This window comes from Bradyrhizobium sp. 153, from assembly GCF_023073835.1.
GTDB lineage: Bacteria > Pseudomonadota > Alphaproteobacteria > Rhizobiales > Xanthobacteraceae > Bradyrhizobium.
Window position 1 is genome coordinate 1 of record NZ_JADPKH010000073.1, and the last position, 57,671, is coordinate 57,671.

General features: G+C 59.5%; 44 protein-coding genes and 11 pseudogenes. 17 read left to right on the top strand and 38 right to left on the bottom strand.

Annotation, left to right across the window (positions count from 1 at the left end):
* Nucleotides 1-340 precede the first annotated feature (340 nt).
* Both IVA91_RS16095 and IVA91_RS16100 read right to left on the bottom strand, forming a co-directional pair.
* Nucleotides 341-1,393 (bottom strand): annotated as a pseudogene (locus IVA91_RS16095) (IS630 family transposase).
* Between the two features lie 663 nt (nt 1,394-2,056).
* Complete coding sequence (locus IVA91_RS16100; protein ID WP_247278035.1) at nt 2,057-2,377, bottom strand: DUF736 domain-containing protein; 321 nt, start codon at nt 2,375-2,377, stop codon at nt 2,057-2,059.
* 410 nt (nt 2,378-2,787) lie between these two features.
* Between IVA91_RS16100 and IVA91_RS16105 the strand changes: the two are divergent.
* Nucleotides 2,788-2,948, top strand: a pseudogene (locus IVA91_RS16105) (DUF736 family protein); the annotation flags it as partial.
* A 102-nt stretch (nt 2,949-3,050) separates the two neighbouring features.
* Here IVA91_RS16105 and IVA91_RS16110 read toward each other — a convergent pair.
* The 6 genes and pseudogenes from IVA91_RS16110 to IVA91_RS16135 all read right to left on the bottom strand — a co-directional run bounded on the left by IVA91_RS16110 (nt 3,051) and on the right by IVA91_RS16135 (nt 10,502).
* Nucleotides 3,051-3,401, bottom strand: a complete 351-nt coding sequence (locus IVA91_RS16110) for a hypothetical protein (RefSeq protein WP_346015498.1) — start codon at nt 3,399-3,401, stop codon at nt 3,051-3,053.
* Between the two features lie 139 nt (nt 3,402-3,540).
* On the bottom strand, nt 3,541-4,464 hold the full coding sequence (locus IVA91_RS16115; protein ID WP_247458967.1) for a DUF2493 domain-containing protein: 924 nt from the start codon (nt 4,462-4,464) through the stop codon (nt 3,541-3,543).
* 333 nt (nt 4,465-4,797) lie between these two features.
* The gene (locus IVA91_RS16120) at nt 4,798-5,859 is read right to left on the bottom strand and encodes a toprim domain-containing protein (protein WP_247419224.1); all 1,062 of its coding nucleotides are present in this window, start codon (nt 5,857-5,859) and stop codon (nt 4,798-4,800) included.
* A complete protein-coding gene (locus IVA91_RS16125; RefSeq protein WP_247458968.1) occupies nt 5,859-8,159 on the bottom strand; it encodes a strawberry notch C-terminal domain-containing protein in 2,301 nt (766 codons plus the stop codon). The genes IVA91_RS16120 and IVA91_RS16125 overlap by 1 nt, the downstream gene beginning before the upstream one ends.
* A gap of 179 nt (nt 8,160-8,338) precedes the next feature.
* Nucleotides 8,339-9,437, bottom strand: a pseudogene (locus IVA91_RS16130) (ParB/Srx family N-terminal domain-containing protein).
* 108 nt (nt 9,438-9,545) lie between these two features.
* Nucleotides 9,546-10,502, bottom strand: a complete 957-nt coding sequence (locus IVA91_RS16135) for a zincin-like metallopeptidase domain-containing protein (RefSeq protein WP_247450356.1) — start codon at nt 10,500-10,502, stop codon at nt 9,546-9,548.
* A gap of 1,036 nt (nt 10,503-11,538) precedes the next feature.
* Here IVA91_RS16135 and IVA91_RS16140 point away from each other — a divergent pair.
* Nucleotides 11,539-13,401, top strand: a complete 1,863-nt coding sequence (locus IVA91_RS16140; protein WP_247458969.1) for a reverse transcriptase domain-containing protein — start codon at nt 11,539-11,541, stop codon at nt 13,399-13,401.
* Nucleotides 13,402-13,564: 163 nt separating this feature from the next.
* Here the strand turns inward: IVA91_RS16140 and IVA91_RS16145 are convergent, their stop codons facing one another.
* Both IVA91_RS16145 and IVA91_RS16150 read right to left on the bottom strand, forming a co-directional pair.
* Nucleotides 13,565-13,747, bottom strand: a complete 183-nt coding sequence (locus IVA91_RS16145; protein WP_247279078.1) for a hypothetical protein — start codon at nt 13,745-13,747, stop codon at nt 13,565-13,567.
* A 134-nt stretch (nt 13,748-13,881) separates the two neighbouring features.
* Nucleotides 13,882-14,403: a thermonuclease family protein gene (locus tag IVA91_RS16150; protein WP_247458970.1), complete on the bottom strand. Its 522-nt coding sequence runs from the start codon at nt 14,401-14,403 to the stop codon at nt 13,882-13,884.
* Between the two features lie 335 nt (nt 14,404-14,738).
* On the opposite strand from IVA91_RS16150, the gene IVA91_RS16155 reads away from it, so the two are divergent.
* A complete protein-coding gene (locus IVA91_RS16155) occupies nt 14,739-15,005 on the top strand; it encodes a hypothetical protein (protein ID WP_247279080.1) in 267 nt (88 codons plus the stop codon).
* A 34-nt stretch (nt 15,006-15,039) separates the two neighbouring features.
* Here IVA91_RS16155 and IVA91_RS16160 read toward each other — a convergent pair whose 3' ends face one another.
* Complete coding sequence (locus IVA91_RS16160; RefSeq protein ID WP_247279081.1) at nt 15,040-15,222, bottom strand: DUF3606 domain-containing protein; 183 nt, start codon at nt 15,220-15,222, stop codon at nt 15,040-15,042.
* A gap of 108 nt (nt 15,223-15,330) precedes the next feature.
* Here IVA91_RS16160 and ligD (IVA91_RS16165) point away from each other — a divergent pair.
* Nucleotides 15,331-16,242: pseudogene (ligD, locus tag IVA91_RS16165) on the top strand (non-homologous end-joining DNA ligase).
* Nucleotides 16,243-16,726: 484 nt separating this feature from the next.
* Here the strand turns inward: ligD (IVA91_RS16165) and IVA91_RS16170 are convergent.
* Nucleotides 16,727-16,927 carry a hypothetical protein gene (locus IVA91_RS16170; RefSeq protein WP_247279082.1) on the bottom strand — a complete coding sequence of 67 codons (201 nt, stop codon included), beginning with the start codon at nt 16,925-16,927 and terminating at the stop codon, nt 16,727-16,729.
* Between the two features lie 86 nt (nt 16,928-17,013).
* Nucleotides 17,014-17,214 (bottom strand): annotated as a pseudogene (locus tag IVA91_RS16175) (cell envelope biogenesis protein TolA); the annotation flags it as partial.
* Between the two features lie 135 nt (nt 17,215-17,349).
* Between IVA91_RS16175 and ligD (IVA91_RS16180) the strand changes: the two are divergent.
* Nucleotides 17,350-18,296: pseudogene (gene ligD / locus IVA91_RS16180) on the top strand (non-homologous end-joining DNA ligase).
* 84 nt (nt 18,297-18,380) lie between these two features.
* Here the strand turns inward: ligD (IVA91_RS16180) and IVA91_RS16185 are convergent.
* The 3 genes and pseudogenes from IVA91_RS16185 to IVA91_RS16195 form a co-directional block, all read right to left on the bottom strand.
* Nucleotides 18,381-18,845 (bottom strand): metallophosphoesterase family protein, encoded by a 465-nt coding sequence (locus tag IVA91_RS16185; protein WP_247458971.1) that lies wholly within the window; start codon nt 18,843-18,845, stop codon nt 18,381-18,383.
* A complete protein-coding gene (locus tag IVA91_RS16190; RefSeq protein ID WP_247458972.1) occupies nt 18,842-19,345 on the bottom strand; it encodes an NUDIX domain-containing protein in 504 nt (167 codons plus the stop codon). Before IVA91_RS16190 ends, IVA91_RS16185 begins: the two co-directional genes overlap by 4 nt.
* Nucleotides 19,346-19,407: 62 nt before the next feature.
* A pseudogene (locus IVA91_RS16195) lies at nt 19,408-19,933 on the bottom strand (Ku protein).
* 126 nt (nt 19,934-20,059) lie between these two features.
* On the opposite strand from IVA91_RS16195, the gene IVA91_RS16200 reads away from it, so the two are divergent.
* The 6 genes and pseudogenes from IVA91_RS16200 (at nt 20,060) to IVA91_RS16225 (ending at nt 24,216) form a co-directional block, all read left to right on the top strand.
* Nucleotides 20,060-20,428: a hypothetical protein gene (locus IVA91_RS16200; RefSeq protein WP_247458973.1), complete on the top strand. Its 369-nt coding sequence runs from the start codon at nt 20,060-20,062 to the stop codon at nt 20,426-20,428.
* A gap of 44 nt (nt 20,429-20,472) precedes the next feature.
* A complete protein-coding gene (locus IVA91_RS16205) occupies nt 20,473-20,922 on the top strand; it encodes a hypothetical protein (protein WP_247458974.1) in 450 nt (149 codons plus the stop codon).
* Nucleotides 20,923-21,006: 84 nt separating this feature from the next.
* Entirely contained in the window at nt 21,007-22,035 is a 1,029-nt protein-coding gene (locus IVA91_RS16210; protein ID WP_247458975.1) for an IS110 family transposase, read from the top strand.
* Between the two features lie 264 nt (nt 22,036-22,299).
* A pseudogene (locus IVA91_RS16215) lies at nt 22,300-23,024 on the top strand (SOS response-associated peptidase family protein).
* Nucleotides 23,021-23,194: pseudogene (locus IVA91_RS16220) on the top strand (DNA polymerase IV); the annotation flags it as partial. The pseudogenes IVA91_RS16215 and IVA91_RS16220, both read left to right, overlap by 4 nt.
* Nucleotides 23,195-23,625: 431 nt before the next feature.
* Nucleotides 23,626-24,216 (top strand): NADAR family protein, encoded by a 591-nt coding sequence (locus IVA91_RS16225; RefSeq protein ID WP_247458976.1) that lies wholly within the window; start codon nt 23,626-23,628, stop codon nt 24,214-24,216.
* Here the strand turns inward: IVA91_RS16225 and IVA91_RS16230 are convergent.
* The 7 genes from IVA91_RS16230 to IVA91_RS16260 all read right to left on the bottom strand — a co-directional run bounded on the left by IVA91_RS16230 (nt 24,213) and on the right by IVA91_RS16260 (nt 34,259).
* Entirely contained in the window at nt 24,213-25,172 is a 960-nt protein-coding gene (locus tag IVA91_RS16230) for a PfkB family carbohydrate kinase (RefSeq protein ID WP_247458977.1), read from the bottom strand. The two genes, IVA91_RS16225 and IVA91_RS16230, sit on opposite strands and share 4 nt — an antisense overlap.
* A 45-nt stretch (nt 25,173-25,217) precedes the next feature.
* Nucleotides 25,218-26,918, bottom strand: coding sequence for an HAD hydrolase family protein (locus IVA91_RS16235; RefSeq protein WP_247458978.1), 1,701 nt, complete (start codon nt 26,916-26,918; stop codon nt 25,218-25,220).
* A gap of 221 nt (nt 26,919-27,139) precedes the next feature.
* The gene (locus IVA91_RS16240) at nt 27,140-28,264 is read right to left on the bottom strand and encodes a hypothetical protein (protein ID WP_247458979.1); all 1,125 of its coding nucleotides are present in this window, start codon (nt 28,262-28,264) and stop codon (nt 27,140-27,142) included.
* Complete coding sequence (locus IVA91_RS16245) at nt 28,261-30,174, bottom strand: hypothetical protein (RefSeq protein ID WP_247458980.1); 1,914 nt, start codon at nt 30,172-30,174, stop codon at nt 28,261-28,263. The genes IVA91_RS16240 and IVA91_RS16245 overlap by 4 nt, the downstream gene beginning before the upstream one ends.
* Nucleotides 30,175-30,185: 11 nt before the next feature.
* A complete protein-coding gene (locus tag IVA91_RS16250; RefSeq protein WP_247458981.1) occupies nt 30,186-31,328 on the bottom strand; it encodes a hypothetical protein in 1,143 nt (380 codons plus the stop codon).
* Between the two features lie 385 nt (nt 31,329-31,713).
* Nucleotides 31,714-32,550: an HNH endonuclease signature motif containing protein gene (locus IVA91_RS16255; RefSeq protein WP_247458982.1), complete on the bottom strand. Its 837-nt coding sequence runs from the start codon at nt 32,548-32,550 to the stop codon at nt 31,714-31,716.
* Entirely contained in the window at nt 32,550-34,259 is a 1,710-nt protein-coding gene (locus IVA91_RS16260; protein ID WP_247458983.1) for an AAA family ATPase, read from the bottom strand. Before IVA91_RS16260 ends, IVA91_RS16255 begins: the two co-directional genes overlap by 1 nt.
* Before the next feature lie 396 nt (nt 34,260-34,655).
* On the opposite strand from IVA91_RS16260, the gene IVA91_RS16265 reads away from it, so the two are divergent.
* Together IVA91_RS16265 and IVA91_RS16270 are read left to right on the top strand one after the other, a co-directional pair.
* A complete protein-coding gene (locus IVA91_RS16265; RefSeq protein ID WP_247458984.1) occupies nt 34,656-35,201 on the top strand; it encodes a hypothetical protein in 546 nt (181 codons plus the stop codon).
* A 304-nt stretch (nt 35,202-35,505) separates the two neighbouring features.
* A complete protein-coding gene (locus IVA91_RS16270; RefSeq protein ID WP_247458985.1) occupies nt 35,506-35,889 on the top strand; it encodes a hypothetical protein in 384 nt (127 codons plus the stop codon).
* Here IVA91_RS16270 and IVA91_RS16275 read toward each other — a convergent pair.
* Genes IVA91_RS16275 through IVA91_RS16285 form a run of 3 tightly spaced genes read right to left on the bottom strand, consistent with a single transcriptional unit; the run spans nt 35,873 to nt 37,288 of the window.
* Nucleotides 35,873-36,502 (bottom strand): hypothetical protein, encoded by a 630-nt coding sequence (locus tag IVA91_RS16275; protein ID WP_247458986.1) that lies wholly within the window; start codon nt 36,500-36,502, stop codon nt 35,873-35,875. The genes IVA91_RS16270 and IVA91_RS16275 overlap by 17 nt on opposite strands.
* A gap of 10 nt (nt 36,503-36,512) precedes the next feature.
* A complete protein-coding gene (locus tag IVA91_RS16280) occupies nt 36,513-36,722 on the bottom strand; it encodes a hypothetical protein (RefSeq protein WP_247458987.1) in 210 nt (69 codons plus the stop codon).
* 56 nt (nt 36,723-36,778) lie between these two features.
* Entirely contained in the window at nt 36,779-37,288 is a 510-nt protein-coding gene (locus IVA91_RS16285; RefSeq protein WP_247458988.1) for a hypothetical protein, read from the bottom strand.
* 1,875 nt (nt 37,289-39,163) lie between these two features.
* On the opposite strand from IVA91_RS16285, the gene IVA91_RS16290 reads away from it, so the two are divergent.
* The gene (locus IVA91_RS16290) at nt 39,164-40,177 is read left to right on the top strand and encodes a radical SAM/SPASM domain-containing protein (protein ID WP_247458989.1); all 1,014 of its coding nucleotides are present in this window, start codon (nt 39,164-39,166) and stop codon (nt 40,175-40,177) included.
* A gap of 112 nt (nt 40,178-40,289) precedes the next feature.
* The gene (gene sugE, locus IVA91_RS16295; RefSeq protein ID WP_247279066.1) at nt 40,290-40,604 is read left to right on the top strand and encodes a quaternary ammonium compound efflux SMR transporter SugE; all 315 of its coding nucleotides are present in this window, start codon (nt 40,290-40,292) and stop codon (nt 40,602-40,604) included.
* Between the two features lie 222 nt (nt 40,605-40,826).
* On the opposite strand, the gene IVA91_RS16300 is transcribed toward sugE, so the two are convergent.
* The 3 genes from IVA91_RS16300 to IVA91_RS16310 form a co-directional block, all read right to left on the bottom strand.
* Complete coding sequence (locus tag IVA91_RS16300) at nt 40,827-40,946, bottom strand: inorganic phosphate transporter (protein ID WP_247334058.1); 120 nt, start codon at nt 40,944-40,946, stop codon at nt 40,827-40,829.
* 1,346 nt (nt 40,947-42,292) lie between these two features.
* Nucleotides 42,293-42,814 (bottom strand): thermonuclease family protein, encoded by a 522-nt coding sequence (locus tag IVA91_RS16305; protein WP_247279065.1) that lies wholly within the window; start codon nt 42,812-42,814, stop codon nt 42,293-42,295.
* 454 nt (nt 42,815-43,268) lie between these two features.
* Nucleotides 43,269-44,015, bottom strand: a complete 747-nt coding sequence (locus tag IVA91_RS16310) for an energy-coupling factor ABC transporter permease (protein WP_247458990.1) — start codon at nt 44,013-44,015, stop codon at nt 43,269-43,271.
* A gap of 721 nt (nt 44,016-44,736) precedes the next feature.
* Here IVA91_RS16310 and IVA91_RS16315 point away from each other — a divergent pair.
* Nucleotides 44,737-45,571: pseudogene (locus IVA91_RS16315) on the top strand (RMD1 family protein).
* An 830-nt stretch (nt 45,572-46,401) separates the two neighbouring features.
* Here the strand turns inward: IVA91_RS16315 and IVA91_RS16320 are convergent.
* The 8 genes and pseudogenes from IVA91_RS16320 to nifH form a co-directional block, all read right to left on the bottom strand.
* Nucleotides 46,402-46,932 (bottom strand): hypothetical protein, encoded by a 531-nt coding sequence (locus IVA91_RS16320; RefSeq protein ID WP_247458991.1) that lies wholly within the window; start codon nt 46,930-46,932, stop codon nt 46,402-46,404.
* A gap of 555 nt (nt 46,933-47,487) precedes the next feature.
* Nucleotides 47,488-47,784 (bottom strand): ferredoxin family protein, encoded by a 297-nt coding sequence (locus IVA91_RS16325; RefSeq protein ID WP_247279062.1) that lies wholly within the window; start codon nt 47,782-47,784, stop codon nt 47,488-47,490.
* A gap of 41 nt (nt 47,785-47,825) precedes the next feature.
* Nucleotides 47,826-49,133: an FAD-dependent monooxygenase gene (locus tag IVA91_RS16330; protein WP_247458992.1), complete on the bottom strand. Its 1,308-nt coding sequence runs from the start codon at nt 49,131-49,133 to the stop codon at nt 47,826-47,828.
* 11 nt (nt 49,134-49,144) lie between these two features.
* Nucleotides 49,145-50,257 carry an electron transfer flavoprotein subunit alpha/FixB family protein gene (locus IVA91_RS16335; RefSeq protein ID WP_247459020.1) on the bottom strand — a complete coding sequence of 371 codons (1,113 nt, stop codon included), beginning with the start codon at nt 50,255-50,257 and terminating at the stop codon, nt 49,145-49,147.
* Nucleotides 50,258-51,405: 1,148 nt separating this feature from the next.
* On the bottom strand, nt 51,406-51,738 hold the full coding sequence (gene nifW / locus IVA91_RS16340) for a nitrogenase stabilizing/protective protein NifW (protein ID WP_247279060.1): 333 nt from the start codon (nt 51,736-51,738) through the stop codon (nt 51,406-51,408).
* Between the two features lie 118 nt (nt 51,739-51,856).
* Nucleotides 51,857-53,015 (bottom strand): annotated as a pseudogene (locus IVA91_RS16345) (homocitrate synthase); the annotation flags it as partial.
* A 580-nt stretch (nt 53,016-53,595) separates the two neighbouring features.
* Nucleotides 53,596-54,324 carry a nitrogen fixation protein NifQ gene (locus IVA91_RS16350; protein WP_247458993.1) on the bottom strand — a complete coding sequence of 243 codons (729 nt, stop codon included), beginning with the start codon at nt 54,322-54,324 and terminating at the stop codon, nt 53,596-53,598.
* Between the two features lie 66 nt (nt 54,325-54,390).
* Nucleotides 54,391-55,281: a nitrogenase iron protein gene (gene nifH, locus IVA91_RS16355; RefSeq protein ID WP_247458994.1), complete on the bottom strand. Its 891-nt coding sequence runs from the start codon at nt 55,279-55,281 to the stop codon at nt 54,391-54,393.
* Between the two features lie 522 nt (nt 55,282-55,803).
* Here nifH and IVA91_RS16360 point away from each other — a divergent pair.
* The gene (locus tag IVA91_RS16360; RefSeq protein WP_247279058.1) at nt 55,804-56,358 is read left to right on the top strand and encodes a peroxiredoxin; all 555 of its coding nucleotides are present in this window, start codon (nt 55,804-55,806) and stop codon (nt 56,356-56,358) included.
* 815 nt (nt 56,359-57,173) lie between these two features.
* Here IVA91_RS16360 and IVA91_RS16365 read toward each other — a convergent pair.
* The gene (locus IVA91_RS16365) at nt 57,174-57,371 is read right to left on the bottom strand and encodes a hypothetical protein (RefSeq protein WP_247419259.1); all 198 of its coding nucleotides are present in this window, start codon (nt 57,369-57,371) and stop codon (nt 57,174-57,176) included.
* Between the last annotated feature and the right edge of the window lie 300 nt (nt 57,372-57,671).

Here is a 57,671-nt window from a genome sequence, read left to right on the forward strand (position 1 = left end):
CATCGACGGTCATCCCCATAGCAAGATCGATGATCTCATGCCGTGGCGATTCCGCAAAACGTCAAGCCAGCCTCAATAGGGTCACGGCTAAGCGCTTACCTAAATCCTGCATCTTGGCCACCTTCTTCGATGGATTTCACGCCGCACATGGTCCCGAACTTTCCCGGACAGCGGCCTTGTCATGACGGCACATGCTCGGTCCGATGCAGACAGCCGCGTGCTTTCAGCCTCCCCTCAAGCAAGGACTAAAGCCGAAGCACAAGAGACATGGGCACGGACTTCGAGGTCTGCATCGAGCGGCAGTTCGGCGGAAGGTCCTGTCCTGAACAAGATCGCAACATCACATTGTGTTTGTCGGGGCATTGTACCGGCAGAAGCGTTCGATGAATGGAAGGATGTGATCGGCGGACTTCCTCCATCGGGACGGTTTGGGATGGGCGTTGTGTCGATCAATAAACGAAGTGATGTCTGCCCGGAGGGCGGCGACGCTGCGCCCGCCTGATCTTTTTATCCGGGAGGAGAACGAAGAAAGGCCCGGCCTAGTTGAGCCATGACGAACTGGTCGGGGTCAGGTGCACGTGCCAGCGCTGTCTTTTAGCCATCCATCATTGGATCAGTGCGGACTTATGCGTGGCGTAATTGTCCATGACGAGATGGACCTCGAGCTCGCGCGGCACAGCGGCCTCGATCTCGTCGAGGAACTGACGGAATTTGGCAGCACGGCGACCTCGCTAGCACTTCGCCGTTGGCTCGTGCTGTCGCAATGTCGAGAGCGGCGAACAGCGATGTGGTGCCATGTCTTCTGTAGTCATCCTTCCTTCGGGCCGGCTGGCCGGGACGCATCGGCAGCATGGTGGCTGCGGTCCAGCGCCCGGATTGGGACTTCTCATCCACGCATAGAACGACACGAGCTCCGGCGGCCGGACGTAAAGGCCCACAGCGTCGCGCACTTTGGCCATGAAGTTTGGATCGTGGAGAGCTTGACGGTCTCCGTCGGGTGCGGCTGGAGCCCGAAGGCCGGCCAGATGCGTTGCACGGTCGACACCGACAGGCCGCTGGCTCGCCATGCCGCGGGAACTCCGATGGATGGCGTTCTCAGGGCAACTCTCCAATGTCCTCACGATCGCGGCTTCGATGCGGGCATCCTCAACCGTACGCGGCGCCCGAAGCGTGGCTCGTCGACGCGCCGCTCCACAAAACGCCGCCGCCTACCCTCGACCCCTCAAGGCCCAGCTTGGCCGCCACTTCCTTGTTCTGACCGCCTTCCGCGCAGGTCAGCACGATTCGCGCTCGCAGCGCCAGCACCAGAACCGTCTTCCGCCGCGTCGTCAGCGACTTGTTCGGCACGAACTTCATCGCTCAATGTCAGGGAGGCAAGTTGCCGGAGCGCCATCACATTCTCCGTCCCTGCTACATCCTCCATCTTGGCACAGCGACGCAAATCTAATGCAAATCTACGATTGGGGACTTGTGGCTCGGGACACCGGCCGCGGCGCATTTTTGAACCAAAGGTGATGTTGCTCTCCCTGAATGCGCACTACAGCACACCAACCGTGGGTGCCTGTCTGTTGCTGCCCGATGCAAGATCAGCAGACGGTTGCGCAGCGGCGAGGCAGACGCGCTCCGCACAACTGGGACCAGCATCGGCAAGGCCTCGGTTCCCCAAGAGCCACGTGCCTACAGTGCCGGCAGTGACCACTCATATATGGTGGCCTCGGGAGGCAATCTGAGAACCGGAGAATTGATGTTTCTCGACTGGCTGGCCGACACGCTGGGTGTTCACTTGTGCTGAAGGCTCGGTTCAGCCACCCAGAGGAGCGACAACACCGAAGGGCTGGCCTAAGGTCGCAAGCCGGCGAGCCAGTTCCAAGAAGAAATAGCACTGCTGCGTAAGAGCGACTTTATGACCACCCAAATCGGTAGTGGCACTGCGAGCTCTAGAAGGCGAAATCACGAAAATCGACTGCGGCGATGCAGCGGCGCAGCGTTGATGTTTTCGACTTTAGGCTCCAAAAGGAACCCGCCCGATCAACTCGGGCGGGCTTTAGAGCGAGTCTCACTCGCCGTTCTTGCGCGGCCGCGACCAGAGCAGGGTGTACCCCTCGCCGCCTTCGTCATCGAACAGGTTCGCGTAGATCGGTGCGTTGAAGGAGGGATCGTCGAGCTTGAGCGAGAGGTAGTCGCGGCCCTCCTCGGAGCGCTTCGACCAGGCTGCCCCGATCTCCGCCCGGCCCACGTAGATGCGGTGGCTGGGCGCGTTGTCGCTGGAGCGGTTGGTTTCGGCGACGATGCGGACGCCCTTGGTCTGAAGGCTCAGGGTGACGATCTCGCCGTGAAACTCGTTACCGACTTTCTTGAACGAACCGATATTAGCCATGTTACTTCTCCTGTTTGTGTTTCGAGCCCGCGACCACCGCGGCCTCGATGGCGATCTGAAGCCGAAGACGATCGGCGACGCACCCGCTTGAAGGGCCGGAGCGCAGCGGAGGACGCCGTTGTGGCGACTTTCTTGTCTCGCGAGGAATGGGCGAAGCCCAGGGGAAGAAAGTCGCATCAACGGCGTTGCGGCTCAGACGATCGAGGCGCAGCCGGTCTTGGGCCAGATCAAGCCATCAAAGAGGCCACGTGCGTCGCGTGCTGAACCGCAATAAGCAGAAGACGTGGCATATCTCGGTTCCTCTGAACAAGAGCGGCGAACGATCCGGCGTAGAAAGAGAAACAATCTGCTGCAAAGGGCTGAAGTCCTCTTCGAAGGAATGATCAAGGGGCACGCCGCACCGCTGCAGCTACGTGGGTTGGGCCGAAATGGACGCGGATTGGTCAAGGCACTCCGAGAAGGACTGGCTCCCTGCTCGCGTCCCGATGATCCCTCATTCAACGTACCGATCTACGCGAACCTGTTCGATGATGAAGGCGCAAGGGTCATCCCTTGCGGAGAGTGGCGGTAAGAACTGGCTGGAACCGCTCCACCGCCCGACCTGACTCGAGTGGGCGGGTCTTCGCCAAAACTCTCAAGCGCGTTCATGCCGCGCCGCCGATGCAAACCGCACCTAGGCAAGCGAAGGCCTCGCGCCAAGCCAGCGAAGCCCCCCGATCTGCGAAAGCGCAAACACTGCATCATAGCCGGCGATTGCCGCAGGGACGGCAAATGCGCTTCCGATCGCGACGCGCAAAGTCAAGGACTGACTAGCGGCGATGGCGACCTGACCAGCGGCAAGCGTCAGCGCGCCAGAAGCAATTCCGATGAGCAGTGCACCGAAAACGCCCGCGCCATCACGAAATGCCGACATCCAGACACTGAGTGCGACGAAAAACGGCAAGGCATAGACCGCCAGCGCAAAGGTCAGCCAGCAGAACAAGCCGATGCCGAATGTGTTGAGGACAAGCCGAAGGGCGAGCATGGCGGTGGCTCCAGTGCATAGATATACTGGTCGCGCCTTCCACCACCACCGCGGCGCGGCTTCGGACCTGATATCGAAACGAGGCGGAGTTGCGGCGTGCAACTCCACCCTGCCATCTTAGATGCGAGCAAGACGGCGCTCACGCGCCGCCGAACTTCCAGACGGGAATGCCGAGCCGCTTCGCCTTGTCGGCGAGATTGTCCTGGATTCCAGTGCCGGGGAAGTACATGACGCCGATCGGCAGGAGCCCGAGCATGGCGTCGTTGCGCTTGAACGGTGCCGCCTTGGCGTGCCTGGTCCAGTCGGGCTTGAAGGCGATTTGCGGTACCTTGCGATTGATCGCCCATTTGGAGGCGATGAGTTCGGCGCCTTTCGGGGAGCCGCCATGGACCAGGACCATGTCGGGATGCTTGCCGTGAACCTTGTCGAGGCGATCCCAGATGAGGTGGTGGTCGTTGAAGTCGAGCCCGCCGGTGAGTGCGATCTTGGGTCCTGGCGGCACCAGGACCTCGGTCTCGGCGCGGCGTTTCGCTGCGATGAAGTCGCGGGAGTCGATCATTGCCGCGGTTAGCGTGCGGTGGTTGACCAGTGACCCCGACCGCGGACGCCAGGACGAACCGGTGTGGACTTCAAAGCGTTCGATCGCCTGGTCGCGGAAGAGTTCCAGGCAGTTGCGGCGCTCGATCAGCGTGATGCCTTCAGCCGTGAGGCGCTCGAGTTCGACCGATCGTACTTCGGAGCCGTTCTGCTCGCGCTGGCTCTTGTGCTGCGCCTGCTCGTTGTCGTCGAGCTGGCGTTCGATGCGATCGACGGCACGACGGAACAAGTTGACGGTCGACCAGAGCAGATCGTCAAGGTCCGGCTCGAGCCGCGTGTCGTTCAGGGTCGCGACCAGGGCGTCGAAGATATGGGCCACGGCCCCGGAGATCATCTTGCCTTCGGGAAGCGGTCTCGGGTCAGGCTGGTCGTCGAAGGGACGGTAGCCGAAGAGCTGTAGTTCGGTGAGCACGTGGTCGGTCGGAGAAGAGGCGTGCGGCGGTTCGACGTCGTCATGGTCGGTCATGGAAGGAGGTCCTTTGCCGGGTTTGGCCGCGCCCTTCGCGGCCTTCGTGGCGATCACTCAGACGGCGGGCGGAACAGGCCAGAACCCGAAGGGCCGAAGCGGCAGCGGAGGATGGCGAAGGCCGGCTATTTTGCTTCGCGATGCAAAGCGCGCTGACTAGACATATGACGTGCGTTTCAATTGCCGGCGCGCGGCGGAAAATAGCCGGACGCAGCCATTGCCGGCCCGGGCCGCTTGCCGTCCGATCGCCCTCTAGAAGGCCGAGGTCGCGTCCCCTTCCGGTATTGGCCTCGCCCATGACCGACCTGTCACGGTCGATCGAACCGTCGTGACCTATTCCGCGGGCACCGTCGACGAATGCAAGAAGCGGACGACATCCTCGGGTACGAGCTGAATCCGCAAGGCCGCTCGGAGACCGTCGAGACCGAAGACGTGCAGATCTTCGTTGAAGTCGCCCAGCCGTGGCGACAACGCGATCGCTTCAATGCCGGCGTCTGCTGCGCGCTGGGTCAGAACGGCGAGCACCGTATCACCGGCGGCATCGGCATCGCGAGCGATATAGAGCCGACGCAAGCCAGACGGCAGCAACATGGCTGCGAGGTGGTTAGCCGAAAGCGCAGCGGCCATCGGCATTGTCGGCAACACGTAGCGCAGCGACAGCATGGTCTCGATGCCCTCGCCGGCGGCGAGTATATCGTCCACCACGCCGAAACGAACGGCATTGCCGAGGAGGTCGCCCATCGCGCGTCGTGGCGTATCGATCGGAGCCTTGCCGAGCCGAACGCGATCAAAGCCGACCGGGTCGAGCCAGGTACGGTGTACCCCGGTGATCCTGTCATCGAGATCAGTGACAGAAGCGATCATCGCTGGCCAAGTCTCGATCGGCAGGTGCTCGTCCGGCCGATAGTAGCAGCGCGGGTGGAAACGCAGACTGCCACCATGATGGACGTGAGCTATTCCGCGATTCAGCAAATAGGATTCGACCACGGTCCCCTCGATCGGGCTGGATATTGCAAAGAGCCGACGGGCAGCCTCTTGCGATTTGGCCGGTGCTGCCGGACCGACGGGCCTTGAGAAGAGTTCCGGTTCAGCGCGAGGCAATTTCAGGAAGCGTCTTGCTTCCTCGGCGGTCTCGCGGAAGTCACGCAATCCCAGGCTTTCGCGGATGACGTCGAGGAGATCGCCATGCTCGCCGGTCGCGGCGTCTGTCCATTTGCCGGCAGGCCCCTTCGGCGATTCCTGGAGCCGCACGAACAGCGAGCGCCCCGGGGTGTTGTGGACGTCTCCGACCAGCCAGTACCGCCCTTGCCGCTTGCCGTTGGAGAGATAGTGGCGGCACACCGCCTCGGCCTCACGCGCGAGGCGGCGTGCCAGTTCGATGGCATCGCGGGGCATCAGGCGGCCTCCCGCTCGCTGATGCGCGCGACTGGATACTGCTCAAGCACCTTCGCCAGGATCTCGACGCCGCTCGCGTCGGTGGGCACGAATATGCGCAGCTTCCAGGAGATGATTCCTCCGAAGAGGCCGTAGGCCCGCAAGCGGTCGCGCATCGTGTCGTTGAACCCAGACAGTTCGATGCGGTATGCGCCCATCACCCGGGCACGGCGAAGCTGGAGCCCCTCCGCGAGCTCGAGGACGGTCCGCCCCTCCATCAGCGCGGCGAAGGCCGCGTCCGGCGTCAGTGCCGGCGCGTCAGCCGCAAGGAGGTTCGCGACCCAGGTCGCGGAGACCTTGCGGCCGATGACGCGCTCGCCCGCATCGGTCTGGAGCCGATAGACCCGCGTCGGCTCGTTAGGCAGCCGCTTCCAGATGGGCAGTAGCAAGCCGGCCACGACGTGAATCATGCTTTCCGTGAACTCGGGGACCTCGGCGAGCTCCGCCAGCCAGGCTGCGGCGAAGCCATCACGGTCGGCCTCGACCCAATGGCTTTCCGCCATCATCGTCAAGCGAGCGCGGTGCTGCTCCATGGGGTGGATCAGGCGGACGCGCCGCTCGATCTCGCCGTCATCAAGTATGAAACTCGGAGCCGGGAGCTGTAGGGCGGCACGGCCCGATCGCTCATTGATCAAGAGGACGGCACGATGGTCGGAACGACGAGCAAGAGCATCATCCAGGCTCACCGGATGAGTGCGCTGGCGCTGGGTAATCGTGAGAAGCCGGGTCTCGGCGCCAGTGCCCGGATGGGTATAGATCGTGCTCCGGTCGGTAACGACGAAGCTTTCGGCGCGGAGCGTTTCCAGTCCCAGGTCATAGGTGCCGGATGCGACCGCGCCCTCGATCCGAGCGGCCAAGAGCTGCTCGAACACGGTGAACAGGATGTTCTGAAGTTCGATCGTGAGCGCCAGCAGCCGGTTCAGGAAGGTCGTGATCGGCGGCAGGTCATCCCTGGGCCCGTTGGTATCTGTTAGCTTCAGGCCGGTTGCACCCTCGAATGTCTCAAGTGAGCAGCCGTCGACCTTGCCACGCGCGAGCAGCGTATAGAGCTGGCGCAACGCATCCCGTCCGTACTGGCTTTCGAGATTGTCCTCGGGCCGGAACAGGCCCTGCCCTCCGGTTTGGCGCTGGCCGCGCGTAATCGCTCCCAACGTGTCGAGCCGGCGAGCGATGGTGCTCAAGAAGCGCTTCTCGGCCTTCACGCCGGTCGCAACGGGCCGAAACAGCGGCGGCTGCGCCTGGTTGGTCCGGTTGGTCTGGCCGAGACCCTGGATCGCGGCGTCCGCCTTCCATCCGGGCTCGAGCAAATAGTGGACCCGCAGGCAGCGATTCCTGGCCGACAATTCGGCGTGGTAGCTCCTGCCCGTACCGCCCGCGTCGGAGAACACGAGGATCGCGTAGACAGCGCCATCGATGGCGGCAGAGAACACAACTCGCGCGCGTCCCTGAAGGCGAACGAAGGCATCTCGCCACGCCGGATTGTCCGGCCCGAAGCTTGCACCCGTGATGGCGACCAGACGCCCACCGTCGCAAAGGCGCGCCAAGGCCGAAGCGATGTGCCGGAGCGCCGCGTCCGCCATTCGCCGATCGACATTCGCCAGCGCCGAGAACGGCGGATTCATTAAGACGACGCTAGGTACGAAATCGGCTTCGAGGTGATCATCGATCTGGGCGGCGTCGAACCGGGTGACCTCAACGCCGGCGAACAGGTGATCCAGCAACTCCGCACGGGGTTCGGACAACTCGTTCAATACTAATGCGCCGCCGGCGAGCTCGCCAAAGATGGCGAGCAAGCCGGTGCCCGCAGACGGCTCCAAAACCCAGTCGGAAGGCGTGATGCAGGCCGCGGTACATGCAGCCAGCCTCAGTGGGATCGGCGTCGAGAATTGTTGAAGCGCCTGGCTGTCCTCGGAACGCCGCGTGTGCGTCGGCAGGAGACTGGCTACTCTCGCCAGCATCGGCAACATCGCCGCCGTCGAACCAGCCTTGGTCCCCATCGCCGGACCGAACTTGCGAAGAAATAGAACGGTGGCCGCCTCGCAGGTGTCATAGGCGGTCTTCCAATTCCAGCTACCTGCCGCATCCGAGGCGCCGAAGGCAGCCTCCATGGCGCCACGCAGGACGGCGGCATCGATGCGCCGGCCGCGTTCGAGATCGGTCAAGAGCTGTCGCGCAGCCCTGACTGCAGCGGAGGTGATAGTGGCAGCGGCACGCATCGGGAGCGGCGCGGCGGCAGCGCCGCTTGCGAGAGAGTCGGTCATGGGATTTCTTTCGGAGAGCAGGAACGGGTCGAATCGCCCGGCGCTCTCCTCAAGACCACGGCGATTCAAACCCATCCCGGCCCCACTCTCCCTCTCAGCCTCGGTCATAAGAATGGGGACCGACGCTGTGCATCGGTCCCCGAGCAAGCGCGGGACAGCCGGAGCCAGCCCTTATGCTGTCACTCAGCCGCGTCGAGCTGTTGCGGATGCTCGTCGCTGCGGTTCTCCGGATCCTCCTCGCCAGCGAGGAATTCTGGCAGCGGGCCCGCTTCACCTTCCGGCTCCGCCGAAGACGGGCTGGAATCGTCGAGGCGCAGCGGCTCTGGCAACCAGCCCGAGCCATCCAGGAGACGCTCGGCCTCCTTGGCCATGTCGGCCTTCTTCAGATGGTCGATCAGTTGCGCCGACGACTCGCCCTTGGCTTCCCGCACCGCCTCCAGAATGCGAGGCTTAGTGACGCGGCCGATGTAGTTGTTGACTTCCAGCCAGCCTGCACCATGTCAACTCCGGCAGCGCGCTAGCACGTTGGCCTGGTCGAGACGCGTGCGGACGCCGTGGGCTGAGACGCGACCCTGATTGTAACGATTGGCCGGCTGATAGACGGCGTTGACCGCAAAGGACGCGCAGTGGGCGAACAGCGACGCCTGTGCACCACCATGAGAGCCGTCAGCGCATCCCAGAGATCGTTCTCGCTCTTCGGCAACCGTGCGTTCCAGCCCTCATGCCGCACCTCGACAGCCTTAGCCGAGACGCTTTCCCTCAAGCCCGGAGCTTGAGCAGGAAAGGTTGGCGTGCGCAGCCAAATCTCAAGGCAGCTCCCGGACGAAGCAAACCGGTAAAAGGCCGTCAGCACGAAGTTGTGCAGCACTGCCTGGAACGCGATCGCAGGATTTTCGGCCAGCGCCCGCAATGCCAGCGTACGGTGCGCCGTCAGTTCAATGATGAGCCGATCTAGCAACGGCCTTGCCGGGTCTTCCTCCTCGGCTTCGCGCACGACACACGGAACGACCTGCGTCTTCGCCATGCGCTTTGCTTGACGAGAAGTTCCAGTGCGCGATAACGCCGACCGCCGAACATGCCGGTTTCGTCACCCTCTCCATCGAGTACAGCCCGGACATTTAGGCTCTGCAAGAGAGTGCGCTGCGCAATGCTTTCCGCGAGCTGCTCGATCGAAACGCCCGCTTTCACGCGCCGCACGTTCGACTGGCTGAGCACCAGCTTGTTGAACGGAATGTCGCGCGAGGGTGACAGCGTGATCTTTTGGACAGCCTTGGTCATGTGGATTCTCCACGACGGGCGGCCGGGAGCCTCTCTCTCGGCCTCCAACCCGTCGCGAAAACCGCATCTCCCCTCTCACTCTCGTTTCCGAAGTGACTGGCAAGATCTTTACGCGGCTTCCTGCTCCGCTCTCTCGGTCGTCATGTCGACAACAACTTCCGGCAAGAATCCAAGGAGATAGTCCGCAACCTTGCTGGCTTGTGAAGCAGCTCGCACAATCGCGCGATTGTCTTCTCGCAGCACTTCAAGCCAGGAGCTAATATAGTCGGCGTGCCGCACCGTCGGCACGATACCGAGCGAAGCGCAACTGAACGCAGACGAGATCTCCGCAACCAGTTCCTCAAACGCGTACTTCCTGGTCCCGTAGCCGCCTGACAAGTCGCGGTTGAGACGTGACGGATGGCCGCTGGCATGCGCCAGCTCATGCAGGGCCGTTCGATGCCAATTGATCGGCTCGAAATAGGCTTGCGGTGGCGGCACCTGCACATAATCTTCTGCCGGCACATAGAAGGCGCGATTGCCGCCGATCCGGAAGTCGATGCTAGTCGCCTTGATAAGCTTTTCGACCCGGGGCTCGATCAGGCCTGGCGGCGGAGGCGGTGCCGTCGTTGTGATCTCGGAAGGCAAGCCCTCGCATTGATCACTGTTGAACACCGTGAAACGCTTGAGGAATGCAATGGCCTGCGCTTCCTCACCGTTCTCGCTCGCGCGCCGCTTTTCGTCGGCCGGCACAAAACGATCGGCGTAGACGATGGTCGTGCCGCGCTCGCCCTTGCGGACGTGACCGCCGAGCAACAGCGCCTGGCGAAATGTAAGCCAGCTCTGACCTGTGAATGCGCGCTCGGTTGCGGCCGCCCAGAGGATTAAGATGTTAATGCCGCTATAGTGGCGACCGGTCGCGGCGCTTTTCGGCAAGGCCAATTGCGCCTTCGCCGCCGCGGAGCCCCATGGCTGCACCCACGGCACTCCGCCGGCTTCCAGCTCGGCGATGATCTTGTTGGTGATTTCGTCATAAAGGCTCGCCCGGTCCTCACCGGTGCACGCCCGAGGATAATATCTGGACATCGCGGATCTCCGCGACGGGCGGTGCGAGCCTCTCTCGCAGCCTGTAACCCGTCACGGCAAATCCGCACGACACTCTTACTCTCAGCCTCTCCGCGAGAGAGTGCGAAATCTACGAGGCGGCCCGCCTTCCGTCCATTTCATCATAGGGCTTGGCCTTGACCGCCCAGGGCCGCAGGCCCTGATCAGGCGTGCGCCAACGGCGCATCACCTCAGCGGAAAATGGCACCCGGAGAGCGTGAGCATAGCGACCCGAAGGGGCACGCTGGTCCGAGTGCAGCGACGAGACCGGTTAACAGCGGCACCCGGGAACGGGGCAGTGATAGCGATCGCCGAAGGCGAGCCCCCTTTCCCGAGTGCCCCCGGCGAGGAGCTCCGAAGCTCTTGGCGCGAGGGATCGAAGCCGGGATGGCGTGCGCCGTTGAGGCGTGGAGAAGAAGGGAGTGTTCGAAAGAATGGAGCCTGCTGGTTATGGCTCTTACTTGCCCGGCTTACCGGTGTCGGAAACGACTGAGACTCCGAAAGGAGAACGGGACCAGAGCATGCCGGGAAACGTCTCGAAGTCGGGCGCCGCAGTCCGGTGGAGAGCACAGAGTAAGGTGTGCATGGTGAAAGCTGTATTGCCTGAATCCCAGTTTCCAGTTGCCAAAGGGCTGGCCGTAGCGAACGCGGCTGACACGCTATGCCACGCGGGGCAGATCGCACCGGCCAGTGCGATTTGCCACCAGTCCGCGTGGGACGACCACCATCGGTGGGTCAAGGAGACGAATGGGACACCTAAACACGCCGCAACTTCCCACACACGCAACTACGGGATCGCCTGCAGCAGGCTCTTTCGAGGACCTGTATGGCGACGGAGCCGTCATAGTACCCAAATGCCCGACGTAATGGCCGGGACAGCCGCCGCGAGGCGGACGATCATGCGTATAAGGCCGGGTGACCGGACCGAAAGCGCCTCCGAGCGGGGGAAGGACGATGTCGCTAATAACGGCATTTGCAGTATGCGTAGAAGAAATTCTTCGACGGAGAGGTTCTGCTGATGCGGGCCGCTACCATCCAGAGAAGAATTGAATCACTGCCGACTTTGTCGCGGTCGGGTAAGCGCGCAAATGGCCTTCACCGCCTGATGAGATGTCCGCATCTCTTCGAGCGGGCTTACGAAAAGGTCTCTCGCAACAAGGGAGCCCTAACGCCTGGCGTAGATGGCAAGACCTTCGACGGCATGTCGCTGGCGAAGCTCGCTGACGTCGCCAGGCGGGTAGCAGACGGCACTTATCGCTTCCGGCCAGTCCGGCGGGTTTATATCCCGAAGGACAACGGCAAAACACGACCGCTGGGTATCCCTACGGTGGAAGACCGGCTCGTTCAGGAGGCGGTCAGGATTCTGCTCGAAGCGATCTACGAACCCGTGTTCCTCGATGAGTCGCATGGGTTCCGCCCGGGACGATCCTGTCATACCGCGCTCAAGTCCATCAAGAAGACCTGGACGGGCTGCAAGTGGCTAGTCGAAGTGGATGTACGTGGGTTCTTCGACAACATCGACCATGACATTCTGCTTGGGCTTCTCAAGAAGCGGATCGATGACGACAGGTTCATCGGTCTGATCGAAGGAATGCTCAAAGCAGGCTACATGGAAGATTGGGTCTACGGACGCACTTACAGTGGCACGCCACAGGGCGGCGTTGTCTCGCCCTTGCTCGCCAACATCTATCTGCACGAGCTGGATCAGCACATGCAGATGATGAAGGCGGGCTTCGACAAGGGTCGCGATCGACGTCCATTCCCGCGCTACGCGGCGCTGGAACGGCGCGTCCTTAGTCTCCGCCGGAAAATTGAACGGCTCCGCGCCGAAGGCGCGGATCGGGCCGAGATCGACGCTGCATTCGCGGAGATCAAAGCCGTCAATCAGGAAAGACGGAAAGTGCCTTCCGTCGATCCGATGGACCCCAACTTCAAAAGGCTCCGCTACTGCCGCTACGCCGACGATTTCCTCATCGGCGTGATCGGGAGCAAGCGGGAAGCGTGTGAGATCATGGCTTGCGTCGAACAATTCTTGACGCAGACATTGAAGCTCAGCGTGTCGCCCGAGAAAAGTGGGGTCTACGCCGCTTCAAAGGGAGTGACCTTCCTGAGCTATCGCATCTCGACATACACATCCTATGGGGCTGGACGTAAATCCAACCGCACGGGACCGGATGGACGGACATGGCGCGTGGTACGCCGGCCGACCACCGGCAATGTCAGTTTGCGAGTGCCGCGGAAGGAGGTTACCGCGTTCTGCAAGCGACATGGCTATGGCGATCTCGCCAGAAAAACCGGCCGTGCGCGTGAGCAGTTCTTGGTTACCAGCGATGTCGCAACCGTCCTCGCCTATAACTCAGAGTTCCGTGGTTTTACGAACTACCATTCGTTTGCTGATGACTTCAAGGGCGCCTTGGGGCTGTTGGAGCTTGTTGTGTTCCGCAGCCTCGTGAAGACGCTGGCGATGCGACATCGGACGACGAGAGCGAGAACCATGGCGCGTCTGTGGAATGGTACGGACTACGAGGTTAGCTCCGTGGTCCGTGGTAAGCTTCGCAGGATCAAGCTGTGGAGGCTGAAGCATCTGACCCAAACCTACTGGACGAGTCCTGTGGTCGACAACGTCACAGCAGGGGCGTGGTGGGTCAAAAGCCCAAATGATCTGATCGATCGCCTCAACGCTCGCAGATGCGAGGCATGCGGCGATACGACGGGACCATTTGAGATGCATCACCTCCGCCGCGCAGGAGACCTGCGAAGCGGATCGCTGACGGATTGGAAACGGTCCGGTTGGCGGCGCAAGACCATCGTCCTGTGTCCGTCGTGCCGTGCAACCGTCTCCGGTCGAGAGCATGCGCGTATGGAAAGCCGTGTGCATTGAAAAGTGCCCGCACGGTTTGGGGGGAGGCGTAGGGATATCCTCGTCGAGGTATCCCGCGCCCACCCTACCGAGACGCAAAGCGGCTCGGTTCCACGAGAGCCCGATGCGGCGAAAGCCGCACGCGCGCAAGCGGAAGAACTCCGCTTAGACTCGAACCGGCGATCTAGATTTCCTCGCGAGCATGCGTCTGCGCGTCGTAGATCCTGATCTGAAGCAACGGAAAACGCTTCTTTAGTTCTTCGCCAGCCGCCTTGGCGCCGTCTCTGGTTGTAAATTCGGCTTTGAACCGGCCGTCCACTTCAATCGCGTAACCAGAGGTCGGCAATTCACGGGTTGCTGCAACCATTTCATTCCCATTATGCAGTGAGGTGATTGGGAATGATGGGTAGCGTGAGTCGCCCAAACCGCGCCAGAGCCACCTGCCCAACCTGTGATGATAGGCCAATACACGTTGTGGATCGGCATCTCTCCGGAACCGCATCAAGGATGGGCATTTGTGTCATCCGAGCAGGTGGCCGGCTTCCCACTTGCCCGGATGCATGCACGATAGAGCCACGGCTCGACGTAGCTTCCCTTCCAGAGTCCCTGGCCGGTACGCTCAGCCTCGCGCTGAGCCTCGCGATATCTGCCCTTCGAGTATTGAGGCCAATCCAACGCAAGACCGTTCCGTACAAGCCATTCAGCGAGATCCCTGCCTGCGACCGAGCAGGTCGCGACGGTCCGGCCATACGGGTCGAGGCTGACTGGAACACAATTGACGGGACGGCGGGCAATGAAGGCGTCAAGGTCGTTCGCCGCCTGCGCACCGCAACGATATTGCAAGCTGTCTTCGCCGCGGCACAGCTGACTGCTCTCCGGTGCATCGATACCCCAAAGCCGGATACGCGCTCCATGTACTTCCAACGTATCGCCGTCGATCACGCTAGCCTGTCCGACAAAATCGTCGGCCAGCGCCACACCCGACAGAATGGTGAGAATCAAAGCCACAGAGGTTCGAAGCATTCCAATGACGTTGTAGCTATATCAAATCTCGCGGATTGGATTTGGCCAGTTCTCGAGTGGTTTCTGCGTCGGCAGGTTCTCGCCTTAGATGGTAGGCTGGTCAACCGGCGAAGAGGAAAGTTGTGTCCCAATGCGCCGCTTGGGATGAGGCAAAGGCGCTGCAGCACCCTTTGCCAGACGAGGCGCGACAAGGAAGACAAGCTTACAGCCTATGCACAGGCGGCGGAACGCGTGGAAAAGCACCTGCCCCGACGATTTGGAATCCCTGCTCTGTGTTAGCAGCCGGAACGGATTGAGGGCCGCAAGGATTCGCCCCTCGCGCAGGAGCGATTTTGATGCTGATGACCAAGGAGAGGCGAACGGCGACCCGCACGGTACGCGGGCGGGCGGTGGCCGTGCTGGAGGAGGCAGGCGCGATCCGCGAGTGTGAGTACCACGGCTGGATGCAGGACCGCGCCGATCCATACGCCCGCGAGCGGGCGGTCGAAATCGCCCGCCAGGATCCGCCACCGGGCCTTTCGCCCGAGGCGGCTGCCGGCGCGCTAACCGAGGTCCTGGACTCGATCGGCGATACCTGCCCCGAATGCCCGCCCGAGGTCTAGGCAACGCGCTGGACATTTGAGGCGGGCAAAAAATTTATCGTCCGAGACGCTTCTCGACACGCTTCCGGTTGTTGCCGACCTTTTTGACAGCTTTCTTGACCGCTGACGCCGACCGTCCTGTCTTCTTGGATTCGTACCCCACTTCATACTTTTGGCCGCCGGCCACACGGGCCCGGTCCTGCTTGCGCCCGCGCCCCGTCTTCTTCGCTGCCGCCATCGGCTCCTCCTGTCGGATTGCTAGCAGACCAACGCAGCAAAGGATTCACGGGTTCCGGAACGATTCGACCTGTGTCAGTTTGAATCAGCTGTTGCGTGGAGTGCTTCAGTGGCGTTTCAGCGTCGAAAACCGGCGACCATCGGCGTGAAGGCCCCAATGCCCGGCTTCATCGAACCGTCCTTGGCCACCTCGATCGAGAGGGTGCCGTCCGGAGAACGCTGGATTCACGAAATCCAGTTCGGCGGCTACTGGGTCCAGATCCACTTGGCCAACGAGGCGGCGAAGGTCTTCACGCGCCGCGGCCATGACTGGACCCACCGCTTCAAGAAGGTCGCCCATCACGCGTGGCGGATCAGCGCGAGCTCAGCCGTCATCGACGGCGAGATCGTCGTCCCCGCCGCCGACGGCACCACGGATTTCTCGGTGCTGCAGAACGAGCTCAAGGGCAAGTCAACGAGCATTGTGCTGGTGGTCTTTGATCTGCTCTACCTGAATGGCCGCGATCTCCGAAAGCTGCCGCTGATCCAGAGGAAAGCCGAGCTCAGGAAAATCGTCGATGGTACCGACGTCCAGTTCAGCGAAAGCTTCGAGATCGAGGGACGCGAGATGTTCGCGCATGCCTGCAAACTCGGTCTGGAAGGCGTCGTCTCGAAGGTGCGAGATGCTCCCTATCCGAAGGGGCGTACAGGCGATTGGGTGAAGAAAACCTGCATCCAGCGCGAGACACTGACGATCGCTGACTCGACGAGGGAAAATGGGACGGCATCGATGTCGATCGCCGCAACGGCGACGATCTGGTCTATGCGGGCAAGCTCGACCACGGATTTGACAAGACGTCCGCCGCTGACCTCCAGAAGAAACTGATGCCGCTGATCCGGAACGCAACCGTACACGAAGCGGATCGCACATAAGGGCATCTGGGTCGAACCAAAGCTGCTCGCCGAGACCGAGTATCGCGCGAAGTCGGCCGAGGGAAAGGTCCGGCACCCGTTCCACCGGGGCCTGCGGGAGGACCTGTGATGGATGCATTCGATCGCCTGGCAGTTTGCCAACAATCCCTTGGAAAGCCAACTGCACGATACCGGCCGAGCTACATCGGGCCGTCATGGAGCTCGCTCCTGAGAAGCGACGGGACCGCGCCGCCGTGAACCAAGCCGCAGTACGCGTACTAGGGTACTCACAGATCTGGGTCGATGTCCGGTCCGCCTCGACACCGCCCGCCTTTGTTCAACCGCATCAAATGCCGCGATGGGACAACAGAGGACGCGCTACAATAACGACGAGGTCGCCAACTGAGACGGTCTTACTTCATGTCGAAATTTGCCGGGGGGCGCCTCTTTAGGCGCCAATAGCCCACCAATGCGCGCCACTCAAATACGCTGATTAAGATGCCGACCAGTGCAGTCCCAATCCCGCACATTGTCAAAATCATTTGGAGCATCGAATCACCGCGTGCCGTGTCGATGTTCCTGAGAGTACCAAAGTGAACAGTCGTTCCGAAGCCTTATTTGGGTGGCTGCAATCCGGGCGACGTCAGCCAGTCGCTTAGATGCGCGCCGGTCTCGGCGATCCTGGCTCGCTTAAGTAAACTCTCACGTTCCGTACCAGCCGGTAACTGGCTCGCCCGTTCTTTAAGCTTATTGGCCTGTTCGGCCATTCGTTCTTCAAGCGAGCGGGTCTGCTTCACTCTGCGGCGCTCTCCCATGGGGCGCTCCCTAGTGTTGAATACGATTTCCAAACCGCGAAAGGTAAGTTCGGTTCCGGTCGGGTCGTTGAAGATCTGTCGGATCAGGCCGGGCGCCTGAGAACGACGCCGGGCTTTGCCATGGTCGCGGCGACGACGTCCCGATCGTGGCTCTCCCTTGCCGCGCCCTGATGGAAGAGATTGCTATCTGCGCCCCACGCTTCCAGAGCCGCTTTCATGCAGGGAGCGGCGATCGCCTGACCGACGAAGCCCAGCGAGGTCTGATAGGTCTTCAGTTTTCTGGCCATCGGTCCGATCCGCCCTCCGCGATCGATCGTGCTCACGCCACGACGCCTGCGGAACACGACGCGGCCTCGAAGCGTTCCCTAATCCTTGAAGGACGTCCATGCATTTCGCAACGCGCTCCGAAGGATTGACCTCGAATGAGCCGGACGTCGCCCTTGCCCAAGCGCCTCCAGCCGATGCTCGCCACGCTCACCGACGCGCCGTTCAATGACCCCGGCTGGGTTTTCGAGGACAAGTATGACGGCTTCCGGATGATCGCAGAAATCCGGCGGGGCAAGGTTGCACTCTACAGCCGCAACGGCAAGATCATCAGCCGCAGCTATATCGAGGTCGCTAAAGCGCTGGAGGGCGTGAAGGGCGACGCCGTGATCGACGGTGAGCTCGTCGCGATCGGAAAGGACGGCGTCTCACATTTCCAGCTGCTTCAAAACTCGCTGCGCCATGAAGCGAAGCTCCTGTATTGCGCCTTCGACCTCATGTTCGAGAACGCAGTGGACTTGCGCAGGCAGCCTCTCCTCGAGCGCAAGAAGCGGCTGAAGGCGATTCTGCCGCGCGACAGGCTGATCGCCTTCAGCACTCACCGCAAAGGAGACGGCACGAATTCTTCGTCGATGCCGAGCGGAAGGGTTTGGAAGGCCTCATGGCGAAGCGCGCCGACAGCGCGTATACATCAGGAAGCCGAACGGCGGATTGGTTGAAGATCAAGACGGCAAAGCGTCAGGAAGTGGTGATCGCCGGCTTCACGGCACCCAGGCGCACCAGGCCATTCTTCGGCGCCCTGGTCCTCGCCGTGCGGGAAGACGACGCATGGCTCTATATCGGACATGTCGGCACCGGCTTCAGCCACAAAATCCTGGAAGACCTGCATGGCAAGCTCGTGAAGCTGACGGCCCCTAAATCGCCGTTCCCTGCCAAAGTGAAGGACGAGGCCGCCACGACCTGGGTCAGGCCCTCGCTCGTTGCCGAGGTCAAGTTCGCGGAGTGGACGAGCAAGGGCGAACTGCGCCAGCCCGTCTACCTCGGGCTCCGGTCCGACAAGCGGGCGAAGGAAGTCGTGCGCGAGCGAGAACGTCCGCGCAAATAACGCTTCCCTTCGAATGTGACCGGCAAACGGAACGAATTAACGCATTCGCCTCCTCCGCTGTGAATTCCCAGCGCGGTGGTGCGCTCAGTCGCCTCCAAGGTCATGGATTTCCGGTCGCATGCCCTGAGAAGTGACATCGAGCGTCGCAAGCGTGATCGGCAGCTTGAAGCGCCGCGGTCCCGCGCTTCCGGGATTCAGGTAGAGAACGCCACCGACCGTATCGATCTTCGGCACGTGGGAATGCCCGGAGACGATGACGTCGATGCCCGCGCCAAGATCGGCCTGCAGCGTCTTCAGGTCGTGCAGAACGTAGATCGACTTTCCCGCCAGGCGCACGAGGTTCGTGTCGGGGTATTCGCGGGCCCACTCGCCATTGTCCACGTTTCCGCGGATGGCGGTGACGGGCGCAATCCGGCGGAGCGCGTCGACGATCTCGGGACGCCCGATGTCGCCGGCATGAATGATGTGATCGACGCCCGCCAAGCCTCGTTCCGCCTCGGGCCTTAACAGGCCGTGCGTGTCCGAAATGATTCCAATCCTGAACGTCATGTCTCAGCTCTCTCAACGGCGATCGCCAAAAGACGATCGAGAAGCTGTACCTGAGCGGTCAGCATCTTGGTCCGTGCGAACTCGATATTGAACCATTCCGCGCGGTCGACTTCGGGAAAGCTCTGCCGCCGACCGCTTCGGGGCGGCCATTCAATATCGAAGGTATTGCTGGAAAGCGTCGCCGGGTCAAAATGGCCCTTGCCGGCGAATGCGATAACGCGCTTCCCTCCTCGCTGTCGGACCTCCCCCAACGGCTGGAGTGGACCAATCGAAGCACTCGGACCGAGTTCTTCGGCAAACTCGCGCCGCGCAACCTGTTCCGGAGGATCCGCGGCGTCGATCTCGCCCTTCGGAATGGACCAGGCGCCATCATCCTTCTTACGCCAGAACGGACCGCCGGGATGAACGAGCAGAACCTCGAGCCCGCGAGCGCCCTTGCGGTAGGCGAGAATGCCCGCGCTCAACTTCGATCTCTTGGAAGTCGTTTTCAGCACAGCCATATCGCTCCCCGCCGCGGACACGAAGTAGCGGCCGTCTGGCGTCACTGCATGTTAACGAGACGCTAGGCCGACTTGCGCTGCGGCTTGGCTGCCGGTTTCTTCGCCGCGGCCTCTTTCGCCGGCTTCTTGCCTGCGATCGGCATCAGCATTTCCTTCTGCCCGGCCGCCGCCTTGCGCGGCTTTTTGGTTGGCTTCTTCGGTGCCTCTGACGCGGCCGCCCAGTCTCTTCCAATGCTCTTGCGCAGCGCGTCCATCAGGTCGACGACGTTCTCGCCTCGAGGTCGCGCTTTCGCGGTGATCGGTTTGCCGGCGCGCTTCTGGTTGATGAGATCGATGAGGGCGGTTTCGTACTGGTCTTCGAACGATGAATGTGTCGGTGTCCGCCTTGTAGCCCTTGACGATGTCCTCGTTGTCGACCTCCTCACCGGTATCAGCGTCCACCTTGGCGTATTTGATGCGGTGGCCGGTCTTCCGATTAAGCTGGTTGAACGAGACCTTTTCGGATTCCGACGTGGCCGGATAGAGCGCTACCGGACAGGTGACGAGGGAAAGACGCAGGAAGCCTTTCCAGTTAGCGCGGGGGGCCATCGCGGGGGAACTCCATTACTGATGCCGGATTCAAGACGAACGGCCCGGCTTGGTTCCGACACCACGCCCCCTTCCAACAGGATGATTTTTTCACGATGAGGCCCCGAGCGACCCGCGAGCTGGCGCATGCCGACGCCAAAACAGATGGAAAAGCTGGCCGCAGAAGCGGCCCGGAGGCGACGCCCCTCCTCTGCGCCTCTGGCTGCGCCGCTTCTGGCGGAATATTGGGAATCGGTCCTGAAAGACCCTCGCGTCGCCGCCCCCGGAGCCGAGAAGCGACAGCGACGTCTTTCCGAGATTCAACGCCATGTCCTTCGCATCTCATGCCGCCGCTGCGAGCGGATCGTAGAAATCCAGGCCGCCGATGCAGTCCGATTGTATGGCGGCAACGCGGTCTGGAAGGACGTGGCGCAGCGGTTGCTCGACAACACCTGCCAGCAGCGCACCGGCAGGCATGAAGAAGACGGGTGCTGGCCGGCGTTTGAGACGTCCTAGCCCGTTCGGAACGCGATCCGATCGCTTGCGCCTGGATAGTCCGGATGGCCCCGAAGTATCACCCTACGCCCTTGTCGGGCGGTGATCGCAAGGCTCTGGCAAAGGAGCTCGGCAAGGCACGCGCGATGGCCAACATGCTTGCTGCCCAATCGCCCGAGATGCGGGCCGAGGGCGAGGCCATGATCCAGCAAGCTGACAAGCTGCTTTGCGAAAGCTGGAACGAGCGGATGTGGAGTGACGGCGAACCGATCGATCCGTCGCCGACCATCGATCAGGCCGTGAACGGAGGCTTTCCCTGGCTTGAAATCAGGTGCGCGCGCTCCAAGACGCCGAGCGACGTCGACCTTGCGGCGATGAAGCACCCGCCAACCACCTTCGTGCACGATCTCGCCAGCCGGCTGCGCTGCCGCAAATGCGCCAAGGCGGGCCGGCGTCCATCCGCGACTCTGCTACAACTGGCTTGGCAGCCTCGCCACCCTCGAACCGAAGCTTGATTGATGTGCTGGTGTGGACGGCCTCTCATCCCCGCGGTTTGATGGCGCGCTCTTGGCGTCAAAGATAGATGAGAGGAAAGTCCAATGAATATTCCCGTTCGTATCGGCATGGATACTTCCAAGTCGGTGTTCCAGCTTCACGGTGTTGATGAGAATGAGGTGGTGGTGGTCCGCCGCCAGTTCCGGCGAGCCGAGATGATCCGCTACTTCGAGCGGCTTCCACCGGTTCTCGTCGCCATCGAGTCCTGCGGCAGCTCGCATCATTGGGCGCGCCTGCTGCAGTCGTTCGGTCACGAGGTGAAGCTGATCCCACCTCAGTACGTGAAGGCTTACGTGAAGCGCGGCAAGAACGACGCGGCCGATGCCGAAGCGCTGTGCGAGGCGGTCACCCGGCCGAGTATGCGGTTTGTACCGGTCAAATCGAAGGAACGGCAAGCGGCCTGCATGTTAATGACTGTGCGGGAACGCCTGGTTAGCGTGAAGTCGCAGCTTTCCAATGCTTTCAGGAGCTATGCGGCTGAGTTTGGCATCGTCGGCCCCGCCGGTCGGCAGAATGTCGCGCAACTTATCAAGCGGGTGCTCGAGGATGATAGCTTGCCGGAAATGGCAAAGGATCTCTTCCGACTCCAAGCAGAGGAATATGCCGCGGTCGAAGCCCGCCTGGCAAAGATCGAAGCCAAGCTGATGAGGTGGCACCGCGACGATGATGTCAGCAGGCGGATCGCGACGATTCCCGGCGTCGGTCCGATTGGGTCGTCCATGCTAAGCATGAAGGCGCCGCCGCCGGAGACGTTCAGGTCAGGCCGCGACTTTGCCGCTTGGCTCGGACTGACACCCAAGGATCATTCGACGGGCGGCCGGCAAAGATATGGCGGAATCACAAAGGCCGGAGACTCAATGCTCCGATCGACGTTGATTGTCGGCGCGACCGCGCTGCTAAGGCACATTCGAAAGGGCCGTCATAAGCCGACACCCTGGCTTGCATCGCTACTGGAGCGAAAGCCGCCGAAATTGGTGGCGGTGGCCTTGGCCAACAAGTTCGCCCGTATCGCTTGGCGATTGATGATATCGGGCGGAGTATACAACCGACCGGTAGCCGCCATGCCCGTCTGATCTGAAATCGGCACCGCGAGCGAGGTCGCTCGGCGGATAGCCCACGAACTTGCAGGACGCAGTAGATGGAAGGACCGATCGGTCGATACGCCCGAGCTTCCGTAGATTACACTGGCATCATCAAGGTCGCCTATGTGCTTGGAGCGTGCGTAGCGAACACCATCTTGGCCAGCGGACTTTGTCCGCGCAAACAGGCCGGACATCTGATAGCAAGCGATCAGGTCAAAAGTCTGCTACCATCCTGACAAGTGGGGGGCCGTCCACATCTGCAATCTCTATTCGATCACGACCAACCAGGCCGCGATCAGCGCGCTGTTCCGCGTCGTGAACCGATACGTGGGCAATCTGGCACCCATGCCCGGCGTGTTTCCGGACTACAAGGCACCGATCGTGCGCAACGGGGCCGAAGGTCGCGAGCTCGCTACGGCGCGATGGGGGATGCCATCGTCATCAAAGGCGCTTATGGACGCCACGAAGAAACGAGCGGAAAAGCTGCAGGCCAAGGGCAAGGCAGTGGATTTCAAGGAACTGCTGCGGATGGAGCCGGACGGCGGCACGACCAACATCCGCAATGTGAAGAGCAAACACTGGGCCCGCTGGCTCGGCCTCGAAAATCGCTGTGTGGTGCCGTTCAACTCCTTCAGTGAGTTCAACAAGGCCGAAGGCGGCGACATCTGGTTCGCCCTCGACGATACGCGCCCCCTCGCTTGCTTCGCCGGCATCTGGACTAACTGGACGTCCGTGCGGAAGGTCAAGGAAGGCGCGACCACGAATGACCTCTACGCATTCCTCACGACGGAGCCGAACGCCGAGATCGGCGCCATCCACCCGAAGGCGATGCCGGTGACCTGACGACGCCCGAAGAAGTCGCTACCTGGATGACCGCCCCTCCAGACGAGGCCCTGAAGCTGCAGCGGCCCCTGCCGGACGGAACGCTCCGGATCGTCGCCCGCGGCGTCAAGGAAGACACGGCCTGGCTAGCGACGTGACCATCGAGGACGATGACGACGAGGCGGCTTCCCCGAGCCGCCAGCGTAAGATCATACACGTCGACATGGACGCCTTCTGTGCGTCCGTCGAACAACGTGACAATCCGGATCTCCGCGGCAAGCCGGTGGCCGTCGGCGGATCCCGCGAACGGGGCGTCGTGGCTGCCGCGAGCACTTCTCAAGAATAACGGCCGGTCAATTGGGAGGCGCCAGTCGCTCGAGCGCAAGATCGACGAGTCGTTCCTCAAACCCATAAGGTTACCGCGTCGCCGGAGGGCTCAATTCGTCCCAGGCATCACCAATCTTCGTGAATGCTCCCGTCGATTAGTATGCTGTCATTATGCACTTAAAACGCATTACATTTGCATTTATTAATACTTCATTATCAATTTCTATGGCTAGCATATGTAATGCCAAAAGGGCCGAAGCTTAAAACGGCGACGATGTCGCTTCGACTTGAGCCGCAGACGAAAGCCGCAGCGAAGTTGGCTGCGCGTGCGGAACGCCGAAGCGTCGCCAACTTCATTGAAGTTCTGATCATGCGGCACTGCCAGGAGCACAGCATTGAGATCCGTGCCTCAAGGTCATCAAGGAGAGAGATATGAGGAAGAAGGCTCCAAGGTCCGAGACTGTGAAGAAGGCGACCAACCAAAGCAAAGGTGAGATCAGCTTCTACCGAGCAAACGAGAAGCCTTACGGCGTGTTCAGCAACCTCTTCCGTTGTGAGGTTGAATTCGAAGGCCGCGTCTACGCCACGGCGGAGCACGCTTACCAGGCGGGCAAGGCGGCGAAGCCTGCAGTCCGGGAGTGGATTCTACAGGCTCCGACGCCAGCATTGGCGGCGATGGCCGCACACGGGCTTTACACTTGGGACATTGTGCCCAATTGGGCCAGCATCAAGATTGACCGAATGCGCGCCGTTCTGCGGGCAAAGTTCTCACAACATGAAAACCTTCGACAGCTCTTGCTTGGTACGGGGTCGCGCCGTCTGGTCGAAGCGGGCACAACCAATAATGCGGTCAATCGGTTTTGGGGGGAAGTCAACGGCAAGGGCGAGAACACGCTGGGCAAGCTGCTCATGGAATTGCGCGAAGAGCTTCGCAAGGAGAAGAAAAAGCCGATAAACGGACACGTTGCTCCGAAGGGAACGCGTCAGAAGGGAAATTCCGGGTCCGAGCTCGCGATAGCTTAGCGCTTGTAGCCGGCATAGGGTTCGACGCCGGCGATATCGAGGCAGCGCTCGGACCGCGACATCAGCGCATTGCGAATGGTCGCGCCACCGAAGGCGTGAAATGCGCCGCGGGCCCCCACGAATGCGCAGTTCAGGGCCGCAAGCCACTGTCCCACAACTAGTCCCGAATAGACGTCATCGATGCGGATCGTCCGGCGGGTGGCTCCAGCATTCATTAGCGCGTGAATCAGGCCAGTCGTCACCATATCTCCGGCGCCACAGGTATCGACCAGTCTTGGCGCGGCGAGCGAGGGGAGCGTCACGGTGTGAGCCCCGGCTTCCAACGTCAGGCCTTCACTGCCGTGGGTCGAAATGAAATATGGAGGCGCTTCGAATGACTGCTTGTCCATTTCGGCGCGCGTGTCTTCCGAGGCCTTTAATATGTCGATGAACGGGAGTGCCTTGCGGAAAAGCGACCAGTCCTTGAGGGAATTGGGTTCGAACAGGACGAGCGCACCGGCCCCGAACGCTTCTTCCATAGCCAGCAACGTGGTATCAGACAAACGATCGACATAAAAAATCGACGCCGCTCTGATCGCCCCCTTCGCCCGATCGGCATTGGACTCTGCAATCGGTCTGTATGACGGAAGCTGCCGATGCGTTTCCGGACACGTCGAGCTAAATACGTGCCGCGCGAGTTGAATATCGAGATATTCAACGATAACCGGTGATTCCTCGTTGGGCTCGCGAAAAACGAACTGTGTCACACAGCCTGCGCGCTGGATCTCATCGAGAAGAAAAGCGCCGGTGTCATCAGAGCCTAGGTTCAAGATGGGGGCAACGCGATGCCCGAGCATCGCCAGCGATACCAGGACGTTTGCACAGGAGCCCCCGAGGGCTTCAATGGGACGGTTACGTGTCGGCGTGTAAATGCGATCCAGCGTCGCAAAGCCCATGCCCGCAATCATCTTGGGCATTTTCCCCTCCGCAGCGATAGAGAGCGACTCCATGGTAAGTCCAATCTAGCCGAAAGAGAACAAATAGGGAACATTCATTTTTGCTGCTCCCTTACCCACAACTTGCAACGCCTTTAGGAGCGTTTCGAGCCCGGCCGGCCCTTGGATGCTGTCTGGAGCCAGGTTCCAGCAGGTGTGCGGCCGGTCACAGACCTTACCAACGCTCACACCATATGGCCCCTCCAAAAGTTCGTGATCGTTACCAAGCCGTTCACCTCTGTCGCCGATGCACAACACGGCGGTGTCCGGAACCGCTAGGGTGTTCCGCACTTTGACGACAACGTCGCGCTTGCTTGCCGTTACCGGGAAGATGTCGACGGCGTGCCCGGACTGCAGGATTTGAAGGGGAAGGTCTGCAAGAGCTTCCTCCAACCAGAGGAGCCCCCTGTCTTCGTCGCAAAGCATATTGCGGGGAATCGCCAACTGTAACGGCGCCTCTTTCGGTACCCAACCGCCACGAAACAAGCCAGCTAAACTCAGAAGGCGGCGGCGCGCCTCAGCGATTGCGGGGTCGGCTGGTGGCCGCTGTGCAGCAACGTCATTTGCGAGCGGCACGATCCAGGCCCCGTTGTAGTATCCGATTAAGATTTGCTCGTGATATGTTGCAGGGAGTACCTTGCGGAGCATCTCTCCAATAGAGCCGCCGCGGCCTGTCGCGAATGCAACGCGCAAGCCCGCGTCCACGAGTCGACATAATTCGGCAAGTATCTCAGGATTTGGCGGCTCAAAGCGCTGTTCAGTGGAGACAACCGTCCCATCGTAGTCGACGACAACTCCGCCGAACGTTTCGCTTTCAATGCGCGAAATGAATTCGGCTCGGCTTGCGGAGAGCTCGCTTGTCGTAGGTTGGGTATCGGCCCTTATGCCTGCTTGGCGCTTTCGCCGTACGGAGACCTCGTCTGCAGTGACGATGTCATGCAGCACGTTGCTGTCAAATAATCGGCGACCAAATTCGGCAACGCCGGGTTTACCCGGGTCGATGCCCTTGGCGAGACCCAGCGCCTCGACAAATGACAAACCGAACGCAAGGGCTTCAAAGCGCGCGGCCCGGCCGGCTCGACCAAAATCAACCGCATAGCGTCTGATGAACGGCGGCAGGACGCGTTCGACGGCTTGCCAAGCCGGAATGGTCCTATCGGACGTCAACGCAAGCACGAATGTCCCATGAGGATGCTTGTCGAGCCAAACATGACGGCCGTGCGCAAAATTGCGGAAATCCGTGCGCTGCACGCTGCAGAGACCAGCTTCCCATGCACTCGTCTCAATCAGCGTTGCGGCCGCAGCCATCTGAGGATCATGAAGCAAGATGATCGTCTCGCAATGCAAGGCAACGCCAAGCCGATCCGCAAGCCTCGCCCGTGCGTCCGCCCCCAGATGCTGCTCGATGCAACTGCGCAACTGCGCATGCCGCATCTCCGGATCGGCCCTCCCAGCCAAGCGATCGCTCGCGAGAACCAGCGACAATGTCGAGGAGACTACCGAGTGCGTGGCCAGAAACCCGTCTTTTTCGTCTGCGACCGGCGATACGAAACATGTCCCCCCGTGTTCCTGGACAAGGCGGGCAAGCGTGCCGCCCCTTGCGTTGGTGAGCACATACAGGTCTTCGGGAGAACCTCGGAGACCATGTTCAAAGGCTGCTTGGATGTCCTGGTTCTCCCCACTGGCGCTAAAGAACCAGTTCGCGGCCGCCGGGTCGCTGCGTTCCAAGGCGAAAGCCATAGGCGTCACAGATGAAGACATTGCGAAACCAAGTTGAGCCCGGCACTGTGCAAGAAACTCCGCTACGACGACCGACCCACCTGACCCGACGCAGTAGACTGGTCGTTTGGCGCACTGCGCAATCATGTGCGAGAGCGTCATATGACTTGTCTGAAAGCAAAGAGACAGCGTCTCGTGGATTCGGTCGAGCTTACTCGCAAAAACCCCTGTCATGGCGAATGTCCTGGAGGCACCGGTGCATTCGCGACCGCGTAGGCATCACCAGAAAGCCATACATGGATTGGCATGGTCGCCACGCTTTGAGCGCTGTCTACACGATCCCATTTCACTTCGTAGGACACCGCTTCGACATATCGCACAGCCAAGTCGTGCTCCACCGCTGCCATGAACGCTCCGATAGCAAGCGTTTTACTGCCAGACGGCGTTAGGACAACGTGAGAGTTGGTCACGTTTGCAAAAACACGTGTGTAGCGTGTGTAAATCGCACTGATGATGAGGTAGAGGTCAAGTGGATCATCTTCAATTGCATAAATGACATTATCGGAATCGACTTCCCAAGCTTGAGAGAGTTCGCTCTCGAACTCGGCAACCAACTTGTCGCTGGCGCGCGGGTCTCGTTGGGAAAGGGGAAGGATTGGGCAGACCACAACCGGACCACGCAGCTTTTCCCGTAAGATTTGCAGTGCTCCCGCTTTGCCCATGGCGAGTGCCGGCATCCAGATCTTGGGCTCTTGAGAGCTCCCTTCAAGATCCAACCGTCCGCTAAAACCGTGGACTGGGTCGACGAAGTCACTGGGTACACTGTTGATCGCGTCGTCTACGCCCGCGTTCGAGACCACCACGAGATGGAAGTTCTTTTTTGGACTCGATTGGTTGGCACGCTCCAACAGCAAGCGCGCGACTGGAAATGATATTCCAACGGAGAGAGCGCTTAAATCCAGCACAATATCAGTGAATGAATCCAGAGAAACGCCGATGAGCGCTTCCGTGGCGCGTCGACCGCCTATGACTGCACCGTCCTCTTCGGCAAGAACGTCAATGTCAATAACCTCGACGGTACCAACAGCCTTTCCCAAAGCTTCAATATTTTTCTCGGCTCGCGATACCAGCTCCGCCGACGGCTCCGGCCGTCGCTCACGCAGAAAAATTGCCTGCAATCGATCGCCGAGATGCGTTGTCAATATGGACGCAAATGTGACGCAGCGGGGATCAAATCCGGCCCCTCCCACAAACAGACATCGCCTCTGCGGCTCGGCGAAATATGTGTTGGCGAAGGCAATCGCTTCATCGCCGTAATTCGCAATGCAATGCTCCCATCGCGGTCGACCGGTCATGACTCGATCTCCGCGTAGCGCAGGAGATCAGATAGCTGACGTTCCAAGAATCCGCCGCGTCGCAACGTCAAGGCGTTTCGAAGGACAACGGGGCCGCCCAACTCGACCAAACACCATTGCTTTCCGCCCTGTCCGTAATTTGGTTGTACGGTAATGGCATTGTAAGCGGAGGCATAGTGGAGAACCTGGACGAGCCCCTCCCTTTCCCGGAGGAGCTGCTGGAATTCGTCTTGCGGAATTCCGATTGCGTTTGCACCTCCTCCAAGCGGGGCATTCGGCCGCAGACTTTCCCGCAAACAGTCTTCGGCAATCGCCGCCACCATACTGCGCACGCGCGCTGCGAAGGGGAAGTTCCACCCATCCATGATTTTCGTCGATCGCTCGACCAGGATCCTGTCCTGTTGACGAGCGGACAGTTGTGGCTGATCGCCGTTGATGACGCGCGCCTCCATCCGATCCACCAAAGCCGCAGACAGATGCAGAAATAGCTCCGCGTTATCAGAGCTGGCATCGCTGATCGTCGCCAAGCCGAAATGAAGCGCTCTTTTCTCCGCGTGACGTAAATGTACGCGCGCGCCCTCGGCCACGCCGGCATCGGCGGCCACTTCCTGGCGGGGTGTCGGATCGTTCTCCTGTCCTTCGAACAAAGACTGCTGCGGCACCCGGTTGATATACCGATGAATCAGGATTTTGAGCATTGCCGCCTGGACATCTCTGCCGACGTCCTGGGTCTGGGCGCCGCTAGCGTAGCGGTCAACCTCTTTGCGCAGCGCTTCCACTCGCTGCGCCGACACGTGGAGGCGCGATCGCGTTCTCTCAATGTCAGCCTGCAGGCGTGCATAGGCTTGATCGGAAAGTTTCTCTGGTTCAGTGGACAGCAACGCTGCGAAACTCCGATATTGCCGGCGTTCAAATGTGGGATGCCGCCGCAGATATCGATCCGCCATGCTCCGGGCCATCGAGCGAAAGGCCGTGCGAGCTTTCCCCCGGTCGGTTGGCCGCTGCAGGAAAACATCGACGTAGTCCCGTCCCGGCTTCAGTTCGGGTGCCAGGTTGTCGTCGGCCTCACCGAGTGCAGTCCCCGGCGACAAGAGGTCGAACCGCATCATGATCCAGCGGCCGATTCTGATCTCGCGGCGGGAAAGATCGCGGAATATTGGAGCAAACTGCCGCGGTGACAGATTGTGCGCGTCGTCGAGTATAACGAGCGGCTTGAAGACAGACCTTTCCCCGGCAGGCCCCGTCACTTCAATGGCTTCGATGACGTCGAATGGTCGAAACGGACGCGCGGCGGCCTCTGAAATCTCTTCGGCCTTTGGTGGGACCAAGCGGGCGCCAACATCATAAACGGCGCGTTCCACCTCTCGTGCTCGCTCGAGCAGCGTTTCTGTTTTCCCACCACCGATCTCTTCAAGGGCGGCCGCGGCATCGCTGCGGGGAATAAATCGTATCTCGCTGCGTGCGTGTCGACGCTCCAGATTACGAACCAAACCCAATACGGCGCGCGCCTGAATGAGGGCGAGAACAAGCTTTGTCCGAAGCATCTCGTCGTAGGGTAGCTCCCAGAAATCGCGATACTCCCCTTCCAATGGCAGCCGAACAGCCGCGATCTTTTGCTGCCCTTTCTGAATGAACTGACAGGCCTCGAGTGCCTGGATGATATCCGAATACCCATCCTTTTCCGGATCCGCGAGGACTGCTTCAACCATGCGTGCTTCAAGAAGCGTTGCAAGCGTAGTTTTGCCGCTACCGGGCGTCCCTACAATGCGGATCAGCTTCTCGAAAAGTTGTCCGCGCTTGGCTGCGTCGCCCAGATACGTTCGGAGCGGCTCCGGACTTACGAGCGAGAGAAACGCAGCTTCGTCTTCTCGAAGATATTCTGTTGCGCGCTTCTCGAAAGGATTTGCCATGTCATGCTTCTTCAGGAATGTCTGTGACGGCGGGGAAATAGGGCGCGCATCGGATGCGCACCGCCTTTTCCCTCAGTTTCCGCCCAAAGCAAAGTGAGCGAATTGTTTGGGCAATTGTGCTCAAGAACAACAGGAAGGGCGCAGTCAGCGTAGCCGCGCTTCAAATCTTTCTGGTCCGCACTGAGATGAACCTTGAGCTGTTCGTAGATGTCAGGGTCATAATATTTCTCCGTGAGCTTCCAGATTTCAGGGTCGCGCTGTTTATCGACTGTGACGGTCGGTGGCAGCAGCAATCCCTCGGTCACCGTCACTTCTGGAAACCAACCGGTCACGTCCGCTTTCACGGCATCCAGACGCGCCTGGATCGCATTTCGAGCCTGGGTCGTTGAGATATAGTGATGAACACGCATGGCGGCATCGGAAGCGAGCGGAAAATGCTTGTTGTTCTCGAGAAACTGTTTGCGCGTTTCTGCGACGGCAGTGAAGAACTTATAGATCTTGCCGGTCCATTTTCCGTTGTCCTTCTTCCTGACGAACGTTGTTCCCGATGCCGTAAAATCATCGATAAGAACGACATTGCGGAACAGCGCCTCGCCTGTGCCGCCAAGTTTGGCGAGATCAGTGGCGAGATTTGAGCTGAGATCCTCCCATTTTTCGTGATCGATGTGAGTCGCCAGTACAATCTGGTCGTTGACCAGCGTCCCGGCGTTGGCTCGCCGCAATAGGTCGATGCGTGCACCATCACTGAGTCCGATGTATAGCGTTTGCCGTCGACGGCGCTTTAATTCGGCGCTCGCATTGAGATCGGCGAACGCAAGGTACGCCGGGACATTGCATGCCTCGGCGACCGCCCTTCTGAGCATTGGCTCGACGAAGCGAGGCTGGAGCTCGACGACAAGCCGTTTGACCTCGCTAGCGGAGAAATAGACCAAACGATGCTTGACGAAGTGGTAAGCAGTCTGTCGATCGCCCTGCTCGAACTGGGCAAGCCATCCCGCCAGGCTCTCTGCAAATCGGACGCCTGCGACGTAGTCGCCATATCCATCGTATTTTAGGCCAGCAATAAGACGAACCCATGCATACTCCTGGGTCGCGACGTCCTCATCCCATTGCATGATACGCCTGAGAAGGCGCAGCGCGAGTTGCTCATCCATCTTTCTGATCACTGAGAACGGGACGCCTAACGACGCAGAAGACGCCAGCGAACCGAATCGGACAATGGTCCATCTTAGCGGAACTTGTTACTCGGGGTCCGCTCGACCGAGCATTGCGGTCGACTTTTACCCGTCATCAGCAGAGCCCGATGATGCAAAGGCAGAGGAGGAATGGCCGAGGCATAATGTCGGGACAGCAGGAAAATATCCCAAAGCATCTTGAGCGCAGGATGGTGCCGCCACATATAACGACTTGATTTTGTTACACTTTATTCGCCATCAACCCGATGGCGCGAAAATTCTCAATGTTAGGTTGCGCGCAAGATTATCCGGGCATGGCAGCTGACTGTCCTGACACGTCGCGAACCGGCAACGATCACACCTTTCATAAAAGAAGCGGAGTGGCCTTCAAACCCCGTGCGGCACGGGCCAGATACGTTTGCGCATCACCGTTCTCCGCAAGCCCTCTAAAGAACGACGCATTCCAACTGTTCTCTCCTGATGTCAAAATGCTTATTCTCAGTGACCGGGCGATCTCTTTGCGCGCTCGAGCGGGCGATACCGGAGCAGTCCCACCAATCTCATCCCTGAGATACTGTGGGTAAGTCGCCCAAAGGTTCTCGGCGTTACGATGGAACTGCTGTCCGAGAACATGGCGCAGATGAAATTTCATGAGCTCGCGATTATTAGCACTCAAGCTTTGTATAGGTGCCGCTTCAAATCGTGCGGCTTCATAGGGCGGAATGATGCGCGTCAACCACAAAGGTTGACCGGCCAGCGAATCGAAGTACGGATGGAGGAATCTTTCATTCCGAGACGTGCCTCGAAACGTTCTGCCTTTCTTACCTGAGTTACAGTGAGAGCAGGCAGGCACTAGATTTGCTGCCATCACCGAGAACTCTGGAAAGTCTTCTTTAGGGAGATAGTGATCCACAGTTCCGGTCACTGAGGACCCGCACATTGGACAGCTCTTCAACTGCATCTGGCGGATCTTTACGATCCGTTGCGAGCTTGACTGCGACTCATAAAGAGCCGTTTGCTGATCGCTTACGTCAGGGACGAAGGCCGTTCGGGAAATGTGCCATGGGTTGCCTTTTTGGCTGCGATACCCCGAATAGGCTGCTTGCCACAAAGCGTAGTGGGGTGACCACGGCTGCTTACCGCAGAGTTTCTGCAAATACGCGTCGTCGCTTGCCGCCGCGGGCATTTCTATCCGTATCATTACGAACGATTTCGAATGAGGCGCGCGACGTAGGAGAGCGTCTCGCTATTCATCTGGTTGCCGAACTGCTCAATAATCGCCTCGATCGAGATACCGGGGCCGAGCGATTCGAACCAGGCTTGCAGGGTCTCCTGATATTGGTGCGATATGCTTGTGTCCGCGAAGACGAATTGGGAGATGCTGTCAATACTTGCTCCAAATGTTTGAAGCCGCGGCTTATCGACAGCAATCTTGCGATCTTCCAGAGAGAAAATTCGCACTCTTTGGCTCGGCACCTCGCGCACGACGTAGGCGGAATGGGTTACGATAATCCCGACGGACTGAGTCGCGGTCACAACCGTATTCAAAATCGCCATGAACTCCGATACGAAATTCGGATGGAGATGGGTTTCCGGTTCGTCGAACAGAAACAAACATCCTCGCTCGGCTGAGCCGGCTGCCTGCGCCGCAAACCGTAACATTGCCAGTTCGCCGCTGCTTAACTCACGCACCCCCGGTCCGATTCCAAAGAGCACGGGCTGCTGTTGAGGGTCAATCGCTTGCGCCAGTAGTATGCGGCGCTTTTCATTTAAGTTCTTCGCATCCGCGAGTCGAAAATAAAGGCGATCGCCGCGTTGATGCGTAAAGAGGTCGTAGGGTCCATTTGAGGATTTGAGTGGGAGATAAACGGACGGCGCAAATCCCAGCGAATCTAGCGCCTGGTCAAGCAAGGCCATTCGTCCGGTCCGGGCGAACATAGAGCCGTCACTAGGGGTAAAGGCGATCTTGCCATCGTCCCGCAAGCAGTCGGTGATAGCTGACGTGAGCGCGTTCTCCTCTCCCGGTGGACTCAGGATCATCGAGAAGTATTGATAGTCCACCCCTAACCACGGTGGGATTGATCGTGGATACACATCCGATGCCACCGAGGAAAAGACGAAAATGCGATTGAAGGAAGCTGGCGGACTAATGCCGACGGGTGGGCTCTGGGGATCAACGTCATGACCAGCCCGCATCGCGGCAATGAAGCCTAGCAGCAATTGGGTTTTGCCTGTCCCGTTTCGTCCTATCAGGACCGTTATTCGATTGCGGGAAAGCGCATCGGGATCAAAATCAAAATCCACAATGTAGGGATTTTCCGCCGAGGGCAGATGCGCTGTCACAATGAAACTTGCCGCAGCGTCCTCGACATCGATTACAGGCTGCGGCCGCAAATACTTTATTCCGCGCCGATAGGCTACATATGTGGATTCGGCGCGCAAGGCACCGTAGGAAAACGTTTCCGATTCCAGAAGCGCGACTCTTGCCAAGTCCACCCTTTCGAAACGCAGGACGGCAGCGTCACCTAATGTGCGCAGTGCTGTAACCGCCCGCTCGAAACCGAGAAGACGAACGATCTCGCGGTAAAGATCTAGACTATCCAGCACGGAGCAATAAGGAAGATTCGCTTCGGCAAGAGGAGCCCAGGCACGCTGGCCAAGCAGTTCGGTGATCGCATCTTCGGTTCGCCTTTTCCCCTCGAACATGAGGCGGATGTCGATCGACGTCCCATCTTTGGCGGAGGTCATCACGAGAAGCGTTGCGCCAAAATGATAACTGAAGTCGTTCCAATCGGTATGAACCGGCAGGAGGGCTAGCGCCGGCCTTTCTTGAATAGCCGCGATTGCGGCTGCGGCGTTTCGCGCCACGATGATCGGGATTGGAGCGTATGCAGGAAACAGCTCGGCCATGATCTGTAAGGTCAATCGCGATGTTGCAAGTGAGTCGATTGGTAGGAGAAAGTAGGTTTGTATTCAATAGTTTGTGCGAACCCCGATCAACGTTGCTCTGCGGCAACAAAGCTCCGACGAAGCTCGCACATTTTTCGATGCAGAAATCAAAACGCCGCACGCACGATTCGGGCCAAAATCCTGAGATTTTGGACGAAGGCGTACCTTTTCTAAGGGATCCGCGTGGCCTCTGTTCCGCTCACACCTCGGAAGCAGATTTAGCGGCGGCCCGCCTACGGTGATCGTGTTAGTGTTGGCGCGGTAGTCGTCCCGCCACTTGGCGACAAACTTGTAGCTAGATTCCACGAGAGCAGTATAGCATCCGCCCGGTTGTCAACGGCAGCAACGGGAAAGCTATTGGACATTAGGCCACTCATCGCGGCTTCATTCTCGCCTAAAGAAGCTGAGGCATATGCCGCGTATTCGCTGAGTGATGCTGATCGTGCTGCGCTCACCGCGACCGGCGCCGATCTGCTGAAGCATTTCCCGCCGATCCCTGCCGCATGCCTGCCCATGAGCTCCCTTCATTCCGTTGTGCTGGAGAAGCACGTGAAGCAGAAAGCCTATGTTGTGGTCGGATCGCTATATGCCGATCGTGTCCGCGTTTTCGGAGAGGATGGCGAGCTGGACGGCAAGCGCTTCAGCCAATCAGACCCATCGTGGGACGGACACGGTTGGATAGTGCTTGGCGATCAGCTGGCCGATGCCTCCCTCTTCCGCACGGCGCGGTCAGGCAAGGGACACCCGGCACTCGCCGCGTTGGTCAAGCGGGAAGTCTCGCCGCAGGCCGCGATGATGATCTGCAAGGCGTCCGACACTGAGAAACGCGGCTCCGGTATGAGGCGCGCTACGTCCTCACACAGAATCAGGTCGATGGCCTGGCGCGGCGTGCCGGAAGGCTGATGGGCGCTCTTTGAGCTATGCGCGCATCGCGCTGCCGACGGGAACAGTATGCAACTGTCCATTCGGTTGGTGAAATGAGCCAAACGTCTTTCCAGTTGATGCCCGTGAACGTGCAGCCGGTCGTGAGCGCGATCCGCTGCATAATGCGCTCCACATCACCCTTCGTCTCTCGACGGCGACCGAGGATTGACTGGAGTCGGACAATCGGTTGCTAGTCGCGGACCGACGGAATGGTCTGCTGATAGTTTGCGGCCGTATGGAAACAGTATAGCATCCGGGTCGATGTCAACGCGGAGTGTGGGGAATGGATTTCATTTATTTCAGAAGCGACGATGCCGTTGCAGCGCAACGAGCGGCGGATTTTCTGCCCGAGGGCAGGCAATACCAAATAGACAAGAAGTGGGGCGTGCGGATCGATAATCCGCATACGACGGGGATGCAGAAGCACAGCCACATCCAATTGAAAGGGCACGAGATCGCCGTTGTTAATCAAGACGGTACGCCCAGCCACGGTTCCGACCTATCAAAGGTCCCAAGCTGGGTGCTGGACAAGGCTAAAGGGGAAATTGCCGAAAGCTTCGTGGTCGTCGAGCGAGTGCCTGCAGCGGTCATTGCCGAGGCTCTACGGCATGAACTGACGGTACAGCAGGCAGTTGAGAACTTGTCCAAGACTAGCGGGAAGCAGTAGAGACCTTCTTCTTCGAGCCTTTCGACTTCTCGATGTGGAACTGCACGTATTCCTTTTTGGCGTCATGCCAGCGCAGGTACCGGAAGTTCTTGTGTGCGGTTACGTAGATGGCGCGCAACGCTTCCCGCGCAACATCCCTGTCAACACCTTCCTGTGAGAACGCGTTGTACAGGATCGTCCAGGCTACGGCGTATTCGTTGTAACACCGGTCATCAGTCGCGCCGGAGATGATGTCCGGCTTGAACCTCACCTTCTCAAACTCGTCGGCGATCTCATCGACCGCACCCCAGCATGAAGACATGACAAGCGCTTTCGGACTGTATCGGTTGTCTGTGAACATCTGGACGAAGTCGGGCCAGTCGATCGATGTGTCGTCGGTGAGGCTGATCCCCTCTTCACGCCCATGACAGGAAACGTGCAGCACATTGCAATGCAGCTTGGCGGCGCGAGCGACCGCTTTCTTAAAATGCGCCTCGTCGACCGCGTAGACGAGCCGGGCGTTGATACTGAGCAGCTTGGTCAGGTTATAGGTGAGCGGGCCATCCAACTCTTCGGAATAGAAATCCTGCGGCCCGCTCGATTCGACAATGAGTACCTTCGCTTTCTCAATCAATGTTCATTCCCTATCCGGCCAGCGCAACCGCCGGCTCTCGTACGTAGTTTTCTATATGCACAGCCCCCTGTCTCCGCTCGATCTCCGAGCAATTGCGGCACTCTGCGTTCACTTGCTGGTGCCGCTGGCCAGAGCCGTAGATGGCCTCGGTAAGCTGACGATCGGTAATGCCGGCAGGGCGGCGGACGATGTAAACAATCACTTCGCGTAATTTCGTCATCTAAGCCTCCGTTATGGGGGCTTCCTGGGTATCGGCACAAAAATCGAAAAGATAGTTCACTTCGCGGATCTATTTTCTGTTTGTAGCTTGGCTCCAGCCACCTTTAGCTCACCCAGCCTGGCGATGAGCATACCGATCACCACGCTCAATGCGTTCTGCGCATCCTCAGTCTCAAGTTCGTGCTTCCAGTCCGGCATCCAGTAAACGATGCGGCCCAGCAGCTGCTTCGTATCGGTCGGCTCAATGCGGTGAGCGAGCTTGTTTCGGAGCGTATTCCACGCCTCCACCACATCCCACATTGACTTAGACTCGCCGTGCGAGTCGTCCGTAACATCGCCAAAGACCGCCCGGGCTACACAGAGGAGATTGAAAAAGGTGAGATGGCCTTTGCGGAGCTGGGCTGGGTCCTGCAGCGCAGCGTCGAGCTTTGCCCGGATCAGCTCTTCCAGCACCAAGTGCCCCTTGAGCACGAGCAGTGTTCCGTCCTCCGCGCGAGTCTCGATTTTGTGCAGTGCAGTTCTAATCTGCACGTAGGCGGCCGCGTGGACCGGTATGTCGTCAACCATAGGGCCCTTCCTTGCGCTGTTCCTACTGAGCTTCCGGCGCGCGACCGTCGCCTCAATGCGCTCCCGGCCTTTCTTATGAGGCGTCGTAATGCGTGCCAGCGCGTGCAAGCACGGTCAAGCGATAGGCGGGCCGCCGACATACCGCGGTTGACCTTCTTCGAATCCTCGATGCCAATCGTCTTCCCGTCCTTGGAGCGGATAATCTTGTTGAGATGCTGCCCATTCGCCGGGCGGTAGAACAGCCGAGCTGTCTCGACTTGAAGGAAAGCAGCGGCTTCGGTACGTTCGGATGGGGCGTGGTCAATCGCCAGCTGCGGCTGCCCAGCTGAAGTCATAATGAGCGCTCAACAACTTCATTGCGACGACTGCGACGAGAACGCAAATGATTTCCAACAACGTTCTGGTCGAGAACACTCTGTTGAACAGCGTCATGATGCCGCCTGCTAGCGCTGGTGACCGAGCCGGATTCCAAGCTTGAGCGCCTTTTGGCGGAGTGAGCCTTCGGAGCGCTTTGTGAGCTTCGCAATTTCTGCAACCGGAGTCTTCGCTTTCGAATGAGCGCGCAGCTCCTTCACGTCAGCCTTTGTGTATTCGCGACGCACAGGTTTCTTCTTTGTAAGCCGTCTTCTTTGCCTTCTTCGCCACTATTAGCTCCTCGATTCGAGAGTTGGCGTACTAGCACAGCCGCATTGAGGCGCAACTCGCCATCAGTTGGCTCTATATGCTGGTCCGATGTGTGTGCCTCTCTCAGCAGTACGGCCGACACACCCATGCCGCCGAATTCTGACAGGAGCGCCATGATGCGACGGTGGGCGGACGAGTTCGACAGGCTGAGGGAGCACTGTCGTGTCATCAAAATGAGTGCGTGAGGAAAAGCGCATTCAAAGTGGATTGGTCCCCCTACGTCGCACGTCCATTAGTTCGACGTGTTGGTGTCAAGGAGCTCCAGAAGTGAGCGCACCGCTACTAGTCGCCGACGTCCGATCGTTGTCGTGACGATATGCCCAGCTCCTATTAACTCGTAAAGCTTCGTGCGCCCTAAGCCGGTCGCCTCGCATGCATCATCAATCGTGCAGGTGAGCCGCTCGACGAATGGCATTGTGCTCGGTTCTGCGGCTTTGGGGGCGGATAGACTGACTTGTGACGGCTGTCCGCCCGTCTTCTCTCGTCGATTGTATCTCACGTGGCCCACCTATTCGCACAAAGCTCGACAGGACGAGAGTTGATTGTGCGACGAGCAACGTCAATGCGAACATCCGAGGGCGCTCGCGCACGACAGCGCACTCTCGATCGCAAAACTCGACGGGTGGCTCGCGACATGCGGAGCTCACAATCTGTGTTAGCTTGCTGAAGAGAGGACTTCCCGGCCGTATCGGCACCTCGTCGGCAGATAGGCTAATCCGTGTCCCGATTCGCGCAAATCGCGCCCGCTCACTCCTATGGTGAGTAGCGTTTTCAACTGTTGAAATTCGCGATTTGCTGGATCAAGGTGAAGACTTTGCATTCTCAACGGGACCAATGGCACTCGCAATCGGAACTTCGCGGGTCGATGCCGGCCACGTCGATCATGATGACGTGGCGCTCGGGGCGGCGGCTACACCGTCACTTTTCATAAGAAAGCTGCCATTCAACTCATTCTAGAGAGAGCTTGAATCGCACGTAGCGTCATATTGTACGCTATCGATTGCGTAGAGTTGCGCTTCGGTTGCGGCATTTGGGACGACATTTATCGCGGACGTGTCGAGTTATGGACAGTACCGCCAATGGCATGACTGATGCTTGTTGGAATAAGCGAGACGTTAGACCAACCCCATCGACGCATGTGCACTCGACAGCCGTCCAATCCTGCTGGACTGGGGCGCTAAGGAGAGAGCCGTGGCGCTTTCTTCATCTGTCGCGATCGCGCTTGCGACCGTGCCGTGTCGCGCTGATGGACGACGAATCGAGAATGATGCATGGGCGAACCGGCATGAGATGCAAATCGACGGTCCCCTCAAGGTCTCTTTGTTCCAAACGCGGAGCGCGGAAGTGGACAATATAGAATCGATGACTCTACAGGAGCTGCGCTCCGCAATCAGTGGCGGCAGGGTCTTGGAGATAACTACGACAACGGGCTGTGTCGTCGGATGTTCTTATTGCCCGCAGGACAAGTTTGCCGAACGGCAAAGAGCGATATCCGACGTGAAGCATCTTTCTCTCCAAGATTTCAAGCGATGTCTGGCGCGCGTACCAGCAGCTGTCGACATCAGCTTTTCCGGGTATTCGGAGCCTTGGCTCAATCCGGCTTGCACCGAAATGGTTGAGCATGCCTATGCTTGTGGCCATGGAATCCGAATTTTCACAACCCTGGTAGGGATGAACGGGCGGGATCTAAGACGCTTGCGTGCGCTGCAGTTCCGCGTTTTCCTGGTGCATGTTTTTGATGACGGCACGCACATGGATAGTGGTCTCGTCAGGCGCAACTATGTCGATTTGATGCGCCAACTTGTCGATGCCGACATTTCATCGTTGCTCTTCATAGTCATGGGCGAGGTGCATCCCGAATTTGTCGGCATAATTCCTGACGAAGCGCTGGTTCGCTCGCGTCCGCCGGGCAGCAGGGCTGGCAACAGCGAGAAGATGGTTGGAGCGCGGCAGCCAATCGTTGGAGCACTGACATGCCCTGACGAACGGCAATATCGTAATGTTCTTCTCCCGAACGGCGACGTTACTTTCTGCTGCATGGATTTTGAGCGACGACACGTCCTGGGCAACCTTCTCCGCGACAGGTACAAGGATCTCTTCGAAGGGGCAGCTTTTTGCAAGATTGCCGATCGCATGAACGGAACGGACGGCTTTCTACTTTGTCGATCGTGTGAATTCGCCGAACCAATAACGTCGGAATGCTGATTTTTGAGAGAAGTTGACCCCTCGAAGCGAATCGCGAGCCCTGGCAAGGGTGGCCTTCCAGCTCATCACCACATCAGCCGCGGGACGACCCTGCCATAAACGGAGGGCCGCCATGGCCTGGAGCATTTTGTTGGTCGCCGGCCTGCTGGAGGTCGCCTGGGCAATCGGCCTCAAATACACTGAGGGCTTTACCAAGCCCGTTCCGTCCGTGCTCACGCTCGCGGCCATGGCCGGCAGCGTGATCCTGCTCGGCCTTGCGCTAAAGACGCTGCCCATTGGAACTGCTTATGCGGTTTGGACCGGCATCGGTGCGGTCGGCACCGCAGCGCTCGGGATCATCCTGTTCGGAGAACCGGCCGCCGCGTTTCGCCTTGCCAGCATCGGGCTGATCGTCGCCGGCATTGTCGGGCTGAAGCTCGTGTCCTGACGAAAACATCGAAAGCATTGACCCCACCAGGTCAGCGCCGCAACGATCGCCGAGGCCGGCGCGTCATTCTGCAGGCATAGACGATCGAGCTGGCCACGTTCCAGCGCACCGCTGAGGGGCGCGGCGCCCATAATGGCGAGGAAAGTGGCCAAGCACAAGATGCTGATGCAAGGCCTCTGGGCCGAGACCATCTGGCCGCGACCTGGTCGTGACGCGAAAGCCCTAGCGCACGATACGCCAGCCGCCCATCAGGGTCCCACCGGCATCGGTCTGGCACAATAGCACCACCCAGAACGGCACGAAGAATTCGCTGCCGAGATCGCCGTGCGAATAGAACGGCAATGAACCCAGCGGATCGCAGTCCAGGTGAGCTTGCGATCTCTGAGTGAGCTCAGCTCCGCTCCTCGAATTACCGGTGCGACTTCATTGTGTGGTTCCAAAGAAGCTCCATCACCCAATCTCTTTCGCAGGAGCGTTCATGAAATCACCGGCGCACGGCATTCGATTCGTGTTCGACCTCAGACCCGCGGCTTGTTTAAACAACGACCGCTATTGTCGGGTGGACGACATCGCGATTGAAAAACGCCGGGAGCTTGCATCGTGCCCGTCGGCACAGAGTCTGCACACAACGAGGGCATGGGAGCGACGCTGCGAGTTCAGTGGCTCACGCTTCGTTCTGGAAGGCGCGCACTTCGTGTTCGGGAGGTGATATGCGATCTGACGTTCTTGTTCGGGCTGCCGCAGCAGTTGCGCTCGTCGCATGCGGTGTTGCTCATTCAGCGGATCTCCAGCCAGTTGTCAGCGAGCCATGCTGTTTCCAACCGAACGAACAGCTGCATTGTCTTCTGTGGCATTGTTGTGATCGGCGCGTGCAAGGCAGGTCCACACGTCTTTGTCACCGAAACCGCTCATGTGTGTTAGGCTTCTTACCCGCCCGGCCAAATGCTGGCCTATGTCGGAGCAGCCGTGGCTTGAAAAGGCAATCGCGGCCGATATCGCCAACAGCAGCGAAGTCCGGAAAGGTACCTATGCGGCGTTCCCGCGGCAAAGGGCGCAATTCGACTACCGTCGTTTCGATGGCCCCTGGGAGGCGGCGTTGAGCAAGCGTCGCACCTGCTTGGTCCATCAGATTTGAGCGCGAGTGTATGAGTTTTGGCGGGACAGCATCTGGCGACCTCTGGGAATCAAGCTGCGCGCTCTGGGCATGTCAAAACCTGAAAGTTTGAGGCGAATGGCGTGGAGGTAGGCTGCATCCCAAGCTTCATTCGTGTTGCCTACCTCGCCCAGTGGTGCCTTGAACGCCAGTAGCCTTCTTTCTTCCGCTCAACCTGTACCCAGCGGAATCTGATTGTTGTTCCGTGCCACGCCTTTGTCTTGTTTAGGCTCCGGAGAGCCCGCCATTCTTCCGAGTAAATGCGGCTCTCTCTCGAACTCGAAAAGGCGCCGCCTTGGCATGACCGCGAGTCCATGGTTCCGAAGAATTACGCCGAGAACGATGGCGTTCCTGCGGAGCTTGCGATTTTCTGTCTTGCGACTTTCGCGCTTACGAGAGCTTGAGACCATCCTACTTCTTTGAGCATGGTTGGGCGGCAGTGGTAAGCTTCACTGCCGGTCGAGGCCAGCTCGCCCGTGACTGCCACTCTGTGCGGAACCGACTCTGGCATATATTCTGGTGTGGGGAATACGAGTCAAGGGTGTGCATTCGCGTCGTCAGAACAGCTGGCTGGTCGACCACCTAACCGAATGCACGCTCGATATAGCCAAGGTACGGCAAAGCTGCCCGCCCACAAGCCCCGTCCGGCACGATCGGCCGCGCGTTGCGGAGCGTGGTATCGTCCCCTGGAGTATCGCGCCCAATCGAGCACCAGACCGTTACGCACCAACCATTCTGCGAGATCGATGCCATCAGCTGAACAGATCGCCATCGTCCGTCCACACTCATCCTCCAGGACTGACAGACAACTGACTTCGCGCTCTGCAACGAAGCTTTCAAGATCGCTCGCGGCCCTGAGGCCACATCGATATTGATTGACGTTGATATCTCGGCACATTTGAGTTTTGTCCGGCGCGTCGATGCCCCAGAGCCGAACGCGTGTCCCGTGAATTTCAAGGGTGTCGGTGCTGATGACCTTTGCCGGCCCCGTCAATTCGCCGGCAAACACGATGCTGCACAGTGCGAGCATGGTCAACACCACGATCAATCCATACATAGCGATCTTCTCTGTCGAACTACGAACATTCCGGCCGAGTGCTGCAGAGCATGGGAAGCCGCCGAACGGCGTGCCATCGCGGCTGTGCTGAGGAGGCTGCTAATGTTGCATGGGTAAGCTCGCTCGACGGATGAATCCCCGTGTATCAGCAGTGCAAGACTCCCCTCGCGTCCAACCTCGCCCCGGATGCTCTGCGACCAGGCTGCTGCGCTGACCGCATCCCGCCATTCCTCCAGGTCGTTGCGGCAGTTCGCTTTGGCCGCATCACGCACCAGCCGGTCGAACTCGGTAGTGCGCGTCCGCTCACTAGCGACCGGGCCGACGCGGACGGCCGGCCGCAAGTCGTCGAGATATGATTTCCTGGTCGCCTTGTGCGGAATGAGCATAAGCTCAGCCCCCTCGCTGCCACGGATAGCAGCGAGCGCGCGTCGCCCGGGATCGCGGCAGCCGGCTGCTATCGGGGAAAGCGTACGCATCGCTTGAGCAAAACGGGCGACATGACGGCCATCGTTGCTATCAACAGCAACATGCCTTTTAAGAGCGGTGGGCGACAGATGCCCTCGCACTCACGCCGCCCAATTGGTTTCGCGAGCGCCAGCACAACCAGATCAGCCACCGGCTCGACCAAGGCCACAACTGCATAGGAAACCGCGAACGATGCGACGTCACCGAGGTTGGCGGCGCCGAAGCCCGCGCCATAAAGCGCCCAAAACGCGACCGAGACAATGATAGCAGATTGATACGCAGTCGAGAGCGCAATCGCATTACTGTACTGCAGATCGCGATAGGCAGCCTTGGATGGAATGAGCCGCTTGGCGAGCGCCCGGATCGCAAACAGCGGCACTAGACGCGTCTTGGCATTCATACCATATTGCGGCAGGTCGGTCGGAACAAAGAGCACGCCTTGCAGCAAAAGGCCGAGCGCAAGACCAAGGGCAGCCGGCGCCGCGCCGAACAACAGTGACAGCGTCGAGCGCAGGACGAATTGCACTTCGGAGACCCCAACCGCAAAGTGCGGCAGGATTTCGAAAAACGTGAACACAAGGCCCGTCGCGGCGATGGCTTGCACAGCAAATGACATTGCGCCCCGCTCGCGTATGGTCTCGACCACAAGCTTGGCGATGACGCAGCCCGTCGCAATGCCTGTCGCGTACCTCAACACGAGCTTGGCGTCTGTTACTATTCCGGGTTCGATATGCACGGTCTCGAGTCCTTTCTGCCGTTGTACTCGGGCCTTCGCTCAAGAATTTGCCGGGACTGTCGTGTGACTAACGGTTGGAAACGGCACTTCACCTTCGCCACCCTCGGTCCACTGGTAACGTCCTGTTTTCGCCAGATCGGACCGGGTGTGCACTCCGCCTTCGCTTGGTCATTGCGACATTTCATAGCAACAGCTATGCCAGCGCCGCTGCGGCGGTTAAGGCTCTGATTGCCTTGAAGCATCCGGCGGCGCGCAGGATTCGCCGTGTTCTGTAGCCGACATGCTCTGGCGGAAATTGAACACACATCGCGGCCAGTCTTTGGTCAACCTTTGCCGTTTCAGACAATCATTTTCGCTCGCCCATTGAAGCGGAAACTCCTGACGCCGTTGGCGCGAAGACACCGGTTCGGCATCAATCTTGCTCGACCTTGTTTCGAGGACGACGCCTATGGCGCAGCCAAATGTTTGGCGGCCCGGGTCGTCGAAATCCTCCAAGCGCTTGCTGGGTCGTTCGATTGACCTTGCGGCCAAGCATGCACGAACATGGAAATGGCGACGCACCCATCCAAACTTGGAGCCGGCATTTTCTGGATCGCAGCATCATCTCTCAGCGACGCGCCCGGCAAATTCCGCTGCACGATCTGCGACGAAGTTCTGGACGTGTTTGAAGGTCCCGGGGGAACGCTATCGTGTCGCAGTCAAACCGGATGCTAAAGTGAACATGGATCAACTTACGCCCGGTAAGCCTGCCGTCTCCGAACAGACCGCGGCCGCCTCGATGCTGAGCATTCGCGCAGTCATGCTGGGCGATCGCATCAGCCCGTCGGCTCTCGAAATCGGAACGCTAGTGTCCTCGACGCCGGTCGCTTTCCGCATTCATGCGGGCCTTGTCGTGATCTTCCGCTAGGGCGTTGTAGTGCTCATCGGATTGTCGCCCTCGGAAGAAACCGCTCTGATCGAAACCCTGATATCGCGGATCATCGGTGAACTCAGCTCCTATGAGGAGGAGAGCGCGCAGGCGCAGCTCTGCAACGACTAGAGCGCCGAGGTCATCCTGCCGGGCGGGCGGATTTTGTCTCAGAGAATTTAGCGACGATCGGCTGCTGCTGATCGCCGATACGCTAGCCAAGAGCACGGCGCTGGAGCGAGATGAGCGCCGTGTCGCCGCGGTGTTCGACGTGATCGAACCCTTTGCACGCGAACTAGCCGAGCGCGGCCGGACGCCGCGGGGCCGCAAGGGCATTCTCCAACTGATCGGCAATGCGCTCCTGGTCCAGCAGCGCGTCGCGGGCCGCGTCGCCCTTGCCGAAAAGCCCGACACACTCTGGGAGAAGCCGGAACTCGAGCGGCTCTATTCGCGTCTGAAAGACGAATACGAGCTGAAGGAGCGTCTTGAGATGCTTGAGCGCAAGCTGTCGGCCATATCCGGAACGGCAAACGCACTGACGGACATCATCGACACACGGCGCTCGCTGCGTCTTGAGTGCGTTATAGTCGTGCTGATCGTGATGGAAGTTGCGATCGGATGCTTTCAGATTATTACAGCAGCTCACTGAGTGCGGCTGGCCGTAGCGCGTGGAGGCGCCTTCGTGGGGTTTGAGCGGGCCTACTGACCGACCTGACCAAGCGTTGACGTGGGACGCGCCGTTAGGCTGCACTCAGCTGCGGACTTCGGCTATGTCTTCGCCGTGCTCGTGGACGCGAGGTTCGGCGAAATCCCGGTGCGCTCGCGAACACAGCAAATAGCCGAGGCGAGTTCGTTTCCCCGAGGATCGAGCAAGGATAGGGGGTGTATGGCAGACGCGCGGCGGAGCGTTCATGTGGACGATCCAGCGCCACCCAAGAAGGCCCTTTTGCCCAATTTGCAGCGGGCCGCCACTCAGCTTCTCTGCTGTTCTCGACTTGGTCGCGGAATACTTGCCAGGCCTTGCCCCGCCGCCCAGGCGCAGCCAGCGACTACCGAAACAAGGACGGTCGATTTCACCAGGACGCCTCACTGGGTTGAGCGACTGCCTTTCGCCGCTTTGCCACATCGCCGCGGCTCGGTCGACGTGTCCTGCCGTGATTTCCCTTGCGTGGCTGTTAGCGAACGGTTGCATGATCCGCCAGCGCGAAAACGCGCGCTGCAACTGGACATGAGAGCTCAGAACTGCGGATCTCGCCCTCGCTAACGCGAAGGTCGCCGAGCTTGACGCGGCCGGGGACTGCGACCGGGCGTGCATAGCGGCTCCGCGTCAGCGATAAATACTAAACGGATGACAAAGGAACTACGCCGCGAATTTCGATGCGGTTTTGAGCTCGCAAGCATGCGCCGAGATTTTCTGACGTCCCCATCCGCTCTGGACATTCCATCTTGCAGGACTGTCCCTCAAAGCCCCCTGGACACTCACGCACGCTCGGCAGCTCCTCTCAAATCCGCTTCCGAACCGATCCAGGCATGGCGATCCTTCGCTGGCTGGTTCAGGAGCCCGGCGAGCCTGAGGCCTTCAAGGACTCCTTCGAGCCGCTGTTCGCGAATGATTGCGGCTAGCAGCGAAACGGCCTCTTCCCGATCCACGGTGAAGCAGACGTCAGGCGCTCGCTCAACCAACAGGTCCAGCAAGGTCGGAAGGTCAGCGACGTGGTGGCGTAAGGTCGAAACCACATCATTCGCGAGATAGCTCGCCAAATCAGCATTCGGCAGCGGATCAAAGTCCAAGTCGACCTCGGCGCGCTTCTCGATCGCATGTCGTATCAACTCGCGCTGCCGTCTTGCATTCATCGAGAGCATGAACACCGCATCCGCGAGGTTCTCGCGCGGCAAGCTTCTCAGTTCGGCTATGCGGGCCTGGATGTCGCCGACCGAACTCTCATGGCGTGCTTCTGCTCGCCGCGCGTTAGCGGCTGCCCTGCTCGTTTGTAGTCGAACCATCGTCATGCTCTCCGGCCGATCATATATCCCGGCGATACAGGCGAATGAAAGTGCAAACTTGTGTGCTGCATGCGCGCAGCCCGCCTGACGAACGCGCAACCGGCGGTCGCGCGAAGGAGTCACAAAGCGCCAATTTCGTGATCCGCTCGTGCCTGTCTGTCTACAAGGCGCTCGATGGCACGTTCGTCGGGCCGGCGGCTATGGCGAAGCGAAGTCCTGCTTCCAGCGTTCCGTTTGTAGGTGATAGGCAGCGTCGCGAGTCAGTGGCGGCAGGCGGATCGCCGTCCAAGAAGGACGAAACCGGCCAGATATTGGGGAAGAGAACCAGGATTAGTCGACAGATCCGAGATGGACGAGCTAATGCCGCCAATGCGTTGCGCCCTGTTTCGGATCGCTCGCTTTGCCTATCTCCGGGCATATTATAGCGGAACCTGGCAAGGGCCCGCCCGGTAGATGGAAAGATCGGGACCCGATTGAATCAGGTGAAATCTCAATTTCGCGCGTGATCTCGTTGTATCGCGAGAACGCCGCAGCCTGCCAATCAGCCGCTACCCCGAAGCTTTAACCAAATTTGAATAGCACACCGTAACCGCCACGTGGGTAGCTCCACTCGATATCGCCACTTTCTTCGCAGATCACCCGGCAGGTACCGCACTCGATACATCCGTCGACTGTCACCTCAACATGACCTTTATCGCTGAGCTCGTAGCACCGTGCAGGGCAGGCCTTCAGCATCGATAAGAGCCGCGAGGATGGTGTGGTGTGCGGCCGCACCTTGATATGGGCGCGGCCGGAATCAACGAGATAGCGGTTGTAGAACAGTTTGTCCTCGACACGTCGGGATGGCTCGCTCGGCATTGTTTCTGGCTCCGTCGTTCGTCGTTGTCTTTGGTTTGTGATCACCGCCAGGCCCGGGCAATGCGCAGGGCATCGCTGAACAGTCCACTCCACGACCGCGCCTTGATGAACGAGCTCAGCATCAGCTTCTCTTTCTCAAGCTTTGGTGTGCCGTCGACGCGCACGTAATCCTGCATCGCCTTGGAGAAGAGCTGCGGATATGTGAGAAAGAAGTTCTGCGAGTGGGTATGCATAAGTGCCGGCATATCCTTGTACTTCTTCAGGTCCTTGATCACGAACGAATCATTCAGCAGCTTTTTGTAAAGCGAAAGATTTTTGGCCGTCATCGGATCATTTCGCGATTTGATAAGGCAGATCGCTTCCGCGGCGATACGGCCCGACGTCATCGCCAGATTGGACCCCTCGCGATGGATGGCGTTGTTGAGCTGGGCGGCGTCTCCGACAACGACCCAGCCCTCACCACAAAGCTGCGGGATCGCGTTGTATCCACCTTCGGGGATCAAATGCGCGGAATATTCCTTTACTTCCGAACCCTCGATCAACGGCGCGACGGACGGGTGACGCTTGAAGCCCTCGAGCAGGCCGTAAGGCGTCTCGCCGGTACGCTGGAAGTCGGCAACAAGACAGCCGATACCGAGCGATATGCATTCCTTGTTGGAATAGATGAAGCCCATACCGGTCATGCCGCGGGAGATGGTTCCGGCGGCTTCGATGACGAGCCCCTCGTCGCCTTTGAGATTGAAGCGAGCATCGATTGTCTCGCGCGATAGGAAATGCATCTCCTTGACCGCGAGTGCGACCTTGTCCGGTTTCGGCCGCCCTCTTAAGCCCGCACCCGTCCCCAGCACTCCGTTCACCCCCTCGGCCAGCACGACGACATCTGCATGGATTTCACCTCCATCTCGGTCTGTGCGCACCCCGACGACCCTCCCATGGGAATCCTGGAGGAGCTCGGTCACCGTGGTCTCGCACAGCACCGTGGCGCCGGCCTCGCGGACCTTCTGCGAGAACCATTTATCGAACTGGGCGCGGATGATGGTGTAGCGGTTCGGCTTCTCCTCGTTGAAATCATCGGAGCGATAGTGAATCCCCGTGTGCGAACGCTCGTCGACGATCCAGAAGCGTTGCTCGACGAGATGCCGCTCAAGCGGTGCATCTTCTCGGAAATTCGGGATCAGCTTCTCCAGCATATCGGCATAGAGGATGGCGCCTTGCACGTTCTTCGACCCCGAATACTCGCCGCGCTCCAGCTGCAGCACTTTTAGGCCCCGTTCGGCCATAATCAGCGCTGCCGCATTCCCGCCCATGCCAGCACCGACGACGATCGCGTCGAATCTTTCCTCGATCATAACAAGCTCCCCTATCCAGCGATGCGGTCGTGCGAGTGCGGCGACAGCTGCGCGCGGAATGCAGAGGTCAATGCGGGCAACAGTCGAATGGCGTCGGTGACGATGCCGATATGGGCGAAGTCGAAGATCGGAGCGTTCTTGTCGGTGTTAATGGCAACGATGAGGTCGCCCCCCTCCACGCCAACGCGATGCTGGATCGCGCCGGAAATACCGGCCGCGATATAGAGCTTTGGCCGAATGGTTTTCCCGGTCTGACCGATTTGTCGGTCCGAGGTGACCCAGCCCTTCTGGACCAGCGGCCGCGAGCAGCCATATTCGGCGCCAAGCACGTCCGCGAGCTGCTGTACCAGTTGGAAGTTCTCAGGCGACCCCAGACCGAGCCCCCCAGCGACGACCACGTCGGCATAGGCAAGGTTGGACTTTTTAGAATCGCGGTCTGGCAGGAACGACAGCACTTTTGTGACGATATCTTCTTCTACAAGCCCGAGCGGATGCGAGATGACGCGCCAGACCGCGCCGGTCATGCGCTCGGGCATCGGCATCACGCGCGGACGGACGGTTGCCATCTGTGGACGGTAGTTCAGTGTGTAGATCGTGCACAATAGTGAGCCGCCAAACGTCGGCCGGGTCGCTGCAAGCGAGCCGTCGGCATCGACATCGAGCTCGGTGCAGTCGGCAGTTAGGCCGGTGAGCAGTGTGGTGGCCACTGAACCGGCGAGATCGCGCCCGAGTGTAGTTGCCCCTAGGAGTAGGATTTCCGGCTTGTACGTATTGACCAGCTCTGACAGGGCCTTGGTGTAGGATTCATTGCGATAATCGGCCAAGAGATCATCCGCGACGATATAGGCGAGGTCGGCGCCGTAGCAGAAGGATTCGGCGACCGCCTGCTGCGTCGTCTCCCCGACTGGGCCGATGACAACCGCGGCGAGGTCAACGTTGAGCTTGTCGGCAAGCCGTCGGCCGGCACCCATCAGCTCCCAGGAGACGGGGTGTACTATCCCGCGTTCCTGCTCGATGAAGACCCAGACGTGCTTATACGCTTTGAATCGTTCGGGCAGCTCCCTCTTGGTCGCCGCGCGACCACCACCCGCGGCCGGAGCTGCGCTTTTGGGTGCGGTGCTCATCATCTGTACTCCCATCCGTGTTCAGTAGCGGCTCGCCAGCGAAGCGTGCTCCGCCTCCAGCTTTGACTTCGCGGGTGAAGATTGCTTCAGTTAACGTTCGGCCGCGTGCCCGCCGTCATTTTGTCAACACCGCCTGGCAGCAGCGCGGGGCCGAGACACCCATTGCTGGACTTTTGTCGACGAGCCCGGAAGCACGCGCTTCGGGCTCTTTCCGGGTTCGGCATTCTGGGGCCACCATTTGGCAACTAGTGAGGCACGCAACCGCGCGGTCACGCGAGCCGATCGATTGGTCCCCCTCATCTTCGAGATGCAGCCGAGCTGGAACAGATCGAGGACCTACCAGAGGCTCGGCTGGTGCCATTGTCGGCCGCGAGCTTGCCGGTGAAAACGCGATCCATTACTCTGAATGCCCTCGCAATCTTGCCGATTGCAGCGACACGCCCGCAACTCTTGGCGAGGGCACGAGGGCCGGCGGTGAAGCCGCCCGTCAACGGCGCCGCGCGGCCGGCGCTGGAGAGCAAGGGGTCCCCCCGGGAAGTCTCGGCCATAGATCGGCCAGCGGGAGTGATTTCGTCGACGAATCTTTGGCGCGGATCAAGCGCAGCTTTCAGCTCAGCCAGGCCGGAATATGCAACCATCGCTTTGGCGTCGTGACGCATCATGATGCCGACAGGCAGCGCGCGCGAAACTGCGCGGCGTCCAAAACAAACTCGATGCGGACCAAGATGTGCATTCGCTTCTCCAGACTAGCTGAGCATATGTCAGCAATTGTCGTACCAATTGCGCAGACGGTGAAAATTGACGGCCAATACAGAATCTTACTGAAGGAAATCGGATTGGCAGCCTCTCACGAGGATCGGAACATTCGAAACCGTGCTGACCCGTGTCCGGAATGCGACAGAAGACAGTCATCCGAACCTTGCTGCGCTTTCCTCGCTAAATATGCGCTCCCCGCTGCCGGCGTACCATTGCAGGAGATAGCTGCACCATGAGACCAGCTTGAAACGACGGAAATATCCGGGCTGAGCCGTGATTACCTTAAGGAGCCGAGTGTCCAAGCTGCGGATCCGCGAGGCCGTAATTGCAACTTGGGTCGTTGGCAGGTTCTCTGAACCTTCACGCTCCAGAGCACGAGATATAAACTCAATTCACTCCAAAGAACCGAGCTGCACCAATGCTGGATGCTTGTTCGGTTGTGGTGCGGCCGCATCCTTCAGGACCTTGAACACGCGCTGTTCGATCGGGGAGGACGTGACGAAGTCGGCATAGGCGCGCTCAAGCGTGGCCTTGCAACGCGAGGCGATGTCAGGATCTGATGCACCGGTAAACTCCTCGCCGGCGAGATATTGACCCATGCGACGAAGGATATGAAGCCGCGCCACGTCGATGATTTTCGCATTGTACTCGACGCCGAGCAGTGCAAAAAACTCCTCTGCCGCCGAGGCCTTGTTCAATTGCGAAAGGATCCCGTCCGTCGTCATTTTCAACCTCCATTAGATCCGCGCCGAGAAACCGTCCTGGCTCGAATGTTCCAACCTGATCGCGCGATGCGCATGGCTGACCACCCGATCGCCCTCGGTTGACGAGCGATCTCTCGTGAATGTCGCGCCAGATCGCCACCACCGTTTTCTGGGAAACCGGACCTTTGTGCTCGATGGCATGCTTGCTGACGCGCGCGAGAATGGTTTCGGTTTACTCGGCGGTGACCGAAACCTGCAACTCGGACAAAGAGCGAAGTGATAGCGGCAAGGCCTGAATGCTTGCCGATCACAATGCGGTGGGAGCGGCCGAGTAACTCCGGGTCCAGCGCTTGGTAGGTGGGCCGGTCTTTTCGAGAGCCCACGTGGATGCCGGGTTTATGGGTAACGACATGCTCGCCGACAATCGCCTTGTTGAGCGCAATGGTGCGGCACGCTGCGGCTGCAACGGCGGCCGCGAGCTTTTCCAGTTCAGATACCAGCACTCCGGTATCACGGCCGTAGAGCTGCCTAACTGTGACGGCAGCTTCCTCCAGCGGCGCATTGCCGGTTCGCTCGCCCAGTCCAATGACCGTCACAGAGGCGTGCGTCGCACCGGCCTTGATCGGCGCCAGCGTATTCGCCGTCGCCAGCCCAAGATCATCATGGCCGTCGAATTCGAGCTCGAGATCGGTGCTGGCGCGCAGTGCGGCCACGAGCGCGAAGGACGCGTCGGGATCGAGCACGCTCAGCGTATCTGCGACACGAAAGCGCCGCGCGCCGGCCGCCTTGGCGATTGCGATCAGGTCGATCAGGTCGATCAGGAAGTTGACATCGGCACGCGAGGAGTCTTCGCCACCCACCGCAACATCCAGTCCCTTGGTGCGAGCATAGGCCACGACGCGCTTCACCCGCTCCAGTGCGGCCAAGCGGCCGCCACCGAGTTTCGCCGCAATCTGCACGTCGGACGATGGAATCGATAGGCTGACCATCGAAACACCGGCCTCGATCGCCGCATCGACGTCCGCGGGTTTCATCCGGCACCAGCCGATGATCGTGGCCGCAAGGCCCGCTTCGGCGGCCGCTCGGATCGCGGTAATCTCTTCCGGACCCATCGCCGGCGTTCCGGCCTTGATCTGCGTGACTCCGGCCGCGGCCAGCGCACGCGCGATCGAGACCTTTTCCGGTGTCGTGAAGGCGACGCCGGGGGTCTGTTCGCCGTCGCGCAAGGTGGTGTCGTTAAGGACTATGGACCTCGACCGGTCTTTGTCGGGCCCGGTGATTGCGGCGGCGAACGCCATCAGCGGCTCCGTATGTTTATTCCGGAAGCTGTTCAGCAACTGCTGTGCCAACCCGCTCGAATTCCCAAGAACCTGTGAATGACGCCGAATTTCAGATTAGTCGGGTGTGTCGCAAATCCGACAGGGTGGAAACGGCGGAGCGCCAGGTTCGGTGCGTTTGCGACCGAGCTGAAGGCAGGCGCCGAGCTTGGAAGCTTGCTAGCCGGCCAACGGTTCGGGCCTCACCTCAAGCTACAGCACTTCGGGGAAGACGCGTGCATTCCGGCGCTTAAGAAGATTTTTGAGCCATCGGGTTCGGTCCAACCACAAGTCGGTGTTCGTAAACAAGTTCAGCGGGGCGCGATCAAGAGGCGGATGTTTTGCGTCGATCGTCGCGTCAACATAGAACATCTCGGCGGTAAATGTGACGGTCGCCTCCGCCAGTTATCAAGCCGCGATCATCAGGCGCCGCCGCGTCCTGCTTGGGCCGCCTGCGCGAAGTTGTTTGTGTCTTTTCAAACCCGTCTCGTCATGTGACAGCTGGCCGAAAGCTCGTCCGATACACCCGGACTCGCGCCTGGAGGGGGCATCCGTTATGAGCTCAGTCTTGCGAACTTGGGATGGCTTGGACTGAGTCATCGAGACGACGCAGATGATCCCGCCGGCGTCCGGCCATCCGGCTCTCCCCGCTCTCCTCGCCGAAGCAAAGATCAAAATCATTGCATTCCGTGCAGACCGGCGTGGTACACATCACCAGACCGTCATCTTCGCATAGCGTGCGATAGAAGAAGCGCTTCCAGCGCATGTTCTTGGTGTTGCGAGCCGCCAGCGGCCCGAAATGGCGCATCAGGAGGCGGGACAATTCGTCCCGCTCCCGCAGACCGAGATCTTCCCACAGGTGATTAGGCTCCATGGCGCGCCGCGCGATCATCGTCGCGAGCCAACCGCCGACCTCGCCATGAGTGGAACGTTGCGCAAGCAGGAGGTCGCGCACCATAATCGTCTCGTCAGGAGCCGGTAACGCGGACTGTTCGCGCCAGGTACAACTCCTGACTGGGGTGGATGGGAAGTATTGCACCAAGAGCGCATCGAGCTCCTGGTTAGTCAAACCAGCCCGTTCGGGAAGTTGGCCGCCATCCATAGCGGATGCGGCGAGAACGCAAGCGAGCACATGGCGATCGAAATCGTCTTCGTCGCTGATGTCGACTTCTGTTGGATGGCGCCCGGTCAGAAGCCCGTAGAGCTCACTTGCGTCGCGCTGCTCGGCGATGTGAGCTGCTGATACAGGAGATGACATCGTATCGGCCAATTTGCTTTGTGTGCCAATCATGAAGGTCCCCCAGCTTCTGAGTGGACGATGTCGGCCTTCCCCGGTCGAGAAGGCCGACAACATCAACTATGCCGAAACAGCGGCGAGCTCGGCGGCGGTCTTGCCGACCAGGCTCTCGTCGACAGGCTTGATGATGCCGTGCTCCATGAGCATATCCTCGAGCTCGTCCATGCTGATTGGCGTCGGGATGGCGCCTTGTCCTGCATTATTGTGGATCTTGGTCGCGAGATTGCGATAGTGATCCGCCTGCTCGGACTCTGGCGCGTATTCCAGCACAGTCATGCGGCGCAGCTCCGCGTGCTGCACGACATTGTCTCGTGGCACGAAGTAGATCAGCCGGCTGCCGAGCTTCTTGGCAAGAGCATCTGCCAGCTCCAGCTCCTTGTCCGTCTGCCGCTCGTTGCAGATCAGGCCGCCGAGGCGCACGCCGCCGGAATTCGCATACTTCAGAATACCCTTGGAGATGTTGTTGGCGGCATACATCGCCATCATCTCGCCGGACATCACGATGTAGATTTCCTGTGCCTTGTTCTCGCGGATAGGCATCGCGAAGCCACCGCAGACAACGTCGCCGAGCACGTCGTAAGAGACATAGTCGATGTCCTCATAGGCGCCATTCTCCTCCAGAAAGTTGATCGAAGTGATCACGCCTCTTCCGGCGCACCCCACCCCCGGCTCTGGACCGCCGGACTCGACGCATCGAATGTCCTTGTAGCCGAGCTTGATGACGTCCTCGATTTCGAGGTCCTCAACGCTGCCGGCATTCGCCGCCAGACTCAGAATGGTGTCCTGCGCTTTGGCGTGCAGGATGAGGCGAGTCGAGTCCGCTTTGGGATCACAGCCAACGATGAGAATCCTTTGACCCAGCTCAGCAAGAGCCGCCAGCGTATTTTGCGACGTTGTCGATTTACCGATGCCACCCTTGCCATAAAACGCGATTTGTCTCAGCGAAGACATGTTGCTCTCCATCAACCGATTGCCAATTTTTCGCGCGGAACGCGCGAGGCTGTTTCTCTCTCTCAGAAACGTGGGCACACGGGTTTCGGGAAGGAGGCCATCGCTCGCCATCGGCGTCGGCGTGCCCTCAGCCCTCACTCGTTGTTGCTGCATCCAGTTAGCAACTGGCGTGCCATTCGTTCGCACGCGCGTTAAGCATCTGACTAGGCTCGACTAATAGCGCAGCGTCCGAGACTGGATGCTGTGGCGGACCCGACAGCGGCAAGAGCTCTGAGACAAACCCGACAAAGCCGGCGCGTGGATTCCACTACGAGTGCCGGGCGAAAGAGCGCGGAACGGGGAATGCCGGGCCAAGTCAATTGAGGACCATCCGGTGCAGATGGGGTTCGAGGACACGCCAGCATCAAAGGCGAATGTTCCACGACCGGCATGATGGGTACTTGCCGGCAGATGGGTGGCATATCGCTTGCTTTGCCAGTCGCGGAACGCTGTTTCCGTGTAACGCGATGTTGTGAGGACAATATGCCTGGAATTGGAAGTAAGTTGCCGCCGTTCGACATCACAGGCGTGAAGCCCGGCTTTCACCTGCAAGAGGAGAACGGGCAGAGCGCCTTCGAGACGCTGACTGAGAGGAGTTTCCCCGGAAAATGGAAAGTCATCTTTTTTTACCCGAAGGATTTCACATTCGTCTGCCCAACCGAAATCGCTGAGTTTGCTCGCCTGTCCAAGCATTTCGCCGATCGCGATGCAGTCGTGCTTGGTGGCTCGACCGATAACGAGTTCTGCAAGCTCGCCTGGCGGCGTGAGCACAAGGATCTGCACCGTCTATCGATCTGGCAGTTTGCCGACACCAAGGGCGCACTGGTCGATGGCCTTGGAGTGCGATCGCGTGATGGCATCGCGCATCGCTACACCTTCATCGTCGATCCTGAGAACACGATCCAGCATGTCTATGCGACAAGCCTCAATGTCGGCCGCAGCCCGACTGACACGTTACGCGTTCTGGATGCGATACAGACTGATGAGCTCTGCCCTTGCAACCGCGAAATCGGCGGCGACACGCTTAAAATTGCCTGAGGCAACATATCGAAAGTGCAGCAAGGAGCAGCTCCCGCATTCGAAGGACGTCAGATTCAATCGTTTGTGGGATACGAGATGAGACGATCTTACCGCAAATGCGGCCTGCTGCTAGCGAGTGCGGCCCGCAATTCAATTCTCATTGCCGACATGGAGTCTGCCGCGGCCGCCGCGCTGTCCGCGCGCGGCACTCGCGGCGGCGAAATCGACGGTCTCGATGATAACGATGAACAATGTTCACAACTGCTTTGCTCACCTCACAACAAATCCCGCATACAAGAGGATGCCGGCGCGGCTCCGCATGAACATACAAAATGCTTGTACGCTTCTGCGCCTGCTGTCTGCACATCTCCTGCCGGACTACCTATGTTGTCGCCGTAGGCCGGATCGCGGCTATTCCCTTCTTTCTGCGGCTTGCCGGCCGGCAGCATCATCAGAGCGATCTGCGTCAGCCGCCGGCCGCTAATGCTGTAGGCCGACGATGTCGGCCCCCCGGACTCGGAAAAATGGTGCCAAGCTCCCTGTTGGGGGCAACTAGGTTCCAGTCGCCGCGCCTCGAGAAGTATCGAGGCAGAGGGAGATGGCTCAGCGCCGAATGACGTCTACCGGGCGAGATGATGATCCGCCGGCACGCTCGCGGACCGTATTTTCCCAGCTCAGTAAATGTAAGCCGCTCAGCAAACCGGTCAGCTCGTTCATCGCGCGAGCTGCCCCTCGGGCGCAGGGACCTGAAAAGATCAGGTGGCCCGAGGGTCGTAAGCCGCCTGGCCGTCTCGATCATCACGCCGGTCAATTTCCGAACATTCACGCGTATCTCAGCGCTGGTGACCCAAGCCAATCCCCAAGGTACGTGCTTTCTGTCTTAGAGAGCCCTCGGATCGCTTCATAAGCTTTGAAACCCTAGCTACAGGGGTGCGGGCCTTTGAGTGCGCTTTGAGCAGCTTGACGTCATCCTTACTATACTCTTTGCGCTTGGTGCTTTTTGCCACGTGTTCTCCGATTTCGCTTTGCACATTTGCCTGCAGCGTCTTGTTTTGGCGAAGACGCAACTGCTTCCCATTACCATATCAATGGTCATCGACAACTATTCAAGCGGATTTTTCTCTTCGAGATAAGAACTGGAACTACACGCGAATTTGTCCTCTGTCCTCTGGATCTTTATCCGCGTGACAAACCCGATTTTCGACGTGCACGTCAGCCCCTTCAACATGGAAGCAAGCCATAGAGAAGGGACGCTCGATGCGTCTTCGAAAAACAACTCGAAAAGCGCTTCTTGCTTGAATGCTCCGACTTCACTCACCAATTTCGTAGTA

Excerpts from the sequence above, each read along its gene's own strand:
- IVA91_RS16140 (WP_247458969.1), top strand. The coding sequence starts at position 11,539 with ATGCGGGCCGCTACCATCCAGAGAAGAATTGAATCACTGCCGACTTTG.
- IVA91_RS16320 (WP_247458991.1), bottom strand. The coding sequence starts at position 46,932 with ATGACGATGGTTCGACTACAAACGAGCAGGGCAGCCGCTAACGCGCGG.
- IVA91_RS16280 (WP_247458987.1), bottom strand. The coding sequence starts at position 36,722 with ATGACGAAATTACGCGAAGTGATTGTTTACATCGTCCGCCGCCCTGCC.
- IVA91_RS16360 (WP_247279058.1), top strand. The coding sequence starts at position 55,804 with ATGCCTGGAATTGGAAGTAAGTTGCCGCCGTTCGACATCACAGGCGTG.
- IVA91_RS16305 (WP_247279065.1), bottom strand. The coding sequence starts at position 42,814 with ATGTATGGATTGATCGTGGTGTTGACCATGCTCGCACTGTGCAGCATC.
- IVA91_RS16115 (WP_247458967.1), bottom strand. The coding sequence starts at position 4,464 with ATGACCGACCATGACGACGTCGAACCGCCGCACGCCTCTTCTCCGACC.
- IVA91_RS16255 (WP_247458982.1), bottom strand. The coding sequence starts at position 32,550 with ATGATACGGATAGAAATGCCCGCGGCGGCAAGCGACGACGCGTATTTG.
- IVA91_RS16330 (WP_247458992.1), bottom strand. The coding sequence starts at position 49,133 with ATGATCGAGGAAAGATTCGACGCGATCGTCGTCGGTGCTGGCATGGGC.
- sugE (WP_247279066.1), top strand. The coding sequence starts at position 40,290 with ATGGCCTGGAGCATTTTGTTGGTCGCCGGCCTGCTGGAGGTCGCCTGG.
- IVA91_RS16160 (WP_247279081.1), bottom strand. The coding sequence starts at position 15,222 with ATGGCGGCAGCGAAGAAGACGGGGCGCGGGCGCAAGCAGGACCGGGCC.
- IVA91_RS16230 (WP_247458977.1), bottom strand. The coding sequence starts at position 25,172 with ATGCCCAAGATGATTGCGGGCATGGGCTTTGCGACGCTGGATCGCATT.
- nifW (WP_247279060.1), bottom strand. The coding sequence starts at position 51,738 with ATGACGACGGACGGGATCCTTTCGCAATTGAACAAGGCCTCGGCGGCA.
- IVA91_RS16150 (WP_247458970.1), bottom strand. The coding sequence starts at position 14,403 with ATGCTTCGAACCTCTGTGGCTTTGATTCTCACCATTCTGTCGGGTGTG.
- IVA91_RS16270 (WP_247458985.1), top strand. The coding sequence starts at position 35,506 with ATGGATTTCATTTATTTCAGAAGCGACGATGCCGTTGCAGCGCAACGA.
- IVA91_RS16250 (WP_247458981.1), bottom strand. The coding sequence starts at position 31,328 with ATGGATGAGCAACTCGCGCTGCGCCTTCTCAGGCGTATCATGCAATGG.
- IVA91_RS16125 (WP_247458968.1), bottom strand. The coding sequence starts at position 8,159 with ATGACCGACTCTCTCGCAAGCGGCGCTGCCGCCGCGCCGCTCCCGATG.
- IVA91_RS16145 (WP_247279078.1), bottom strand. The coding sequence starts at position 13,747 with ATGGTTGCAGCAACCCGTGAATTGCCGACCTCTGGTTACGCGATTGAA.
- IVA91_RS16205 (WP_247458974.1), top strand. The coding sequence starts at position 20,473 with ATGGCCCCGAAGTATCACCCTACGCCCTTGTCGGGCGGTGATCGCAAG.
- IVA91_RS16185 (WP_247458971.1), bottom strand. The coding sequence starts at position 18,845 with ATGACGTTCAGGATTGGAATCATTTCGGACACGCACGGCCTGTTAAGG.
- IVA91_RS16240 (WP_247458979.1), bottom strand. The coding sequence starts at position 28,264 with ATGACCGGTCGACCGCGATGGGAGCATTGCATTGCGAATTACGGCGAT.
- IVA91_RS16285 (WP_247458988.1), bottom strand. The coding sequence starts at position 37,288 with ATGGTTGACGACATACCGGTCCACGCGGCCGCCTACGTGCAGATTAGA.
- IVA91_RS16110 (WP_346015498.1), bottom strand. The coding sequence starts at position 3,401 with ATGCTCGCCCTTCGGCTTGTCCTCAACACATTCGGCATCGGCTTGTTC.
- IVA91_RS16350 (WP_247458993.1), bottom strand. The coding sequence starts at position 54,324 with ATGATTGGCACACAAAGCAAATTGGCCGATACGATGTCATCTCCTGTA.
- IVA91_RS16260 (WP_247458983.1), bottom strand. The coding sequence starts at position 34,259 with ATGGCCGAGCTGTTTCCTGCATACGCTCCAATCCCGATCATCGTGGCG.
- IVA91_RS16325 (WP_247279062.1), bottom strand. The coding sequence starts at position 47,784 with ATGCCGAGCGAGCCATCCCGACGTGTCGAGGACAAACTGTTCTACAAC.
- IVA91_RS16245 (WP_247458980.1), bottom strand. The coding sequence starts at position 30,174 with ATGGCAAATCCTTTCGAGAAGCGCGCAACAGAATATCTTCGAGAAGAC.
- IVA91_RS16225 (WP_247458976.1), top strand. The coding sequence starts at position 23,626 with ATGAGGAAGAAGGCTCCAAGGTCCGAGACTGTGAAGAAGGCGACCAAC.
- IVA91_RS16120 (WP_247419224.1), bottom strand. The coding sequence starts at position 5,859 with ATGCCCCGCGATGCCATCGAACTGGCACGCCGCCTCGCGCGTGAGGCC.
- nifH (WP_247458994.1), bottom strand. The coding sequence starts at position 55,281 with ATGTCTTCGCTGAGACAAATCGCGTTTTATGGCAAGGGTGGCATCGGT.
- IVA91_RS16100 (WP_247278035.1), bottom strand. The coding sequence starts at position 2,377 with ATGGCTAATATCGGTTCGTTCAAGAAAGTCGGTAACGAGTTTCACGGC.
- IVA91_RS16190 (WP_247458972.1), bottom strand. The coding sequence starts at position 19,345 with ATGGCTGTGCTGAAAACGACTTCCAAGAGATCGAAGTTGAGCGCGGGC.
- IVA91_RS16155 (WP_247279080.1), top strand. The coding sequence starts at position 14,739 with ATGCTGATGACCAAGGAGAGGCGAACGGCGACCCGCACGGTACGCGGG.
- IVA91_RS16170 (WP_247279082.1), bottom strand. The coding sequence starts at position 16,927 with ATGGGAGAGCGCCGCAGAGTGAAGCAGACCCGCTCGCTTGAAGAACGA.
- IVA91_RS16210 (WP_247458975.1), top strand. The coding sequence starts at position 21,007 with ATGAATATTCCCGTTCGTATCGGCATGGATACTTCCAAGTCGGTGTTC.
- IVA91_RS16335 (WP_247459020.1), bottom strand. The coding sequence starts at position 50,257 with ATGAGCACCGCACCCAAAAGCGCAGCTCCGGCCGCGGGTGGTGGTCGC.
- IVA91_RS16200 (WP_247458973.1), top strand. The coding sequence starts at position 20,060 with ATGCCGACGCCAAAACAGATGGAAAAGCTGGCCGCAGAAGCGGCCCGG.
- IVA91_RS16135 (WP_247450356.1), bottom strand. The coding sequence starts at position 10,502 with ATGTCCAGATATTATCCTCGGGCGTGCACCGGTGAGGACCGGGCGAGC.